Below are 51973 nucleotides of genomic sequence, written 5' to 3'. Positions count from 1 at the left end.
GCAAAGCACGTAGTGTTCATGGATTTCTAGGAGGGATTTACGCGTCCTTGTGTGCATATCAACTGATCCATAAAAATAAGCCAACAATTCAAATTATGAAGTCATCGGCTTAAGCAGGATTCGGGTTATTGATAGAAAGAATTAAACAAGATATACATCTATAATCTAATATGAATAGCCAATAATTATAATTTTTACATATATTTAAACTTTATTTAGCAGATATCACTCTTTATCTTATTTAATGGGTTTAAGTACCTATATAGATCTAGTTTTTTCTCAATTTTCCTCGCTAAGAAACCCAAGAATAGAACGGCAATGACCATCAAGTTTTAGTATATAAAATGAGCAAAAGACCAAATATTTTTTTATTACGCAATTCGAATTGGTAAATTTTTGTACAAAAGAACTGATTTAGAAAAAATATTTATAGGTAGTATTATTTTTATTAATATTATATTTATTTTCTCTTAAATTATTGAATTTAAAATTTAAAATTTTCTTAAATTAAAATTAACAAAAGAATTAGATTAGCTAAACTTAATAACATTATTAATACTTTTCCTTCATTATTTGAAACTAAAAAATTAAATGAGTGTACTATATTTAGTAAAAACGTGATTAAGGTGAAGCATTTAATGTCTATTTCTCCCTTATCTAAGGCTGTCTATACATCCTTAGTTGGATTGCTATTGGCAAATACAACTACTCAGGCCGCTGATGCATTTAGTGCAGAAAGTCCGTGGATGTTGGGTGACTGGAATGGTCAACGTATCCAGCTTCAAGAGCAGGGCTATGATTTTAGCTTTGGATATACAGGTGAAATGGCGACTTTACTTGACGCGAAACGCTCAAATAGCCATGGCACAGAATATACAGGTCAGTTAAACCTGGGTGCTCATCTGGATCTGGAAAAAATTGCTGGCTGGCAAGACACTGAAGCACAAATTACAGTAACTCATCGTGATGGTCGCAACCTTTCGAATACTTCTGATGCATTAAATGGTCAGTCACTTGATCAAGCAAATGGTCATTTAAGTTCAGTACAGGAAGTATGGGGCCGTGGTCAAACTTGGCGTCTAACAGATTTCTGGATCAAGAAAAAATTCCTGGATCAAAAACTCGATGTGAAAGTCGGTCGTTTTGGTGAAGGTGAAGACTTTAACAGTTTCGATTGTGATTTTCAGAATCTGGCATTGTGCGGTTCACAAGTGGGTAACTGGGTAGGGGATCAATGGTATAACTGGCCAGTTTCTCAATGGGCTACGCGGGTTAAATATAGCCTTACCCCGGAAGTTTATACTCAGGTAGGGGTTTATGAATACAATCCTGAAAATGCTGAGAATCGTGGCAAAGGCTTTAACCTGAGCACAGACGGATCTAAAGGCGCGATCATTCCTGCAGAAGTGGTGTGGACACCGAAACTGGGTGAGCAAAAACTGCCAGGTGAATATCGTGCCGGGTATTACTACAGTACCGCTGATGCCAGAATATTTGATGGCGTGACTCCACAAGATGAACAAATCCAAACTGGTCATCATCACGGGGGGTGGATTGTAGCTAAGCAACAGCTGACTTCACATCAAGGGGATACATCACGAGGTTTAAGCGGTTTCGTGAACGTCACTGTTCATGACTCTAAAACCAACCAAGTTAGTGATATGCAAAATGTCGGTCTTGTCTACAAAGGTGCGATGAATGCCCGCCCACAGGATGAAATCGCTTTGGGTGTTGCCCGTATCAATATGAACAATGATGTATTGGGTAACCGTAGTGAAGAAGTCGATGCGGAAATCTATTACGGCATTCATGCAACTAACTGGCTAACCATCCGTCCAAACCTGCAATATGTCCATCATGTCGGCGCATATAAAGACGGTGAAAATGTCTGGGTAGGCGGAATCAAGTTTAATACGTCGTTCTAATCGGAGTTTTTAGTTGCAAATACACAATTGATTCTTCCATTACTTTGGGGCATTGATGAACTGATACTCCAAGTATTCATGTATTTATAACTAAGAACTTAACAATATGGTGTCTATGCTGCTTAAGTGCTTAGACGTTCAAGAAATCAAAAAAAAGGTGTTCAATATGAATACTTCGTCTTCAGGTTCAGTACTGAAAACGATTCTGGCAGCTATTGCTGCCATTTTCGGTTTGGTTCTGCTATTTGGAGGAATATATCTGGCAACACTTGGTGGGTCTTGGTACTACATCATTGCCGGTCTGTTCTTCCTGGCGACAGCCGTGTTATTACAAAAACGTAAAAGCACAGCCCTTATTGTTTATGCAGTATTGGTCCTTGGTACAGTGGTATGGGGTCTTTGGGAAGTGGGTTCAGACTTCTTTGCACTGGCACCACGTCTGGATATTTTAGGCCTATTCGGTCTGGCCCTGCTGATTCCTGCAGTGACTCGTGGTTTTGGTGACAGCAAAGCTGCAAAAATGGCGCTGACTGGCTCGCTGGCAATTACGATTGCTGTCATGATTTATGCTGTATTTAATGATCCGCAAGAAATCCGTGGCGAATTAAAATCACAGCAACCTGCAGTTCATCAATCTATTCCAGGTATTGCCGATGAAGACTGGCCAGCTTATGGTCGTACTCAGTCAGGTTTACGTTATTCTCCATTAAAACAGATCAATTCTGAAAACGTAAAAGATCTTGAACTGGCTTGGGAATTCCGTACCGGCGATACTAAAACAGATAAAGACTCTGGTGAAACCACCAATCAGGTGACTCCAATTAAAGTGGGGAATAACCTGTTCATGTGTTCAACCCACCAGTATCTGATTGCACTTGATCCTGCGACTGGTAAGGAGAAATGGCGCTTCGATCCTAAACTGAAAGCGGACAATACCTTCCAGCATTTAACTTGTCGTGGCGTATCTTATTATGATGCGAACAATACTGCAGGTTTTGAAAGCAGTCTGGCTGCACGCTCAACAACTTCTGCTGAATGTCCTCAGAAAGTGATCTTACCAGTCAATGATGGACGTCTGGTCGCAGTGAATGCGACTACAGGTAAAGTATGTTCTGACTTTGGTAACAATGGTGAAGTTGATCTGCAAAAAGACATGCCATTCCCATATCCAGGCGGTTATAACCCGACTTCACCTCCTGTGGTGACAGGTACAACCATTATCATCGCCGGTTCAACCACAGATAACTATTCAACTGAAGAACCTTCAGGTGTCATTCGTGGTTATGATGTAAATACTGGTGAATTGCTCTGGGTATTTGATACGGGTGCGGAAGATCCAAACGCGATTCCAGCTCCTGGTCAAAAATTCGTAAATAACTCTCCAAACGCATGGGCGCCATTGGCTTATGATGCACAGCTGGATATCGTCTATGTACCAACAGGTGTAGGTACACCGGATATCTACGGTGGTCACCGTACTGAGCTAGACGAGCGTTATGCGAACTCTATGCTGGCGATTAATGCATCTACCGGTAAATTGATCTGGAACTTCCAGACTACTCACCACGACTTGTGGGATATGGATGTACCAGCACAGCCAACATTGACTGATATCAAAGATAAAAACGGTAATATGGTGCCAGCCATCTACGTGCTGACCAAAACCGGTAATGCCTTTGTATTAGACCGTCGTACAGGTGAAGCGATCGTTCCGATTACTGAAAAACCAGTACCTCAGTCAGTAAAACGTGGTCCGCAAACCAAAGGCGAATGGTATTCAAAAACTCAACCGTTCTCTGACTTCAACCTGGCTCCTCAAGATAAATTGACGGATAAGGACATGTGGGGTGCCACCATGTTTGATCAGTTAATGTGTCGTGTATCGTTCAAAAAACTGAACTATGACGGTATTTATACACCACCCTCTGAAAACGGGACGCTGGTCTTCCCGGGTAACTTGGGGGTATTCGAATGGGGCGGTATGTCTGTGAATCCAGACCGTCAAATTGCATTGACCAACCCAATTGGTTTGCCATTTGTATCTCGTCTGATTCCGCAAGATCCGAACCGTAAGCAGACTGCCAAAGGTGCAGGTACTGAAGCGGGGGTACAGCCAATGTATGGTGTGCCTTATGGTGTTGAAATCAGTGCCTTCCTCTCTCCATTCGGCTTACCATGTAAGCAACCTGCATGGGGTTATGTGGCTGGTGTTGATCTGACCAATCATGAAATCGCTTGGAAACGTCGTATCGGTACGATTCGTGACAGTATGCCGGGCATTCCATTGCCTCCATTTAAAATGGGTGTACCAATGTTAGGTGGTCCAATCTCGACTGCAGGTAATGTGATGTTTGTCGGTGCAACTCAAGACAATTACATCCGTGCGATCAACGTGACTAATGGTGATGAGCTGTGGAAAGGTCGTCTACCTGCAGGTGGTCAAGCGACGCCAATGACTTATGAAGCCAATGGTAAGCAGTATGTTGTGATTATGGCGGGTGGTCACGGTTCCTTCGGTACCAAAATGGGTGACTCTTTGGTTGCCTATGCACTACCTGACAATAAATAATGAAGTTTTATAGTTAAGTAAAAAAGCCTGATTCGTCAGGCTTTTTTATGCAAAATACAGGCTGTTATGACAATAAAGCTTGATTAGAAAATCATGAACCTTTAGCTCAGCTTTCCTGCAAGTATTCAGTTTGATCTTATGTAGATGCTGAGTCTTTAAAATTAATAAGACACTTTTAAAACGTTTGAACTCCCATGGCATGAGTGAATGCCAGATATCAGGAATATTAGCTATGCACCTTCATACCACGCGGTTGCCGATGAAATCGACTTTATCCTGTCTGATTGCTTGTATCAGTCAAGGAATTTATGCGGAAGAACCGGTTACAGAGGTACAGCGACTGGCTCCCATTGTGGTTGAAGCAACCCGTACAGATCGTGCCATTCTGGAAACACCGGCATCTACCTATTATCTGAATCAGGAACAACAGAATAGCCTGAATGTAAATCTGTCTGAAACCTTAAAAGGTGTACCAGGTTTACAGCTGAATAACCGCGAAAATTATGCTCAGGATTTACAGATATCAATGCGGGGCTTCGGTGCACGTTCGACTTTCGGTGTGCGAGGAGTACGTTTATATGTAGACGGTATTCCTGCGACTATGCCGGATGGGCAGGGGCAAACCTCGAATATTGACCTGAATAGTTTGGATCATATTGAAGTGCTGAGTGGGCCATTTTCTTCGCTATATGGTAATTCTTCTGGCGGAACCATCCTGACACAAAGCCGTGAAGGGCAGGGACCTGATTCAGTCACTTTGGGATATTCGGGTGGCAGTCAGAACAAAGGCCAAACGAACCTGGTGCTACAAGGTGGTTCAGAAAATGCTTCTGAACCAAGCTATATCATCAGTTCATCTTATTTTGATACGGATGGTTTCCGTGATCATAGTGGTGCACATAAAGTACTGAACAATGCCAAGCTGACTTGGGATCTGGACGATGGCTCTAAAATTAACTGGGTCAATAACTATGTCAAAATTACAGCAGATGATCCAGGTGGTTTAACACGTGAACACTGGCGAGCAAATCCTAAACAGGTGGCAGCAAATGTACTGCTATATAATGCACGTAAAGAAATTGAGCAATTTCAAACTGGATTAACCTGGAACAAGCCGATCAATGATCAGCATGAATTGTACGGTATGGCGTATTGGGGGCAGCGTGAAGTCACTCAATATCAATCTATTCCAAGTACAGCACAAAGTGGCCCAAATCATGCTGGTGGTGTCATTGATTTTGATCGTCAGTTTTATGGAGCAGATCTTCGCTGGACCGGAACAGATATTTTACAAAACACTAAATTGATTGCTGGTGTGGCTGTAGATGGTATGACCGAAGACCGCAAAGGCTATCAAAACTTTGTCGGCAATACTTTAGGCATTAAAGGTGAACTCCGTCGTAATGAAGATAATACGCTTTGGAATGCAGATCCTTATATTCAAGCATCTTATAACTTTGCGCCAGATTGGACTTTAGATGCTGGTTTGCGTTATAGCAATGTGCATTTTAAATCTGAAGACCGTTACCTAAGCAATGGCGATAATTCAGGTAAAACGACTTATGAAAAAGTACTGCCTTCAGTTGCATTAAGTTGGAAAATTCTTCCTGAATTAGTGACTTATACAAGCTTTGCACAAGGTTTTGAAACACCGACCTTTACCGAAATGGCTTATCCGGCTGATGGCAGCAATGATGTATTAAGCTTAAAAGCGGCTGAAAGTGAAACTTATGAACTGGGATTAAAATCTGCGAATCGCTTCGGTGATATGACCTTAGCAGCATTTCAGACTCAAACCAAAAATGACATTGTTTCTGCGGGAAGTGATGGCGGGCGCTCAACGTTTCGTAATGCAGATAAAACCTTAAGAAAAGGACTGGAACTATCCTGGAGTAAAGACCTGTGGCGTGATCTGGCAGCACAAGCCAGCTATAGCTATATTGATGCAACATTTGATGCCGATATTCCAGCAATTGGTACAGTAGCTGCAGTTTCGTCAGGTAACTATATTCCTGGAATTGCTAAGAATCAGGCATTCTTTAGTTTGGGATGGAAACCTGAAAATGGCTTACATGGTGGAATAGATGTACGTTACTCAGACCGAATTTATGTTAACGACATTAACTCACAATATGCACCAAGTTATACAGTGGCTGGGGCTAATGTAGGCTATAACTGGAATGTCAAAGATTTGTCTGTAAAAACGTTTGCACGCGTAGATAATCTGTTTGATAAGGATTATTCAGGCTCAGTCATTGTCAACGAAAGCAATGGTCGTTTCTATGAACCAGCAGAAGATCGTAACTGGAGTGCTGGGTTAAGCGTGACAAAAGAGTTTTAATTTAAATCTGACTTAAGCTTTCTTAATTTATTCAAGATTCATGTTCACATGTGAATGTCCGCCAAGATCAGCAATAAGTGCGAATCTAAGGCGGACATTTTTACTTTGGAGAAACCGGACATTTCTATTTTGGATTTACATGATTCATTTCGTATAATGTATATTATGTTAAATAAGATATTATGCATATAGCCTATTCCTGTATGTAGCACTCACTAATTAGTTAATATGTCTTTTTCATCCTCGTCGTGTTAAAACGTAGTTATTAAGATTAGTTTGAAAGTTTTCTTTATATAAATCACTTAAATATTTACCTCATAACCTAGATGAAGCTCATCCGCAATTTTCCCTCGAACACCCCAATTTTCTTTTAGGAGTTTCAAATATAGTTATTTGAATATCATTAGATTTAATTTCACATAAATGACTTATATTTTTAAATAAAGCCAAAACAAATGCTTTCTTGGTCTCTTTTGTTCTTCCTTCAAATATTGAAATCTCGATAATGATATAAAATCTAGATCGATTCTTTAGGTAAATAAAATTTTCAGACTCTAAAGGTATAAATCGTTGAAAAATCTTTTGTCGGGACAACTTAGCTTTTTGATTAAAGCTTGATGGATAGCTTGAATCAGTTCTATTCTATGTACTTCGATTGTTTCATGTAAAGCATAAATTTTTATTTGAGACATTGTTTTCTACGCGCTTATAGTTAAAGTTTTAATTATAGTTAGCACTTTAATCTGGCCGACGTTGTAGTACAGCATCATTCATAAAAAGTTCAATTATTTATACAAAACAACTAAATGCTGCCCTGTCTAAATTGATAAAATTCTGGTCCTCTATAAAAAACTTGAAGATCGATAAGGACTAAAGTGAACAGACAACATGATTTACCTGAACTAAGTAAATATAGTGAGCTAAGTAGCGATGAACAAGTAGCTATTCATCAAATGCTTATCTCTTACGTACGCTCAGATCACTTTTATAATATTATCTTGACTCACAATGTTGAACCCTATGACTTGGTTAAGCTTGTAAGTATTAGTTTTGAGAATAGAGATGCAGCTATCTGGGTTCATTTCGAAACAATAACGGCTGAAAGACTAACTATGCCTCTCGATTTTATTTCAAGAATAGAAATATGTAATCAGGAAATATTTTAAATACTGAGACTTGAAGTGTTGAAATTTATTTAAGTTGCCTCGGAATTTTAAATCTATTAAAAAATAGAGACGGTTAACCCTCTCTATTTTTTAAAACTAAAAATTTAATTATTTTATAAATTTCAATAACTTAAAATTATAAATATAGCATGTAATATATCAATTTCTTTAAATTAACATATCACATGTTACATCTTAATTTGATTAGGCCATCACCTGGGCTTTGTATAAATCATCTTCGTGCTGTCTGAGTAATTCTATAAAAGCAGGAATAGTATCTGGATCCAGGAGATAAGGATTAAATCCATCATGATGATTCTTGATAAAGAACTCAATGAGATCATTATGGACATTGGCATACTTCATGTGCCAACTAGAGAAAAGATATGAGTCAATTAGTTCATAAGAAAGAATTTCACAGTTCTTATGGCGTGGATCTTTAACTATTCGATTATAGAAAAGGTCTTTTACACTTTCTTCAGTGCCTTCCAAACACTGGACAAAATAATTATTTCCGAAATAGAGTGCACCAAAGATTTTGTGTAACTCATTAAATTCTAAGGCTTCTGTTAAAATATTATAAAGTTCAGAAGTAGAGTATCTCTCATCTTTGAACTTACTTACATATAAAAGCCTTACGTCATTCATAATAAAAAATTCCTCCTGTTTAAAAAAAGTTCATACGAAAATATAAAAATTTGAACGAATGGTCAATAAAAATGTAATGACAAGGTAATTTATTGATTGAATTATATACTTCTTATTATTGGGGTTTTCATATAGCTGTTTGATCTTTTAAATCAGGATTCATGACAAGGTTCTCTTTTCTTCAAGAACCTTGTGTTATTGAATTACAGGTCAGTTTATTTTTCTTGCTTTTCTATATGCACTGTTGCTGTTCGCCCTGCAACGAAGGCAAGTTCATTCTTTGGTAATTCATCCAGAATAATCTTAACAGGGACACGTTGGGCTAAACGTACCCAGCTAAAGGTTGGATTCACATTCGCTAAAAGACCTGAACCAGCAGTACGTTCGCGATCTTCAATCCCCGAGGCAATACCTTGCACATGGCCCTTAAGTTTTTGCGAATCACCCATCAGCTGAATTATAGCTGGTGCCCCTACGTAAATTTTATCCAGTTTTGTTTCTTCAAAATAACCCACTACATAGAGTTGTTTGCGATCTAGTAATGCTGCAACCGCTTGGCCAACTTTGACATAGTTCCCTTCTTTTAATTCAAAATTTGATAATGTCCCATTTGCTGGAGCAACAACTTCTGAACGATGTAAATTAAGTTGCGCGAGATTGAGGTTATTCTCGGCGACTTGTATTAGTGCTTTTTGCTGTTCGATATTCGCTTTTGCCTGTTCGATTGCAGCTAAGGACTGCTCATGCTCGGCATGTGATTCATCTCGTGCAGCAAAAATCTGATCCTGTTCCTGTTTTGAAATAGCACCATCCATTAAACTTGAATAACGGCTCGCATTCTTGTCTGCCAGATGAATACTTGCTTGGGATTTCACGACATTGGCTTTAGCATTCGCCAGTTCAGCCTCAGCTTGCGCTAAACCTGCTTTTGCTTTCGCAAGATCCGCACGAGCTTCTTCAACATCTAGTTCTTGACGTTCAACATCAATTTTAAATAATGGTTGCCCTTTCTTGATGGTCTGGTTATCTTGCACCAGTACTTCTGTGACCAGGCCTGAAATATCTGATGACACCTGAATAACATCACCACGTACACGCCCGTCCCTCGTCCATGGCTCAGAATTATAATAATTCCAGATATGTCGAATCACTAAAATGGCGAGAACAGCCACTACCGTCAAAAGTACAGGTCGCAAATATTTGCGTAAATTGACAGATGTCATATACGGTTTCCCTCAATCATTTTAATATCAGGCCTCATAGTAATAAGCCTGCCCAATGGACGGCGCCCAGCAAAAGTACGTAAATGCATAAGTAGAAAATATTCGGCATGATGATCCAGTCATTTGCGACTAGTTTATCTAGCCACTTCATCAAGATTCTGAGCAGTACATAGGCAATCACAGCTTGAATCAATAAAATCGGCACATACACACCATAGATATTCAGCTCTCCCATGTATTAATCTCCTGCGCCTGCATATCTTGGCGGTGTCTTGATATGACATAAGCTGCTACGAATATTGTTGAGTGAAATATGCAGCCGTTCTACAACATCTGTATGTTCCTGCATGATGAGATCTGCTTCTAGAGCCTGTATGTTGTTAATTAACTGTGTGAAGGCAGCATCATAATTTTGTCCAATTTCTTTGGCACGAAAATATTCATCCAGCTGTATTTGAAGATCTTCGAGTTGCTGGGTCAAAGGCTGCTGTTCAGGTAACTTGAGTATGAGTTCCTGTAACCGTGCCAGATCCACGACGGCGCTGGATTCAATGAGTGCCTGATTGATTTTATTTTTCAGATCTTCAGATTCTACTGCTTTAGTATTTAATACCCCGATGCGGTCAATCATCGTACGTAAATGAATACGGAACCGTACCCCATAAGGAATATACAGTGCCTGACGAATGGCTCGATTATGAATAGCCAAAATGCGCTGTACGGTTATATCTGGCGACATTGCACGGATCATATGGATAATAAATACAGCGATGATTGGCCCGATCACTGTACCAATTGCTGCATCGAAGAAAGAAATTTGATCCAGGGTATAACGGTTCTGAAAATTCAGCCCCATGATCGTCCCCATCAACAAAGGCAAACCAATTCCAACTAAGGGTGGATGCAAAAAAAGCATCAGGCAATATACGCAGAATGGTGCAAGTACAAGTGCTAACTGCCAAAATTCTATAATGTTTGGAAAAATTCCATAGGCATATATGAAGATCACGATCGAAGCATATAAGCTACTGCGAATAAACAGCTTCAATGCAGGCACCGGATTATCCAGCGCCGTTAAGATACATGCACTGATCGCAGCCATTTCAGCCAGCATAAATCCAGCTTTCCAGCCGCTTAAGATCCAAAAGGCAGTAGCAATAAAAACTGTGAGGCATGCAGAAACCCCGCCCCGCACTGCTACGCCATGATCACGATGTAAAGTTGGATAGTTTGTAGTAAGTGGAACAATCATTTCAGGCAGTGAAGTATCCCCCTGTTGGATTCGCTGCCAGATCAACTTAATTGCATGGATATTCTGAATAAAATGACGGATATCCATTTTCAAACTTTTCAATATTACAATTTGCTCATCTTTTGAATGTTCAAAAATTTTTAGGAAATCTGTTTCAAAATCAGTAGGAAGCTGATTCAATTCAGACTCTTTCAATAGATGTTCATCTGTTAGATATGTATTAATTTTGGAATGTAAATCTGCCAATGACTGGCGATATCCTGTATCAATGAAGTCTAACTGTTGCATGCGTTCAGACATCGCCACCAAATTACTCACCAGCATTGTGATCTGGTTCAGCATTTCCTGTAGTGGTTTGGTCATTCCCTGTAGAGCTGACTTTTCATAGCTTAAATGCACAGCCATGACATGAATATCTGCAATATCTGCAGCCAATTGGCTTAAAGCTTTTGTATAGTTCTGGTCTTGACGTGGTTCTAATAGAATTTTATTAAAAATCTGCTGAGTATCCGCTAAGGTTTTACTGACACGACTTTTCACTGCGGGGCCAATATGCATTGGAAATATGGTCGTCGTCACAATCGCGCTGCAAACGACGCCAATAGTAATTTCCAGAAAGCGTCCTACCGCCATATCAAATAATGAAGCAGTATCAATAAAGTAAATGATATTAAAGCAGACGATGACTGTCGTATATCCAGCCAGCATCAATATATAACTGCGCGGTGTACGATCAAGCAGAGAGAAATATAAGCAAAGACCAACCCAACAGGATAAAAACAGCGTAAACAACCACGGCGTATTGATTAGCCAAGGAGTAACTGCAACTGCCACAATTGCGCCTAATAAAGTACCTAGTACACGATAGATACTTTTTGAAGCGGTCATTCCCGTATAAGGATTGGCAATAACGAAAACTGTGCCAATAGCCCAAATCGGATAAGCAAGATCCAAACTCAACGCAACGTAGAGCGCCAAAATACCAGCCACAAACGTTTTAGTCGCAAAAATCCAGTCCATTTTATTTGGACGAAATGCGAGTAAAGATTTTATAAGCAGCATGGTTTCTCTCTAAGAGCTTATTTTATTTTCTAAAGCAAATAACCTGCCCACCAAGCCCAAAGAACTCAGTGACAAAATTTTTACTTGTTGAAAGTCTATAAAATTAGAATATTCAGCTGATTAAACTGAAACTGGTTGATGAAAATATAAAAAGCAAAAGATAATGCTTTGCTTAATTATTCATCATTGGATATTTGTGTAAGTAATTTTTTCAAATAAACGCTTTATTGTCAATAAAAATATCTCTATATGAGAATAAGTATGATTTTTTATCATTGCACAGGCAGTTAGGCTGAATATTTGTATCTTTTCTTCCTCTATCCTCATGATTCGAGAATTTAAGATAAATAGTTGCCTCTACTACCCTCTTTTAAGCTAAAGTGAGTCATCATCTTTTTCAATGGTCAGCACTTCAGGTTTTTTTATGGCGCAAGCAAGTTTTGGAAAAATTCTTACGGTTCTCGATCTATTTTCGTTATCACGTTCAGTGATTAATGTAGATATCATCAGTGAAGAATTAAACCTCTCCAAACCTACCAGTTATCGCTATTTAAAAGAATTGGTATCGGCTGAATTATTACAGCGAATCAGTGGCACATCCGGTGACTATACGCTGGGTTCGAAAATTGCTGTTCTGGATTATATTTCAAGAAAAACTGATCCTTTGGTTCAGATCAGCATTCCCTTTATGCAGGAAATCGTCGAACGGACTGAGTTCTCTTGTATATTGACTCATCTCAATTATGATTCTTGTATCGACTTACATGACGAAGTCTTTAAAAATGCACATCTGCTTTCATTCGGACGCGGTTGTCCACGTCCTGTCTATGTAGGTTCATCTTCAAAAGTCATCATGGCACATTTACCGAAACAAGTGTTGCTTGACTATTATCAACGTTATGCAGATGCATTTGCAGAAGTAGGATTTGTGCAGAATGAAACCGCTTTTCTGGAACAAATGAGAAAGATCAAAAAACAGGGATATTATTATTCTAGTGGTGAACTTGATCCTCAAGTTGCAGGTTTGTCTGTACCAGTTAAATTCTCTCTTAAAGAGCCACCTTTAGCGCTTACTTTATTAGCTTCAAAAAATAGATTTGATTTTGTAAATCTGGAAAAATTAGTACAAATTCTTCAGGAGAAAGCACAGATTATTGAAAAGAAGCTCCTGCACCATCCTGAAAGCACAAGTGACATTCGTAATAATTTAACCAAATAAAATTTAAATTATGTTTGAAAAACTATTTATATTCTCATAATATGATTATCAGTCTTTAAGCCATAGCATTCTTACTGAATTAAATGGCGAGAAGATTCCTCAGAGGTAAAAAAGCCTATTTCGAATGAGATAGGCTTTTTTATTTTAATTTTGGATTTATAGCAATAATGCAGATACATTTAAGGAAAGTTAAGAATTTTGCAATTGCAATGTGTAGATAAAATCTAAAATCAGAAATCTAAAAACGTATAAATTCATCCATTTTATGCTTTTCATCTTAGCTCTGCTTTAGAACCCTTCTTGATCGAAAAAAGATAACTAAGAAATCAATTAAGCTTTCTCTAATTAGATCATAAAAATTTTATAATTTAAGAATATTATCCCAGTAAGGCGGATCTCCAATTTCTTTTAAAATGAAATCAAGCACAGTTCTGACTTTTTGTGAACGAATTCTGTTTTCGGGAGAAACCAGATGAATCCCTATAGAATAAGGCTCTACTGTACTGATCCAGTCAGGAAGAAGTTGAACCAGTTTATGGGTTTTAAAATAGTCTTCCGTAAAAATCCAGGTTGGAAATAATACAATCCCCCGTCCTTCCAATGCCGCATCTACCAAGACTTCTGCATTATTACTTCTTAAAGGCCCTTGTGGCTCAATTAAAACCGGAGTGTCATGCTCTTGCTGACGGAAATACCAACGTTGGCTGCCTGAAACGCCCTTATACACCAAACATTGATGATTCTGAATCTCGTGTGGGGAATGTGGAGTTCCATATTTTTCAAGATATGCAGGACTCGCACACAGCACATATTGTTGATCACAGATCTTGCGTGCGATTAATGCTGAATCTTGTAATGAGCCAATCCGTATGGCAATGTCTACACCTTCTTGTACAGGGTCAATAAAAGTATCCGTCAAGATCAGCTCGACTGAAAGATCTGGAAAGCTATCATGCAATTTATTCACTATATGCGATATATGTAGCCTTCCCAGCGCAACCGCTGTATTGATACGAATTAACCCTCTGATCGCATTTTTACCAGAAATTTCTTCATTGGCCAGATCTAGCGTATCAAGCACTTCCTTAATTTGCACAAAGTACTTTTCTCCTATGTCAGTTAGCCGAACAGAGCGTGTATTACGATAAAAAAGTTGTTGCCCAATTTCCTGTTCAAGTTTGGAAATAAAACGAGATACTGAGGAAGATGAAACCTGAAAATGCTTTGCCGTAGCTGAAAAACTGCCTGTCGTTGCCACCATCACAAAATAGCGTAATGCATTGAGTTGCATACTTGATCTATCCCTGAATTTAATTCAATCATTTTATTATTGTCATAATAGCAATTATGTTTTGAAAAATTGCGGAATTGTAGCTTTTAAATAAGAGAATATAATTCGTTGCTTTCTTCCTTTGGAAAGCATATATGAAACAGTTGTGGATTTTCCCATTAGTCGTTCTTGCAGGTATGAGGTTATCTGTTGAAGCGGGTTTACTGGGTCCACTCGGGGAAGAAATTGGGCATTTCTGGGCGACCTTGGGAATTTTCGCGATCGGATCACTGCTCTTAACCTTGGGGTTGATCTTCAACCGTCCAAAGCTTTCTCTTATGTTCAAGCAGCCACGGTGGCAACTGACTGGCGGTATATTAGGCCCTATATATGTAGTGGCTTTAACTGTAGCGACACCTCATATTGGCGTTGGCCTGACCATGGTGGGCATCCTGTTTGGCCAGGTTGCAACCAGTCTTATTATTGATCACTGGGGTTTGTTAGGTAGCCATAAACGGGCTGTAGACAAATATCGTATTGGCGCGCTGGTAGCTATTTTAGCTGCATTATGGCTTATTCAATAAGGAAGCTTCTCCATGATTTATATAATGTTATTAGTCGTTATTTTTGGCGGAGCAGTTTTATGTGCTCAATCTTCAATTAATGGTCGTTTGGGTGCTAAAGTAGGTGTATTAGAAAGTTCTTGGCTGACATTTGTCTTAGGTGCTCTAGTCAGTTTTCTAATCGCTTTCTTTCTTGAACCCAACCATGCATTGAATTTATTCACCGCACCAAGATGGCAATTAACAGGTGCATTTTTTGGCGTGGCCTATATGCTTACGATTGTATTTGCTATGCCTAGACTGGGCGCTGCTGCCACCACTGTCGCCGTCATTAGTGGCCAGTTATTAATGAGTCTGCTCATCGATCATTTTGGATGGTTGAATAATCCGGTGATTCATTTAGATGGATCCAGACTAGCAGCAATTGCCCTATTAGCTGTTGCACTATTTTTTATCTATAAAAGTAATATTGCAGCCAAAGCACAAGCTGAAAATTAAGATACTGTGAAAGGAAAGAGATTTTAGGTTTTAAAATCTCTTTTTTTATGAGCTCATAAAGTTATTTTGAGGAATCTAAGGGTAATATTAGGCATAGTTCATAAGTCATTTCACTTAAGCATGCATAATCAATTTTCAGGCAATAAACAAATTCGTGTAGTCTCAAACTTTTCAGAACTCGTTAATTCGGATTTTAAGGGTGCGATGAATGCGATTTGCTGGTCTAGAAATTTAGCGGGTGATTTTGCCGAGATCGTGAATAAGCTTCATTTACAGGAAAATATGACTGAAGTTTCAATTGATGATCTTATGAAACTCCAGCTGTCAGAAAGCGGTCATCTGGCAAGAAAGATTATCTTAGAAGATATACAGCTACTGACTGACTACGGCGCTTCCCCTTCACTCAATCTGCTCAAATGCTATGAACGGGATAATGAGCTCGATTTCATTACTACAGATGTCTATTCATTCCATGTCGATCGCTCTCCGATTGAAACAGATACTTTCTTATGTACCTATCATGGAGCTGCAAGCGATATCTTGCCCAATGATCAGGTGGAACAAAAGATTCTGATTCCAGAAATCATGGCAAAGCTGAAAGAATTATATGATGGTCCAGAAGCCAGATTTGACGATTTTCTGGAAGAATATTTCTTTGATCTGCATTATCAACCTAAGCCTGATGCAAAGCCTGTAAATTTAGGTCAAGGCTATCTTTGGCGATTAGCCGTAGATCATCCAACCCAACAGGCTCTACCATGTGTACATCGGGCTCCGGTTGAAAATGAGGGTGAATATCGATTGCTTTTGATTTGTTAAATTCGATACAAATCTTAATAATGAGAAAATCCACATTATCTTATTGTCATTTTTCTCATTTTCATTCAAGCAAATTCTAACTGTCCAACCGAATGGTAAGTACGATTAAAATACACCAGGCTCTGATCCTGTTCGCTCCGCTGAATCGCAACCACTCGACACATAAAGATACTATGTGTCCCTACTTGCTGGATATTCTCGATTTCACAGTCAAAACTCACTAATGCATCGCCTAGTACAGGTGAGCCTGTTTTTAGTATTGTCCAAGAACCTAATTGAAATCTTCGTTCAGAACTGAATTTGCTGGATGCGAATGCATTAGAAATCTGTTCGTGCTGTGGACCTAAGACGTTCACTGACAAAATTTTGTTCTCAATAAAATGCACATGTGAACGAGATGACTGATTCATACAGACCAGCAATGTCGGTGGTGTATCAGTCACGCTGCATACTGCAGATGCCGTAAAACCATGCATTCCTGTCTCACCCGAGGTTGTAATGACATTCACTGCTGTGGTGAGTAAGGACATGGCATTTCTAAAGTCAGTCGCTTCAATCATCTCTTAAATCCCTAATTGACTATCGCTTTGATGAAGAGCGGTAAAAGTACATGTATTCCTTATACAGCTCTTAAGACAAATGAATACTCAGGCTGTCAGTTCTTGACGAACAATAGCTGCGCCAGCACTTAAAGCATTCAGTTTGCCTTGTGCGACTTGACGCGATAAAGGTGCCATACCACAGTTGGTTGAAGGATACAGCTTGTCAGCATCCACGAACTGAAGCGCCTTTCGTAAAGTATCTGCAACCTGTTCTGGTGTTTCAATTTGATTGGTTGCGACATCTATGGCGCCGACCATGACTTTTTTGCCACGAATCAGTTCAATCAGATCCATTGGTACATGAGAGTTTTGGCATTCAAGTGAAACAATGTCAATCTTGGACTTTTGCAGTTTCGGAAAAACTGCTTCGTATTGGCGCCATTCTGAACCTAGGGTCTTTTTCCAGTCCGTATTGGCTTTGATACCGTAACCATAGCAGATGTGTACTGCTGTTTCACATTTCAGACCTTCAAGCGCTCGTTCTAATGTGGCAATGCCCCAGTCATTTACTTCATCAAAAAATACATTAAATGCAGGCTCATCAAACTGGATGATATCTACACCTGCTGCTTCGAGTTCAAGTGCTTCCTGATTCAGGATTTTTGCAAATTCCCAAGCCAGTTTTTCACGGCTCTTATAATGAGCATCATAAAGCGTATCGATCATGGTCATTGGACCCGGCAACGCCCATTTGATTGGCTGCTTAGTTTGACTACGCAAGAACTTGGCATCATCTACAAATACAGGTTTCTTGCGAGCGACAGCACCCACGACGGATGGCACACTCGCATCATAGCGATTTCGAATACGCACCGTCTCACGCTTTTCGAAATCCACACCTTCCAGATGTTCAATAAAGGTGGTCACGAAGTGCTGACGGGTTTGTTCGCCATCACTGACGATATCAATGCCTGCCTGTAGTTGCTCATGTAGGGACAAGCTCAAAGCATCTCGCTTGGCTTCAAGGAGCTGCTCGCCTTCCAGTTTCCAGGGTGACCAAAGTTGCTCAGGTTCGGCAAGCCAAGACGGTTTCGGCAAGCTGCCAGCTGTAGATGTTGGGAGTAAAATGCTCATGTCTAATCTTCTATCTCTATATTCGTTAATTTATTTCTTCATTCAGGCAGTATGCTCTTGATGAGCATTATCTACAGTAAAATTTGCGGCCCACTTTTCAAGAATGTCTTTATACGGCTTAATAAAATTTTCTTCTGTCCATTTGCCCTGCTTAACTGCTAATTGACTACGCTCCACACGGTCGTAAACGATTTGTGTCAACGAATAATCCTGATAATTCAGGCTTGGTTGATAGATCAAACCTGCAGGCGAATTGGTGTTGTAAATTTCAGGACGATAAATCTTCTGGAAACTTTCCATGGTACTGATCGCACTGATAAGTTCGAAGTCCGTGTAATCACGCAATAAGTCACCGGCAAAATAGAATGCCAACGGTGCATTACCATGTTCAGGTTTGAAATAGCGAACGCTTAAGCCCATCTTTCTGAAGTATGCATCTGTACGTGAATAATCATCATTTTTATATTCCACACCGAGTACAGGATGCACATGTGCAGTACGGTAATAGGTTTTCGTGGTAGATACACTCAGGCAAATCACCGGCTGTTTCTTAAACTCGGCTTTAAACACATCTGAATGAATTAAATGCTGATAAAGTTTGCCGTGCAAATCACCAAAGTCGTCAAGCTTTGCATCAGCTTTATCACTGAAAGTTGGCAATACAACGCTAAAGTCATAATCACGTACATAAGATGAAAAGCTGTTGCCAGTCATGCCTTCAATGCGTTCATTGGTTTGATGATCAATGACGGTACTTTTCAGCATCTCGATAAAAGGGAAAGTTTGACCATGGCCTTCAACATCAAGTTCCGCAGAGATAATGTCAATTTCAAGGGAATAACGGTCGCCTTTAGGATTATCACTTGTCGCTAATGAATTAAAACGATGATTTATCATGGCTAGAGTTCTGCGCAGATTTTCCTGTCGACTTTCACCACGTGCCAGATTGGCAAAGTTGGTTGTTAAACGTGTGTTGTCTGCGGGTTGATAATTTTCATCGAAACGGATGCGCTTGATTGAGCATGTAAATTGATTATCCATGGAGATTCACTATCCTAAATTTTTAAATAAAGCCAAATTTCTGTATAACTTCATTTAAACGTGAATCTAGAGATGAGTAAAACGATATAAATTCAGTAAAACATGAGAGAAATTCACTATAGCTGAATTAATTGTATGAATACTTACTCAAAATTAAATAGAACGAAATACAGTTTCTCATTCAAAAATAAATATAGATCGCCTTTTATAAAAATGAGCTATCAATTTAATTTTAAAGGTAAAAATTATTGATGTGTCTTTCAATTGGCTCTTGCTGTAGCACCTAGTTTGCATCATTTATTTTAACAACACACAACTTCTGCGTATAAGCAGAACCGACATCGATATAGTGGCAATTATCAATTTGAGTATGGTTTTTTACAATCGTATGACCCAGATAGATCTCATCGATATTTTTAACGGTTCCATAGCGATAAGAATGATTGCGAATTCTCCCTCTACCCCAAAGAGCATTGGTATATGCTGAAGTTAAGCCTGGAATTCTATTTTCACCTTTTGCAATTTTCTTTTTAAATACATTCCAGTCATTAAGCGCAATATCTGCGTGTAAAATGCCAATCTTTTTATGTTTTAGGTTTAGTTCAATGGCCAAAGGAAGTGCAGAAAAAATTTCACTGAGTTCATCCTGTTTTTCGGTAGATAAAAGATAGAACCACTCACCGCCATTCTGGGCATGCATATCCTGAATCCATGCATCGTCACGGCCCTTAATACACATTTCCTCATGATTACCGCGAACGCAATAAAACCAGGGTTGACTAACCAATGAAACACATTCCAGGTTTTCATTACCTCGATCGACCAGATCTCCGGTACAAATCAGTAGATCTTTCTCAAAATTAAAATGAACTTTCTCTAATTCTTGCATGAGCAAGCTATAACAACCATGCAGATCCCCAACCACATATATGGCAGAGAAATCAGATCCATAAATTACCTTAGTTAAAGTGTTCATAAGTATCTTCTATAACATGAAACCCTGTCTGCCAAACCTGAAGCAAAAGATGATTCTTAAATCATATCTTTTAATTTTAATGCTGTTTAAAACCTTAAAGATGATTTTTTAACATTATTTATCTACTACAATTAAATTATTTTAGTCATAAAGCCCTTTGTAAAATATAGGAAAGTTCACATAATGTTAACTTTTGTATAAATATATTATTTTTTTGTAAGTTTAAGCTTACATCGATTGGAGCAAATACTCTATATCCTGTTTCCTCAATTTTTGACATTATGTTTCACATAAAGAGTCAGCAAGGAAAGCTGATAATAATCGCATTACAATGATAATAAAGTCGAAAGACAGCGAACTTACTGGGATGGTAAGTGATAAAAGTAGAGACTACAGCCGCTAAGCCTTATAGTTTTGGGAGAGACTATAAGGCTTTTATTTTATTAGCATCTACTTATTTATTGATTCGGTGATACTCGCCAAATCACGTTCCCTACATCATCAGCAACTAATATTGCGCCTTGAGCATCTGTAGCTACACCCACAGGCCGACCAAATGCATCTCCATTTTTGCTTAAAAATCCGGTCAGAACCTCTTGAGGCTGACCAGAAGGCTGACCATTTTGAAATGGCACAAAAATAACTTTATAACCACTATGAGGTTTCCTATTCCAGGAACCATGCTGGCCAATGAGTGCACCATCACGATATTGGGATATTAAATTAGCCTTATAAAATGTCAGACTCAGTGATGCAGTATGATTCCCCAATGCATAATCTGGCTTAATTGCTTTCGCGACCAGTTCAGGCTTTTGCGGTTTTACCCGGGTATCCACATGCTGGCCATAATAACTATAAGGCCAGCCATAAAAAGCGCCATCTTTTACTGAGGTCATATAATCAGGAACCAGATCATTGCCCAGTTCATCGCGCTCATTCACTACAGTCCATAATGCTTCACTCTGAGGCTGCCAGTCCATGCCATTGGGATTACGCAAGCCTGTAGCAAACGGCCGGGTTTTACCTGTAGAAAGATCCAATTCCATGATCAGGGCGCGTCCTTCTTCCTGAGCTATGCCATTTTCAGCCACATTACTATTGGAGCCTACCGTAATGTAGAGCTTTGTCCCTGCAGGATTGGCAATAACATTTTTTGTCCAGTGATGATTTAAGAGGCCAGCGGGTAAGTCCAATACTTTAGTGCCTTTTTCTTTGATCTGGGTCATACCTGGCTGATAAGAGAATCGCACTAAAGCATCTGTATTTGCGACATAAAGCATATTACCCACTAAGGTCATTCCAAACGGCGAGTTTAAATTTTGCAGAAATACTGTTTTCTGATCAGCAATGCCGTCTTGATCGCTGTCACGCAACAGGCTAATACGGTTGGCGCTCGGATAGGATGATCCTGCTCTTCTCATCACCATTTTCATGATTTTGCCTTTAATGCCTTTACTATCTTCGGGCTTAGGCGGAGCATCGGTTTCAGCCACCAGTACATCTCCATTCGGCAATACATATAACCAGCGCGGGTGTTGAAGGCCTTGTGCAAATGCTTGCACTTTTAAACCCGATGCCGGCGTCGGCATGACGCCTTCAGGCCAACCTTTTGCAGGGGCAATGTTGACGACCGGAAACGGTCTTGATTTTGGTTCAGGTAAAGACGGCTGAGCGCCATAACTATCTGTTACGGGTGTTTTGGATGAAACTGTACAGCCGGTAAATGCCAATATGATTACGGTACTTAAGGCTGATAGGAGAAATTGAGCCGCCATGGTATTTCCTTGCTTTTTGTTTTTATCTCTCCCATTTTAAAAGGTGGTTGAAATCGTAATGATATAGTTCTTGTAGTTTCTGGTTGTGGATTGATTGCCGTAAATATACTAGTGACGCAAGCTGCCCAAAGCATAGAACACGGTCTAATTTTTTACTTATATTCACTCCAATCTTCTTAAATAAATGGCCATGCAATACTTAATAAAAGTAAAAGTCCTAATACAGCACAACTGATTTGCCAGAAACGTAAAGGATCACGTTCAATCATGGTAGGAGCTTTGGATTTTAATAATTCCTTGGATGGGTGTTCCAGATCATGGATCAATTCAGTCAATGCCTCATAACGATGCATCGGCTCGATATTCAGTGCCTTTTTTAGAATCTGGTCTAACCAGAGTGGTAAATCCGGCCGATATTTTTGAATGGAATGATATTGAACTTTTTTCATCTGTTTCAATGACTTACATCGAGCTAAATCTGTACCATAAGGAAGATGTTTAGTCAGTAAATAATAAGCCATGGCTGCCAAAGAAAATTGATCGGACTGAATCGATGGTGAATGTTCAATGAAATATTCAGGCGCCATAAATGCCAAGGTACCAAGTGGCCGATTCACATGTTTAGGATTAATTTCGACTAAACCTCGTACAGCAGTTGAACCATAATCAATCAGTTTGACTTTAAGTGTATTATCAACGTTTAAGACCATAATATTTTCAGGACGTACATCTTGATGCAACATTTCCAGTCGGTGCATTGCATTTAAGGCCAATGCTGTTTGCTGCAAAATAGGGAGAATATCTTCCATCTGCAAAGGCTTGTTCTGTTGATGCAGCCAGCGATCTAAGGTTTCTCCCTGCAAATATTCATAACTCTGGAATAAATATTTTTTCTCTGATTGATGCGGATAACATTGCAGCAGATTTTCGTGCTTAAGACGCTTTGACACCCAGTCCTCAAGTTGAAACTGTTCAACAGCCTGTTCATCTTGTTGTAAATCTACTGCCAGAGTTTTAATCACTAGCGGTTGCCGATCATGATCGTGTGCCAAATACAGGCAACTGCGGTGATTTTGGTGCAGGATTTTGTCAATGGCATAGCCTTCAAATGCTTCACCTTTGCTGAGCTGGGGTGGAAAGACATAATCCTGGTGCATATAAAACTGATCTGGTTCAGGCAACTGCTCAATACGGAGCACTTGAAGACTTAAATTATCATCACTGCCCTGTTTTAAAGCCTGTTCAACCAGGAATTTGGCAAGCTGATTTAAGTGATCTGCTGCTAAGGTGAAATCTAATAATTGTTGGTCTGTAACAAATTCATAAACCCCATCGGTCATAAGTAAAAAGACATCTTTTTCTTTTAGTTCAAGGCTTTGATAATCAATTTCAATACGATAATCCACCCCTAAGGCACGACTGAGATAATGTTCTGTCGAAGACAGACAGACGCGATGATCATGGGTTAATAATTCAATTTCACCATCTCGGATTCGATAAATACGACTATCACCGACGTGAAAAATATGCGCCTGATGCTGCTTTAAAATCAGTGCAGATAAGGTACAGACATAGCCCCGGTCTTTATCGAAACGTCCCTGACTTTGTTGAGTTTGTGCATATAACCATGAATTTGTGGCGCGAATCACCCGTGCTGCTGAAGTCTGGGTGCTCCAGGCATCCGAAGTCGAATAATAATCTGAGAGAAAACTGCTGACGGCTGTTTCTGCGGCAATGTGACTGACATTGCTACTGCCGATCCCGTCGGCAATCGCACAAGCTATACCTTTTTGCTTCAGTACATGACCTTCTGGTAAAAAGATGCCATAAAAATCCTGATTCTGATCTTTAATACCAGCCGTAGAATACTGTCCAATAGCGACTTTTAATGTTTTTTTCATATTGAAAACTCAAAAAGGGATCATATTGATCCCTTTAAAAATGATTCATTATTAGAATTCTTTTTTCGCGCCAGTACGTACATGTGTGGTGTAAAGTGCCAGACCTGTTAAGGCTAAACCCCCTACCAGATTACCTAAAGCAACCGGTAATTCATTCCACAGGAAATAATCTGCAATCGAGAAGTCACCACCCATCATCATGGCAAATGGGAACAGGAACATGTTTACCACTGAATGTTCAAAGCCCATGGCAAAGAACAGCATCACTGGCATCCACATTGCGATGAACTTGCCACTCACTGTAGTTGACATCATCGCACCAATCACCCCTAAAGACACCATCCAGTTACACAGCATGCCGCGAATAAAAATAGTTATCCAACCTGAGAAACCATAAGCCGCATAACCTAAGGTACGGTCTTCACCAATATGAGAAATCTTTTCACCGACTGGATTCGGATCAGTCGCAAAGCCCATGGTATAAACAGCAGCCATCAGTACTGCAACGACTAAACACCCAGTAAAGTTACCTAAAAATACCAGTCCCCAGTTTTTTAAAATGCGTGCCCAGGTTACGCCAGGACGTTTATCCAGCCATGCCAGCGGTGTTAATACAAATACCCCGGTTAGCAAGTCATAGCCCAATAAATACAACATGCAGAAGCCGACAGGAAACAGTAATGCGCCAATCAGTGGCACACCAGTTTGCACTGCAATCGTAATTGCAAATACGGCTGCCAAGGCCAAAATCGCACCTGCCATAAAGGCACGAATCAAAACATCACGGGTTGCCATATGAAGCTTGGATTCACCCGCATCTACTACTTTTTTTGCAAACTCCGCAGGAGCAAGATATGCCATGTTGTCGTCCTCTTTTTCAATATACGGACCTGTTTTTCGAAAAAAAGACGCCTAAGATCATTGAAGACCTTAGGCGCCGTTGCCTTGAATATTAGAACAGGTAATGGTAAATGGCGTCGTTGCCATGTATATCGAAATAGAAGCAAAAGCTATGCCACAAATAATTAACAATCGCTTAAATATTCATTTTCTATTTAGCATGAACTCTAGAATGCTGTTGGCATGATATCTGCATTATCCGTTCTGCATACATTCATTTGAGAATAATATGGAGAGGATTATGATTACCCATCGTCAACAAGTAACTGACATGATCATTTCAGCGAAAGTTTTAAAGTCAATTAAGTGGTCAAATGTTGCCAAAGAGATTGGTCTTTCTAAAGAATGGGTAACCGCTGCATGTTTAGGTCAGATGGCGTTTAATAAAGAGCAAGCAGAAAAGATTGGTCAGATTTTTGGCTTAAGTGATGAAGCCGTTGCATGGCTACAGATCGTGCCATATAAAGGTTCCCTGCCAACCAGCGTACCGACCGATCCTTTAATTTATCGTTGGTATGAAGTGGTGAATGTATATGGTTCTACCATTAAAGAACTGATTCATGAAGAATTTGGTGACGGTATTATGAGCGCGATTGATTTTAGTATGGATATTCAACGCGAAGAAAATCCGAATGGCGACCGCGTCAATGTCGTATTGTCTGGCAAGTTCTTGCCTTATAAAAATTATTGATCAATATCATTTATAAAAAGCCATCAATGTGATGGCTTTTTTTTATTTCATTTTTCTTTTTATATTTGAGCATTAATCTCATTCTCTACATGAAAAAAATTTAGCGAATATACTTTATAAATTTAAAAAATTAATATGAAGTCAATAATTTACATATTATTTTACTAAAATAAATCGTTTTTATTTTAAGCAAAATCTTAACCCCTTCTTCTTTTAATCTGCTTTAACTGCAAAGTATTCCTCTATCAATGAGTAATTTTTAATTTAAATTTCCTATTGTATTTAGATTGATTTAAAAATATCTAATCAATAACATTAGCAATAATTATTATCATTTACATTCATTAAAATGTTTTATACCAATCATCCAACTTTCAAGCTATCTTTGCTCAGTTTTGCCATATTGATGACACAGCAAAGTTTTGCAGAAAATAGTCAGCAACTTCCTACCATCACGATAGTCACTGATGCAGCACAAACAACAGAAAGCTCTGAACAGACTAAAAGCTATATTATTCAAAATTCTGCAACAGCTTCTAAACTAAATATTCCTCTTAAGGAAACGCCACAAACAGTGAATGTAGTGACGCGTCAACAATTAGATGACTTTGCACTGGATAATACCCGTGATGTACTCCGCAACTCACCGGGGATCACTGTAAGTAACCAGGAGACCGAACGAACTTCTTATCTATCACGTGGTTTTGAAATCTCAAACGTATTGGTAGACGGCGTTGGGATTCCGCTTGAAGGCTATAACTACAATAATGACAATCCAGACAGCTTTTTATTTGACCGTATAGAGATCGTTAAAGGTGCAAATGCCTTAAATAATGGTATTGGCGATCCGGGCGCTACCATTAATATGATTAGAAAACGCCCTACTCAGGAACTTCAGGCCGCGTTTAATACCAGTTATGGTTCATGGAATACCCAACGTTATGAAGCAGATGTTTCCTCTCCCCTGACACAGGATGGAAAAATCAGAGGCCGAGTATTTGGCTATCAGCAGACAGGTGATAGTTATCTGGATCACTATGAACTCGAAAAAAATGGCATTGGTGCAGTGGTTGAGGCTGACCTGACTGATTCGACCTTAATAACTGCTGGTTATACCGAAACGAATCATAATCCCAATGGTGTCAATTGGGGTTCCAATCCTTTAATCAATACTGAAGGTGAACAGTTAAGCTATTCAAGAAATTATAATTACAGTCCGGACTGGGCCTACTGGGACAGTAATATTAAAAACTATTTTGCCGAGATCGAACAACAACTTGGTGCTGATTGGAAAGCTAAACTGAGTTATGAGGAAAAACGGACTGACCGGGATTCAAAACTTTTATTCCTGTCCGGTAAACCTGGTGCTGACGGTACTTCAGGTATTTTCTTATATCCAGGTATGTATATTGATGACAACAAGGAACAGCAGGCCAGTCTGAGTTTTAGTGGCACCTATCCACTTTGGGGACAACAACATGAGGCATCTTTTGGCTATATCTGGGCTGAAAACAATCTGAATGAGTTAGGTTATGCAGGCAGCTTTACCAACCCACTTACCACAGATTTATCCAGTTTTACGCCGCCCGAACCAGTTTGGGATATGTCAAAAACCAGTGGTGAAATGCACATCCGGCAAAAAAACCAAAGCCTATATGCCGCCACCCGTTTACATATGACTGACGATCTGAAACTGCTTTTAGGTGCCAACTATGTTCAGGCTGAAAGTACAGGCAGCAGTTATGGAACAGACACGATTTATGATGAGAATAAGCTATTACCTTATGCAGGCCTGACTTATGAATTTAGTGCTGAATATACAGGTTATCTAAGCTATACCTCAATTTTCCGTCCACAAACAACTAAAGCGCTGGATGGCAGTATTAATAAACCGGTTGAAGGTGAAAGTTATGAAGCCGGGATTAAAAGTTCCTGGCTAGATGATAAGCTCACCGCCAACATGGCCGTATTCAGAACAGAACAAAGCAATTATCCGTTGCGAGATTCTGACGGTATCCCGACTTTACGTAAAACCCAGGTGAGTGATCTACGTTCACAAGGTTATGAATTCGGTTTGGCTGGTCAGTTAACGGATCATTTAAATCTAAGCTTTGGCTACACTCAGTTTAGTCTTAAAGATCTGATCAACGGTGGTGATGCCCGTACTTTTAATCCTAATCAGTCTTTCAATCTTCTGACCACCTATCAGGTGCCACAGATTCCAAAACTGAAATTGGGCCTTGGTGTGCAATGGCAGGATAAAACTTATCTAGAAGTTCCTGAAGCTGCTACAGAGGGTGTTGTTACCCAACAAGCAGGCATTATCAAACAGGATGCATATGCGCTTGTGAATCTGATGGCCAGTTATGAACTCAATGATCACATTACTTTGCAGGCCAACGGGAATAATCTGACCAATGAAAAATACTTATTTAATTTCCCGAATCAGCAAGGCTTCTATGGTGCACCGGCAAATTACAGTGTGGCCGTAAAATTCAAATATTAATTTTTCGCTTGAGCTTTGAAAGAATATTCGGAGCTCATTTTCTTATATGTAAACAATAATCAGGTAGAATTCATGAAAAAAATCATTACTTTGACAATTGGACTGTCACTGACCCTTTCTGCTCAGGCCCATATGCTTTGGCTAGAACGTGCTTCAGATGCAAAAACACATGCATTCTTTGGTGAATATAGTGAACAGCTCAAAGAGACTCAAGAAGGTGCCTTAAAGTCATTCAGCCAAGCAAAAGCGATTCAGACTAAAAAACAATTTAGTCCCCAACTACACCAGGATCATCTGGTCTACTCTACAAAAGATCAAGCAGATGTAGAGCTCTATCATGAACTGATCTATGGGGAATCCTTACTCAGCTATCACGCGAAATCCGGCAGACAAAACCTGAAAGCAGACTCAGAGCTGGATATCGTACCGGTTCAACCGAACAGTAATACTTTTACAGTCATGTATCAGGGTAAACCCGCTGCGGATGTCAAAGTGACTGTCTATTCCCCACAGCACTGGCTTAAAAACTATACGACCAACAAGCATGGCCAAATTAATATTGCTACGCCATGGAAGGGTCAATATGTACTAGAGGTGAGTCAAGAAGTAGACAAGACAGGAAAATTGAATCAGCAAGTGTATAAGAAACAGTACCTGGTCACGACCTTAAGCTTCGTGCATTAAGTTGCCTCAATATTTATTTATACAGATTCATATAAAGGCCTTTCCATGATTTCTACCCTTCAGCCACTTGCTATCCTGTATCGATTAGGCATGAGCTTTGGTATTGGTTATTTATGTAGTTATCTGATTGCTCTCGATCTGGCCTATTTTTTACAGGCGAGTTTACCCAAAGCTGAATCGGTTTATCTGGCTGCCTTTATTGCCCTCATTTTTTATGTCTGTTTTGTGATTGGAATCTTCTGTATCCAAAGTCTTAAAACACTTTCAGTCTATAGCCTGATTCCTCTCATTGTTTTATTTGTCATTTCCCGCTTCATAGGTTAAACCATGCATAAATCTGTCCGTCAATCTATGGCATGGCTACATTCATGGCTAGGTTTAAGTTTTGGCTGGCTCCTCTTCGCGATCTTTTTAACAGGTGCGGTTACCTATTATCGCCATGAAATTACAATGTGGATGCAGCCACAATTTGTCATGATGCAGGTGAACCAGGAAACAGCTTTAAAAACTGCTTATAGCTATTTACAGCAACATGCACCTGATGCACAGAACTGGTATATCGGGGTAGCAAATCATGATTTACCGGTTAATAAAATTTATTGGCAAACTGCAGAGGGTGCTTATCAACTTAAAACCTTGGATGCTATGACAGGTAAGGAATTAACGCTTTCGGCTACACAGGGCGGAGATTTTTTCTATAACTTTCATTTTCAGCTATATGGCGTACCTTATACCATTGGCCGTCTGATTGTCACCATTGCTGCATTCATCATGTTGATGACCCTGATTTCCGGAATCATTACCCATAAAAAAATTCTGACCGACTTCTTTACTCTGAGAGCTTTTAAAGGACAACGTTCCTATCTGGATTTTCATAATGTCAGTTCCGTCATTGCGCTACCGTTCTTTTTAACTATGACTTTTACTGGACTGGCTATTTTCTTTTATATTGTTTTGCCTTCTGGCATGAAGCAGCTATATCCAGAAAATCCATTTCAATATTTTGAAGAAATCCGAACCAAAAATGTGCTTGCTCCCTCTGCTGTGCCCATTAAAACGGAGATGTTACCGATTCAACATTTTATCACTACGGCGCAGCAGCACTGGGGAAAATCAGAATTTGACAATATTACCGTGAAGCAGCCGAATACCCAGCTGGCAAAGATTACCTTAACCGAATTGAAAGATCATTCTATTACCCGCAATCAGGCACAACTCGTATTCAATGCGACGACAGGCAAATTGCTTGAAAACACCCGTAATGACAGTGCAATTGCTACCCTGAATGCTGGAGTATATGGTTTGCATATGGCACGTTTTGCCGAACCTGTTTTACGTTTCGCCCTATTTTTCTCAGGCATATTAGGCTGTGCCATGATCGCTTCCGGATTATTGCTCTGGAGCCTGAAACGACAGATGCAGAAAAAATCGGATCGTTTTCACTTTGGATATTATCTGGTGAATCGTCTGAATATCACCATTATAATTGGTTTACCTATTGCCATGCTGGCTTATCTTTATGCAAACCGTTTGATTCACATTCCTGTGGGCACCACAAATTATGAAATCTATATCTTCTTTAGTATTTGGCTGAGTAGTTTTATCTTGGCCTGTTTAACGCCACAACAGCATTTATGGAAAACGCAGCTTAAAATTCTCATCTGTGCCGCTTTTATGCTTCCACTCATCGACCTGTATTATTTGTGGTCCCAGCATTATCTGGATTCTTTTGCGAACTATTGGCTGTTTTTGCGTATCGATCTGATGCTCTGGATCTTGGCACTTCTCGCTTACTTCCTACATCAGAAAATTACACCTATCCAGCAAAAAGCTGTTCATAAAATTCAGGCCAAGCTTAAAACTGCACAGCAGGAGTCTTCTTCATGATATGGATGGCAATAGTAGGACTGATCTGGATGGCCTGTTTTGGTTTTTATGCAGTGAGTGAAAAACAGATTTTAAAAACCAGACAGTCTCGATATTCTTTTCTGGTGAGTTATCCGGTCATCGTTAAATTGATCTCAGGCAGTCTTTTACTATTGGTATTGTCCCTTTTACGAACTCAATTCAGTAGTAGTATTAGCTTTATGGCACTTTGGGTTGTTATAAGTCCAATCGTATTTATATTTATTCTGAAGATGAATAATTTAAAACAAAGAAAAATTTAAAAGTTTATAAAGGCCTTAAGAATAAAATATAGCTGAGTATATGAGGCGAGAAAATGATTTTCCCGCCTCATAAATATTAGCTTATATAGATATCTGTTTAGAACATCATTCTTAAACCGATTCCATAACGTCCGCCCTGTTCAGAATCAGATGCGTCCTGCCATGAGGTTTTCTCATTGCCCTTGGAATATTCATAAGCAATATCAAGGTAAGGCATGATCTTTTTATTGATCTCATAACGGGTTTCCAGACCGAATGCCGCATGACTTATTCCAGTCTTTTTGGCATTGGCTGCTTTATCCTTCAAAATGAGGTCAACTTCAACATAAGGCTGCAAAATCAGTTTTTGTGTGAGTAGCAGATCACGTTCTGTTTCTAGCTCAAGTCCGATAAAATCATCTTGACCAAGATACAGATGTGCATTGGTTTCAAAGAAATACGGCGCCAACCCATGGAATCCAAATATTGCATCTACATGTTCAATATTTTGCCCAGCATTAGGCTGACCCAAATTTTCCTGACGGTAGCGAAGACCCGCCTGAGCATCCCAGAAATCTGAAATATTCCGGCTATACAGAGCTTGGACTGCATATTCTGTTGCTCTGGATTCCTGCTTGTCAGCTTTGAGTTTAATGAACAGTTTATTTTCATCCGTGCCAATCCGAAGCTCATTCTCAGACTGTAAGCCTCCCTCACCTTCTGAGTTTTTGATCCATTTATTGTCCAGTTTGACCCGCGTATAAATTTGCCCTCCATGTTCCTTGCGATGATCATGTTCGCTGGAATAGGTTGAAGCTGAATCTGGAATTAAATTTTCAGTAATTTCCGGTGCTACTGAAGTTAAATGATGCTCTGACGATTGAAGTGATTGTTGATGATGCATCGAATGATCAGCATGCTGTTGAGATATATCTTCGGCAAAAACAGTCATATTTCCCAACGCCAATACACTAGCCAAAACAGGCTTCAGACAAAGATTAATGGTGTGCATGAGCATCTCCTTGTTTTTCTACTGGTTTTGTCATGTGATGATGGGAATGCTCTTCCCGCACAGTATTCTGAGTCGAAACGCCATTTTCCTGAACATTTGCTACAATCAGTTTATTCATCATGCCGGCAGTCATGTGATACAACAGATGACAATGAATCGCCCATTCACCTAGTTCATCTGCAGTCAGCAAAGTCGTAACGGTTTTTCCAGGTGGGACAATCACTGTATGTTTATTCGGCATATCTATTGCAGACTGGCCATTTTCGAGCTGCATGAACATGCCATGTAAATGCATCGGATGTGCCATCATACTGTCATTGATAAATTTCAGCCTGATCCGTTCCCCAAATTTCACTTTGAGCGGCTCTGCTTCATTAAATTTCTTGCCGTTCATGGTCCAGATATACCGTTCCATGGTGCCGCCTAAACGAATCACCAATTCGCTTTCTGCGTCGCGAATATCTTTTTGCGGAGTTAAAGATTTGAGGTCGCTATATTGCAAAGCTTTATGCCCTACCGGTGTAGAGGCATTGGCCCAGCCGTAAACTGGTTGCTGCGTAAAAGTTTTGGCATCTTTTTCATGTTGCATATCCCCGGTCATATTTGAGTGATTCACATGATCTATAGCGGATGAAGTATCTGAATGCTCGGTATGATTGTCCTCTCCTTGTTCGATAATTTTGGCTGATGCATGCTGCTTATGTCCCATCATCGAATGTTCAGTATCTTTTTTAACATTTATGTCATGGCTAGCATGATTCTGATGATTCATCTGCTCGTGTGCTTCACCCTGCATATTGCCATGTCCCATATCTTCCATGGTCAATAAGGCACGAGGACGGGATATAGGTTTGTGTATGGCATGATGAGCTGGCTTTAATTCATTCTGTAAGCTGCCAATCGCAAAACCGGAACGGTCAATCGATTCAGCTTCAATCTGATAATGTTCCGCAGTGGGCTCTACAATTACATCATAGGTTTCTGCGGCACCAATGCGGAATTCATCGACCGCTACAGGTTTGACAGGCTGCCCGTCTGCACTGACGACTGTCATTTTTAACTGTGGAATACGCACATCAAAAAATGACATGGCAGAGGCATTGATAAAACGCAGTCGCACTTTTTCATTCGGTTTAAACTGTCCTATCCAGTTCTGTTCAGGCGTTTTTCCATTCACCAAAAAGGTATAGCCGGTTACATCAGACAGATCGGTTTTCAGCATGCGCATCTGGTTCCACATTTTGCGATCATTCCAGGTGGCTTTAAGCCCTTCCCGTTTGATTTGCTGAAAAACATCGCTCAGAGTTTCACGCTGATTTTGATAATACTCGGCAGATTTTTTTAAATTATTCATGATCTGCTGGCCGGACTGCTCATGAAATTCTGAAAGCATGACCACATAATCACGCTCGGTCTGCTCATGTGCAGGAACTTCCGCCTGGTTTTTGGGATAGATTACAAAGGCGCCGTAAAGGCCGTCCTGTTCCTGCCCCTTGGAATGGGCATGATACCAGTAGGTTCCACTCTGACGAATTTTAAAGCGATAGACAAATTCCTGATTAGGTGCAATGCCCTGAAACCCGTTAAAACCGGGGACACCATCCATCAGGCCGGGTAGCAATAAACCATGCCAATGCAGAGAGCTTTCTTTATTCTTTAGCTTGTTTTTGACGCGAATAACAGCTTCATCACCTTCCTCAAACTCCAGTAAAGGTGCAGGAAATTTTCCATTCACTGTAATACGTTGTACGGTTTTACCGGTGATATTGACTGGACCTTCATCAATAACCAGCTGATATTCTTTTACAGCAGCCAATAATGAAGACGAGATCACTAAACTTAAGCCCAATAACAGGCTTTGACTAATTTTAATCGACATAACTTAATCCTTGATTTATTAAAATATAAATAACGAGGATTAAGTTTTAGGTGGGCGCAGAATTTCCTGCCAATACCCGGCAAGGTGCTTGGCTTGATAATTAGAGATAAAAGTGGTTTCTAAGGCATGAATCTCAGGAAGAGTTAACTTCGAGATTTCCACATCGATCCAGCTACTCAGGTTATGGCAAGAGCTATAAATACAATCCAGACAGTCATCTTTGTGTTCATTTAAATCGGAGTGGCAATCCATGTCCTGACTCATATCATGAGCAGAATCATGCATAGCTTGATGCTGGCGATGTAACTTCTCTATTTTTTCCATTTCCTTACAATGGGAACCCATCTGCTTGGTTGACGTTTCCAGATGCATCGTTTTTGCTGAAGCAATCGACATGCCGCTCCAGCTTACGGCGAATACCATAAGCATCACAAACCAGATCTGTTTAAAGAACTGTCTGAGCACGATGCACCCTGAAAATATAAAAATGAGTTAACCCAAATAGCATAGGGTGGAATATTAAAATTCGCAAACTTTATAAGCGCTTAATTTAAAGATTAATATTTTGTTCCTGATAAATTGATCACTTCTTAAAATAATTTAGCGGCAGCTTCACATAAGACACACCATTGGCTTCTGGCATTGGGAACTGTCCGCCATTCATATTAATCTGGATCGCAGCCAAAATCAGTTTAGGCATACTTAGACCTGCATCACGCTGCTGACGCATCTGTACAAATTCAGATTTGCTAATCCCTTCACGGATATGAACGTTTTGCTGTTTTTGCTGCTGAATCGTGGTTTCACATTGATATTCATGACGTGACTCTGGCAAATAGTCATGACACAAAAATACACGGGTGCTTTCCGGGAGCTGAAACAGCTTGTGAACAGAATCATATAAAACCGAGGCACTGCCATTTGGAAAATCACAACGAGCCGTGCCATAGTCCGGCATAAACAGTGTATCCCCTACAAAGACGGCGTTACCAATCACATAGCTTAAACAGGCAGGTGTATGTCCTGGCGTAGGAATATTATAAACTTCCAGCTTGCCAATCTTGAAATGCTCACCATCCTCAAACAGATAGTCAAAAGGCTGATGCGCATTGATCTGTTTCATGTCCAGATGATAAATCTCGGCAAACGTTTCCTGTACCAGCGCAATTTTTTTACTGATTGCAATCTTGCCGCCTAATTGCTGTTTCAGATATTGGGCAGCTGTCAGATGATCAGCATGTACATGAGTTTCCAGAATCCATTCCACCGTCAAACCTTGTGATTTCACATAGGCAATCATCTGATCGGCATGCTCGGTCGATGTGGTGGCAGACGCAGCATCGTAATCCAGCACGCTATCAATAATGGCACATTGGGCAGTTTGAGGATCGCTCACCACATAACTAAAAGTATTGGTATTTTTATCAAAAAACGCTTTGACGTTTGGCTGCTGTGTCATATTTATACTCCTGCCCATTTACGGTGAATCCAGATCCCAAGCAGCATAGCTGCAATAAAATACAAGGCTTGATAATGTCCCAAACCAATCAGGGTAAAACTGGGTGCCGGACAAATGCCTGCAATTCCCCAACCGATACCAAATAATAAACTACCCGACAGCAGTTTAGGATCAATCTTTTGATTCTTTGGTAAATCAATGGGTTCATTAAATAAAGTGGTCGGATGTGGATTATGTTTAGCTTTCTGGAAAGGAATAAAAGCCACCAGAATTGCCCCCATCATGACAAAGGCAAGACTGGCATCCCAATCCCCAAACAGATCCAGAAAATCCAGAACTTTTTCAGGATTAGACATACCTGAGAGCATTAAGCCGACTGAAAACAGGCCACCAAATAGAAAAGCGAATAGATTTTTCATTTAGATAGCTCCAACCAGATGACGAACAACATAAACCGTGATAAATCCCGCCAGCATAAAAGACCCGGTCGCAATAAAGGAGCGATTTGACAGACGGCTAATCCCACAGATGCCATGTCCACTGGTACAACCTGAACCTAAACGTGTACCAAAACCAACCAGCAAACCGGCAATGACCATCATCCATGGGCTGGCATTCAGCTCAATTTCTGGCTGAAACAATACGCCGTAGATAAATGGAACTATAAATAGTCCTGCTAAAAACCAGACCGCAGGAGTTTTGAAAATTGTCTTTCGATTAAGTACCTGCCCAACCAACCCACTCACGCCCGCAATACGGCCATTCACATACAGATAGCCGACCACTGAAAGACCAAGCAGTAATCCACCGAGAAACGCTGCCAAAAAGTCATGCATGAGCATATTCCACTTAAAATATATAATTTTATATTATATAATTATAAATATTAATCAAGACGGTTTTTAAATATTGTGTGACTAATACAGGTTTTTTATATGACAGCAGATGAAACTCAGACACGTATTGATTTTTCTCAGGCTCATGTGGTAAGCGAACGCTTAAAAGTGTTGTCGAATTCTGACCGACTGAAAATTCTATGTGTACTGGTCGATAGTGAAATGAATGTGCAACAGATTGAGCTACAAACAGATATTCACCAACCCACTCTCTCACAACAACTTACGGTGCTCCGAAAAGCCGAAATGGTCAGCACGCGTCGTGAAGGAAAGCAGATTTTCTATCAGCTTTCCGACCCCAAAGTACTTACCCTGATGCAAACCTTGTATCAGCTTTATTGCAAGGCTTAAGTGATAAGAAAAATCTTTATTTATCCATAATTGGAGAATACAAATTCTTAAAATATTTAAAAATTAAGTATTTTCAGGAATATCTGCTGGAGCTGTTCTGGTATCACTTTGAATCAGGCCGTCAACTAACTTGATGGTGCGATCACAACTAACAGACAAGCGCGGATCATGAGTCACCAGCAAAATGGCACAGCCCTGTTCCTTATTTACTTTACGAAACAGTTCAAAAACTTCAGACGCGGTCTGGGTATCCAGGTTCCCGGTCGGTTCATCGGCCAGTAACAAGGCGGGTTCTGTAATCAGTGCCCGAGCAATTGCAACACGCTGTTGTTGCCCGCCGGAAAGCTCATTCGGTTTTCGATGTGCATACTTTTCCAGCCCGACTGCAGCCAGAAGTTCATGAGCGCGGTCTAGAGCTTTTTGATCCGGTTTACCATGTGCCATCATTAACGGCATTAGGACATTGTCTAATGCATTAAAAGCTTGAATCAGATGATGAAACTGAAATACAAATCCAATACTGCTGCCGCGTAATACGGTACGTGCAGCGTCATCCATACGGCTGGTGGGTTGACCAAGCAGATATAGTTCACCGCTAGTTGGCTGGTCCAATAGACCCAGAATATTCAATAAAGTACTTTTCCCCGAGCCTGAAGGACCAATTAGTGCTGCAAAGTCATTACGTTCAATACACAAATCAATGCCATGCAGAACTTCGACTTCATTAGGCTGACCAATATTATAAGATTTACGTAGTGCTTCCAGCCGCAAGACTTCATTCGATGAATCAGACATGACGAATTGCCTCCACAGGATCAAGTGCCGCAGCACGACGGGATGGTATAGCCGCTGCCACTACACCAGTCAATGTGGCCAGCAATAAAGCCAGCAATAGCAGATTGATTGAAATTGGAATATAGAACAGGCCTGGGCCAAATTCATTAAAGATCCAGACCAGTAAATAACTGACTGCACTGCCGATAATAGACCCCAACAAGCCAAAAATTGCGCCCTGAAACAGGAAAACGCGCAGGATTTGTCTTTGTGTGGCCCCTGTTGCCCTTAAGATGCCAATTTCACGAGTCCGTTGTACGACACTGACTGACAAGACGCTGGCAATACCAAAAGCGACGGAGATGGCCACAAAAATAATAATCATATTGGTTGAAAGGCTCTGCGCTGAGATGGCATTCATTAACTGACCATTGGTTTTAATCCAGCTTTCTGCCTGTAAGGAAGTCAAACGCCCGACCTGCGTTGCAATATTTTCTGCTTCAAAAATATTTTCTACCGTCAGGTCGATTACAGTGATCCCGCCTGGCAGGCTGAGTAAAGACTGTGCCTGTTTTAAATCCATATAGACATAGCGCGAATCCAGCTCACGTACTCCAAGTTCAAAAATTCCGGAAATATTTACGACAGTACTGTTGTCCTGACCGGTGTCTAATCGTAATTTGCTACCCACCTGTACACCCAGATCTTTAGCCAGCTGACTGCCAATCATTACATCATCTGCACCGACACGTAACTGCCCACTGATCATATATTCTTTAAGTGGAATTATTTTCTGATAACGTTCTGGATCCATGCCCACCAGCGCAACCGATTCCTGAGCTTCACCACGCTGTGCGAATGCAGGTCCAGAAACTACTGGAGAAACAGCTGTCAATAAAGGCACCTGATCCAAGGTCGTCACGACCTCTTGCCAATTATTGATAGAGCGTAGTCTTTGGGCCCGTTTATCTTCTAGAACCAGCTGCACAGTGCCTGCGGGTGCGGGTATAACTTGGTTCACTTCATCGGGGGACAGTAAACGGATATGCGCCTGTGTCCCTAAAGTCCTTTCGATGATATTAGACTGCAAGCCCTGTATCAGTGCCGAGATAAAAACAATCACAGACACCCCTACAGCAACACCCACTGTAATCATCAGAGACTGCATTCGGCCTTCTCGCAAAAAACTGATTGCGATCTTCCATTCAATCCAGAGACGCCCTAGTAATTTTTTCACTCGAATTTCACCGGTAATTCATTTTTATTGCTGGCATCATTATTCTGGTCGGCATAGTTGATTTCTTCGGGCTTAAATCGAACTCGTGTGCCATCTTTTAAAGTTGAAGTTGCATCTGACAGTACCTGGTCACCCACTTTTAAACCGGAAATCACTTCAGACATGGCAAGTCCGCGCAGACCCAGTTTCACTTTTTGTCGCTGGATTTTGCTATCACGTACCAGTAATACGGTGGCCTGATCGCCCTGTACTTTCCCTAGCGCATCATTCGGAATCGCTAAGGTACGATCACGGCGACCTGTCTCGACATTAACCGATACCGTCATATCCTGACGCAGGAAATCAGGTACCGGATCAACCGATAGACGCACTTCTACCGTGCCGCGTTGAGGATCGATACTCGGTGCAATAAAATTAATCCGGGCTGGGAAAGGTTTATCCGGGTAAGCATCGGCAATTGCAGTCGCTTTCTGGGACAACGCCAGTCGTGACAGATTACGTTCATCCAGTGGTACACGGATTTCGGTATTACCATCCATTGCAATGGTAAATAAGGTACGTCCTGGCTGAACCAGATCGCCAGGCTCAACATCACGGGTCAGCACCGTTCCAGCAACAGTTGCCCGGATTTTAGTTTTAGCCAGTTGAGCCTGTGCTACCGAAAGCTGCTCACGCAATGAAGCCTCCTCTACCTGACCAGGTGCCAGTGCAGCTGCTTTTAAACGCACAGTTTCATAATTATTGCGTGCTACCCTTTCTGCCTCTACAGCCTGTTCAATTTCTTCTGCCGAAAGGATGCCTGCTTCGGCATTGCGACGACGCGTCGCTTCACGGCTGGCCTGTTCCAGCTGAGCTTTTGCTGAAGCCAATTCTGCTGAGGCTTGTGGACGGCGATTGGTTGCCAGTTCATTCAATGCGACTTCTGCCTGACGAACTTGGGCTGCCAGTTCATCCGATTTAAGTACAACTAGCAAATCGCCCGGTTTGACCCGATCGCCTTCCTTGACCCGACGTTCTAGTACCACGCCGGTTACTTCACTACCGACTTGAGCACGTGAAACGGTGATGACCTGCCCGGTGGCAACCACTGATTGCACCAGCGGCATCGGCTCTAAGGTATAACCTGTGACTTGTGGCCCTTGCCACCAGCGAAATACGCCAAATGCAACGAGCAAAAGTAAAAGGATCAGGACAATATATTTATAGCGGATAGCGCGCAATGTGCTTCTCCATTCTGGTTAAAAGCGCAGTTGTAAAGAAATACTTGTAGCTTATCTAGCTGTATATTTTAGATTTATTTGGTTGTAAATAAGTTATTGGTTTTATTTTGCAGATTGGTTCCTAAATCGACTTAACTCTTCTGTAATCCACTGAAGGTATATTCCTGCTTATCGCTCTTTTCCTTAAAAAGAAACCCGATATTTCATTCTAGAAGTGAAATTTGAATAACCAAAACAGGCAGTTCTAAAGTGTCAATTTAAGCTAAATGTATAAATGCTAAATCTTGCACAGGTTCTGTTATGAAATGTTGAGTCTAATTCAATCCCAACTAAAAGCTCCTAATATATTTTTTCATCAAGAGCAATCATGGAAAAAATATGAATAACTATCCTGAAACTCCAGCTTCAACTGAAACCCAAGCCCATCAACCGGGTGACCAGACTAAAATGGATCCTAATCCGGAAGTCATTAAAGAAAATTATAAAGGTAGCGATAAATTAAAAGGCAAAGTAGCACTCATTACAGGTGGTGACAGCGGGATTGGTCGCTCTGTATCAGTATTATTTGCCCGCGAAGGCGCCGATATTGCCATTTGCTATCTGGATGAAGATCAGGATGCGCTTGATACCAAAAAAATGGTTGAAGCAGAAGGACGCCGTTGTCTGCTGATTCAATGCGATTTACAGCATCCTGATGAAATCAAGAAAATGGTTGAGCAGACCCTTCAGGAATTTAAAACCATAGGACTTACGCACTATTATTTATAGATTCTCTGTGGTAGCAGATGATTTTTATCGAGAATAAAGTCATCAATGAAGTTTTTGATAACTGGTCTAAATAATTTCTTCTGCCAACGATATACATTTTCAAAGATCCGCTCAAACTGGTTCTTTTGTATCTCAACGTAGGCCATCAAGGCTGAAAAAATATGATTCAAAATCAGTTTAGATCGTCTTACTTGAAACTTTTCAATATGACAAACCTGTTTAACCACCCGGTGATATTGCTCTATTTTCCAATGACTTGAATGTAATTCATGAAAACCCTCAAAGGACAATAAATCATCTTCATCTTGATGCACAATATAAAACCTCTGCTGTTCTTTTAACTGAGTCTTAAATAATTGTACAAAGCCAAAATCTTTGAGCCAGACCACTTGACCCTGATGGAAATCTGGCAATAAACGCAGTTGAAACCATTGTCCTTTTTCTGGGGAAACCTTACGGTTACAGTCGATACCAAACATAAATCGAATACCATGTTTTCTTATGGTTTTTAGATTTCCAGTCGATGAATACCAACTATCACCTGTAATAAATTGAATCTTTGCACCCCAACTGAGTACTTCACTTAACATATCCATAAAGTAATCATTCTTGGTTTTACTTTCAGATTTGTCATAAATTCGGAAATTAATTGGAATATTTTGACCATTTTGATCTATCGCATACAAGGTAATGAGATTAATACCCTTGACGGATCGGTGGTGTTTGCCTGACCAAAAATAGCTAACCAAGTCCATATGTTGACTATATGGTTTATCTAAAACAGTATCATCAATGCTGACTATAAGTTTATTATTATCAATATGTTGAATTGATTCTTGATATAGGTCGTGAGGTGTGTAGTCTTCACGCTCTAGAAAGCGATTTACACTATCATGCGAGATATTATAAGTCTCGGCAAGTTGTGTGCAGCTAATAGAGTTCGGTTCTGTCATGAGAAAGCCCATATAAATGGGTAATGTACAAGTTGCTGTAGAAGCATGTTTAATTCGTCTGATCACAGATACTTTATAAAGTATTTTAATACTTTTTTGAATCCGTCAATGCGTAAGTCCTAAACCATTAATATTCTGGTAAATAATGCAGGTGTGCAGTATCCGCAGGACAGTATTACCGATATTTCTCCAGACCAGTTATTCAAGACCTTCAATGTCAATATCCTGTCCATGTTCCATCTGACTCAGGCGGTACTTCCACATATGCAGGCAGGTGACAGTATTATCAATACCACCAGTATCACCAGCTATCATGGACATGACACACTGATAGACTATTCAAGCACCAAAGGTGCGATTACTTCTTTTACCCGCAGCTTATCTACCAATCTGGCGAAAAATAAAACCGGAATTCGTGTGAATGGTGTTGCACCAGGCCCAATCTGGACACCACTCATTCCAAGCAGCTTTGATGAAGAACAACTGGAAGATTTTGGTAAACAGACACCAATGGGACGTATGGGACAACCGAGTGAAGTCGCTCCTGCCTATTTATTTCTGGCCAGTGAAGAAGCTAGCTATATTTCAGGTCAGGTCATTCATGTAAATGGCGGCAGTATTATTAACGGCTAATCAAAGTTTGAAAGTAGATAACAGCCTTTCTAGCTGTTATCTACTTTTTTCTAAAATATTTAATACGTTTTAGTTTTAGAATCTTTGAAAAACAGAATTTGATGGATATCTATAAAATTCATCTTAAAGCTATAAAACAATTCAAACAAATCCTGACAGATGATTACCCGCGCCAAAATAATCCCTTGTTATAGTGATTTCAGCCCCTACCTGATGAGGATAGTAAAATGTCTAGAGGTGATAAATCAGCTTATACCGAAAAGCAAAAACGACAGGCTAAGCATATTGAAGACAGTGAAAAAGATCGTGGTCGTCCTGAAGACGAAGCAGAGCGTATTGCCTGGTCGACTGTGAATAAGCAGGACGGCGGTGGCAAGAAAAAGAAAAACTGAGCTATCCAAAGTTCAAGGAAAGTGATGCTATTGATTTAGCATCAGTTCAACTATCTAGATTTTATTCCTTTTATTTTTTAAGCAATCGAAAAAGTCTGATGGCCTTAGGTATTCAGATTCTTTCCTTTGTTTCGTTATTTCATCAAGTCATTCAAGATAATTTTAAGGAAAAATATGAAAATTCTGATTGTATTAACCTCCCATGATCAACTTGGCGAAACGGGTAAAAAAACCGGATTCTGGCTCGAAGAACTGGCTGCTCCTTATTACACTTTTATTGATGCAGGCGCAGACGTAACGTTGGCCTCTCCAGCCGGTGGCCAGCCACCACTTGATCCAAAAAGCAATGAACCTGATGCGCAAACCGAAACGACCAAACGTTTTGAAGCAGATGAAGTGGCCATGCAGGCTCTTGCCAATACGCATAAATTAAGTGATGTGCTGAATCAGGATTTTGATGCGATCTTTTATCCGGGCGGCCATGGACCGTTATGGGATCTGGCAAATGACCAGAATTCTATTTCCTTAATTGAACAGACTCTACAGGCCAATAAACCTGTGGCACTCGTCTGTCATGCACCGGGTGTGCTTCGCGATGTTAAAAATGCAGAAGGCCGACCTATCGTCGAAGGTAAATCAGTGACTGGCTTTAGTAACACTGAAGAAGATGGTGTTGGCCTGACTGATATCGTGCCATTTTTAGTTGAAGATACGCTGAAAGAAAAAGGCGGACAGTATTCCAAGGCTGAGGACTGGCAGGTACATGTACAGCAAGATGGCCTGTTAATTACCGGACAGAATCCGGCATCTTCTGCTGCAACGGCTGAGGCGCTGTTAAAGTTATTAAAATAATTTCATCCAGATATAAGTCATTGGAGACCAGTTACTTATTTGCTGGTAAAAAACCCTGATGTGATGTCACATCAGGGTTTATTCGTTTTATGTTGAGATTCTAATTCGCTACTGCCACAGTTGATGCAATATGCTGGGCCAGTAATTCTCTGAGTTTAAATTTCTGGATTTTCCCCGATGGCGTCATCGGAATCTCGTCCCAAATCTCCAAACGTTCTGGAATATATTGCATTGCCAGATTATGGGTTTTCAGAAAATCCACCAGCTCATTAAAACTTAAAGACTGTGCCGGATCTTTCAACTTGATAATCGCACAGGCACGCTCACCTAGCCGTTCATCTGCATAAGCCACTAAAGCGACCACCGCCACATTGGGATGTTTATATAAAAGTGATTCAATTTCTGCGACCGGAATATTTTCACCGCCACGAATGATTACATCCTTTTTACGGCCACAAATCCGGATATAACCTTTTTCATCCTGATAGGCGATATCGCCCGTATCAAACCAGCCATCTGCATCGGTATCATTTAAATGAGCACGTTTGAGGTAGCCACCGAATCCAGAACAAGCGCGAATCATCAAGCGACCAGACTCATTCACCGGCTTGGCCTTCCCTGTTTTATCGACAATTTTGACGTCTACACCCGGCAAGGCGATGCCATCAGTATTAAAAGAACGTTCATCGTCATCTTCTGGACAGGTAGTAGTGACCGCGCCACATTCAGTCATTCCCCAGGCTGAAATCACTTTTACGCCTAAAATCTCCCGGGCTTTTTGCACTAATGGTCCCGGAATTGGCGCACCAGCACAAAGGAAAATTTTCAGTGAATCGACTTTGTCATGCTGTTCAGCCACAGTATTGGACAGGTCGTTCAAAAATGGCGTTGAAGCCATGGTGAAATTCACCTGATGCTGATGAATCAAGTCTACTGCTTTGGAGACATCCCAGACATCCTGTAATACCACTTTGGTATTGAGCTGAATCGGCATCATCAGGCCATACATAAATCCGGTCTGATGCGCCATCGGTGACGCCATCAATACCACATCATTTTCAGTTAAATGCAAACGCTCTGCATAAGGCACAATATTGGAAAATAAGGTATTGGCCGTATGCATCACGCCTTTCGGTTCACCTGTAGTGCCCGAGGTAAAGATTAGTTGGGTAATATCATCTGGGCCAGATTCAAGCCCATCTAGCTCAGCAATGGCTGCAGCATTCTGTTCCAGACTATGATTAAGCAACAGGCGATCAAAATTATTCTCGCCATCCCCATTCACTACAACTACGTGTTTTAGGGTGTCCAGCTTGTTGTGTAGCTGATTGGCCAACTGTTCATGGCCAAAATTACGAAAGATTTTAGGCACAACAAATACTTTAGATTCACCATGTTTAAGCATGAATTCCAATTCACGTTCACGGAATATCGGCATGAGTGGATTCAATACGGCGCCAATACGGCTACAAGCCAGATACAGCAAGGTAAATTCCCACCAGTTCGGCAACTGGCAAGACACCACATCATTTTTCTCAATACCCAACTGTTTCAAGCCCAGCGCAATTTTGTTGGTCATGTCCCAAATCTGCTGGTAGCTGAAAGTCTGTTCAGTTTGATTCTCGACCTTAAAACTCACTAAAGCTGTTTTGTCCGGATTTTTTTCTACCGCACTGCGTAAAAAATCGAGAATTGTTTGATTGAGCCAGTGTCCTTGTTTGAGCATGGCCTCTTTTCTTGTCGGGATCAGAACCGCATCGAAATCCATTCGCTTACTCCTTATTTTTTATAATAGTCTTATTCAGGCTGGGGCGTATTTTCCTTAAGCTGGTACAGCCTTACGTCCTGCCTTATGCCGAGCGATAATTGTTTTCATGATCTGTGCTGTGCCATCGCCAATCTGGAATCCTAGTACATCACGCATGCGTTGTTCCATCACACCACGGTCATAACCGGCATGACCATAAGTCAACAGGCATTGATGAATCACATCATAAGCCAGCTTTGGTCCCCACCATTTACACATGCCTGCTTCAGAGGTATGTGGTAGATGGTTATCTTTGAGCCATAAAGTTTGCAGGCAAAGTAAGCGTGCAGCTTCAACCTGAGTTTCGTATTCAGCGAGTGGATGCGAAACTCCCTGAAAAGCAGTCAATGGCTGACCAAAAGCTTCGCGTTGCGTGGCATATTCCCAAGCTTCATCCAGACTCACCCGGGCAACGGCCAAAACCTGTAAACCGATCAGAGCACGAGAAAAATCAAAGCCCTGCATCACCTGCACAAAACCTTTGTTTTCATCCCCTAGACGGTGATTGACTGGCACACGAACATTGTCAAAGAAGATTGAACCGCGACCAATGGCGCGCTGACCATGACAGTCAAATCGTGTGGTACAGATGCCCGGTAAATTCATCGGAACCAAGAGCGCTGTCACGCCATGTGCACCATCTTCATTGGCGCCAGTGCGACCGAAAACCACCGAAGCATCTGCCTGATCGGCCGCAGAAATTGAAGTTTTTTCGCCATTAATGACATATTCGTCGCCATCACGTTCAATCTTTAAACGTAAATTTGCTGCATCAGAACCGCCTCGCGGCTCGGTCAAGGCAATTGAGAAGATAGCCTCGCCTGCAGTGAGTTTTTTCAGCCAGGGCTCAACCACTTCAGACTGCCCATGTTCGGCCAGAATTTGGCCATTTAGGGAAGCAAGCAGGTTGATATAGGAGAAACTTAAATCCGCTTTGGCAATGGCTTCATGGATAATCCCTGCTGCCAGTCGGCCCATACCCTGACCACCGTATTGTTCAGGGAGTTCGGGGGCTATAAAGCCCATTTCCCCCATTTTTTTCACCAGATCACGATCAAAGACTCGGCTTTGGTCGCGCTCCAGAAATCCCGGAGCCACATATTTCTGGGCAAATTTTTCTGCCGTTTCAGCTAAAAGTTCTAGATCTTCGGTGATATAAGGATTCTTTTTCATTGATCAGTCTCCTTATTTGGCATATTTACGGAATTCAGGCTGACGTTTTTCTTTCAGTGCATTGACGCCTTCACGAGACTCTTCAGTATCGTAATAAAGTTTTAGCGCATACATGCCCATGCCAGCGATCCCTGCCTGATGTGCGGTATCCATATTGAAACTGCGTTTGGCAATCGCGATTGCGGTCGGACTACGCTGACAGATTTCTTCGCCCCATGCCTGAACTTCTGCATCGAGTTGATCTGCTGGTACACATTTATTGGCCAATCCAATTTCAACCGCTTCCTGACCAGAATAACGGCGGCACATGTACCAGATTTCACGGGCTTTCTTCTCACCCACGACGCGTGCTAAAAATGCTGTGCCATAACCTGGATCGACTGAACCCATTTTTGGTCCGACCTGACCAAAGATTGCTTTATCTGAACAGATCGTCAGATCACAAATCGTGGCCAGTACATTACCTCCCCCAATCGCATAACCTTGTACGCGCGCAATTACCGGTTTGGGGACATCACGAATGGCGGTATGCAATTCTTCCATCGGTAAACCAATGGTACCGCGACCGTCATAATTACCATCATGCGCAGACTGATCACCACCAGTACAAAACGCTTTTTCACCCGCGCCGGCCAATACAATCGCCCCAACGTTACGGTCATAGCCTGCCTTATTTAAAGCCTTGATCAGTTCATCACAGGTCGTACCACGAAAGGCATTCATTTTTTCTGGACGGTTAATCGTGATCCAGGCTACACCGTTTTTTACTTCATATAAGATATCTTCAAAATTCATGTTCATTACGTCCTGTACTGTTTTATCTGTCTAATTTAGTGTTAATTAATTTGATGCTTTAACCATTCATGGTCAAACCGCCAGAGACACTAAGGACCTGTCCGGTAATAAAGCTGGCATCTTCACTTAAGAAAAAAGCAATCGCAGAAGCTAAATCATCCGGCTGACCCAAACGGCCCAGTGGAATAGCACGAACAAAGGCTTCACGTAATTTTTCTGGATTTGAAGCACCTTCAGTCACGCCTGCAAGTAAAGCGGTATCGGTTGGTCCTGGGCAAATCACATTAATTTTGATGTTATGGCGTGAATGTTCGCGTGCCAGAGTTTTGGAGAAAGATAGCAATCCTCCCTTACAGGCAGCATAGACTGCTTCGCCCGAAGAACCGACACGGGCTGCATCTGAGGCAATATTAACGATGCTGCCGGAATTACGTTCGACCATGCCTTTCAGCACAGCAAAGTGCATATTCAGCATACCGACCAGATTGATCTGGATCAGTTTCTGCCATTCGTCTGGGGTGCTTTTAATGAAGGGTTTAAAAATGTCCCAACCAGCATTATTCACTAGTCCATCGATCGGGCCTAATTCAGTTTCCGTTTTTTGAACCGCCTGTTCAACGACGTCACTTTGGGTAATATCACATTGAATCGCCAGCGCCCGACCGTATTGATTAATTTCATTTGCCAACTTCTCGGCAGCTTCCAGATTCATATCAAAAATAGCAACTTTAGCGCCTTCTTCTGCCAAACGTCGGCAGGTTGCGGAACCTATTCCGCCTGCACCGCCTGTCACAATCACGACCTTATCTTTTAATCCTTTCATTGTTTTATCCCTACGCTATTTGTTGTCGAATTTAATCGGCTATTGTTCTAATTCGGTGTGTTTTATCTAAAATAGAAAGAGATTGAATTTATGTCAACATATTTACATAAAATAATATTTATATTTTTATAAATGTATAAATAACAATTATTTAATAATTTTATTTATTCAATGTATTGACCTATATTGACATTTATCTTTAGAGTAACCTATATCTAGCCCCAGTTTATTACTAAGCTGTTTCTGTTTCATGAAGGATGTTTTATTTCTTTAGTTTGCTAGATGACTGCCTTGATATTCAGCTAGAGAACAAACTGAAACTGTGAATATCAAGAAAGATATTTTTAAATGATTTAATCGCTTAGTACAGGATTTAAAGATGCAGATTTCTACTAAAAAACTATGATTTTTAAAACAAATTATAAAAGAAACTGATTTATGCGAAAAAGCGATAGGTTATACTTTGCACCGTTTGGCTATTTCAGTATTGAGGATGTTGCATATAGTGAGTGATACTTTGTCAAAAAAATATGATCAATCCTTATATTCCGCTCATAACCGGCTGTTTTTCCGGCTGTTTCAGGTGGGAAACAGTCTGGATCGAAAATGCTTAAATGAGCTAAAAATATCTCCCGTGCATTGGGCCGTGCTGGGTGCCCTGTCTCGTCCTAAAGTTAAATCTGGTATGTCTTTTTCAGATCTGACCGAATATCTGGGTGTAAGCCGACAAAATCTGGATGCTGTCTTAAAACGACTGGAACGTGATGGACTGGTAGAGCGTGTTATCAATGAGCAGGATCGACGTGCCAAAATTGTTGCGCTTACCACGGAAGGTTTTCAGACCTGGGATAGCCTGCAGGATGATTTTTTTGAGTTTTATGGACAAGCCTTAAATAAACTGGCTTTTGATGATGTGATTACCCTGATTCATTTACTCAATAAAGTAAATGATGGTCTGAAAAGTATTCATCTGCAAAAAGAGTCGGACCAATAAAAAATAGAAATCTTATTTTTAAATTAAACAGATAAAAAAATGAGCCCTTATGAGGCTCATTTTTAACATCATTGTTTAAAATGATCATTATGCTTTTTGTGGGTCATATTGACGATCTTTGATAAAGATCCCAGACACTGCACCACACAAGAAATAGGCACCGCCCATAATCAGGAAGCCCAAGCCAATTGAACCACCGCTAGCTGCCGCGCCAATAATTGCAGGGGCAAACATGGCCCCAATACGCCCTGCATTATAGGCACCACCGACTGCTGTACCGCGGATTGACGTCGCAAAGCTTTCAGTCATATATGTGGCATTAATCGCATACGGAATACCATAGAGAAAGCCGAAGAAAATCAGCAGATAGGCAATATTATCCGGGGTGTTGAACAGCACAATGACCGGTAAGAAAATCGCCGTACCGATCGCGCCAAAAGAGAAAACGGCGCGTCGACCTAATCGGTCTGCAGCAAAACCGGCCAGAACTTTACCAAAAATCATGGCGATATAGGTTCCGATCATATAACCCGCCATTGATTTAAAGTTCATGTGTAATTCAGATTCTAGATAAGCAGGCATCCAGTTATTTACACCGTAATAGCCAAACTGCAGAAACCCAGCCGTGAAAATCCATAAAATAAACATCTTGCGATTCGCAGGATCCGCAAAGATTTCTTTGACAGTACTTTTCTTAACAGGCTGTTTGGTGGTTTCTTCAGCGGGTGCATATAAACGCAGTAATCTTGCACGCTGCCACGATTCTGGTTCAGGAACCAGTTTCTGGATAAAAATCGCCATAACGGATGGGATAATCGCGACAAAAAACAGTGTACGCCAGCCATATTCAGGAATAATCCAACCTGCCAATACAGTAGCTACGATATAGCCAACCGTCCAACCTGCCTGTAAGGTACCTAAAATTGTAGTCCGGTATTTGGTTGGTACATATTCAGCCATCAGTGTACTGGCTGCAATATATAAAGATCCGATCCCAAACGCAGACAGGAAACGTAGTACGGCGAACTGTTCATAGTTTTGGGTAAAGCCCAAGGCTGCAGTTAATACTGAAAAGATCAGAATTGAAATCACGACTGTACGTACCCGGCCTAAACGGTCACAAGCCCAGCCACCAATAAAACCACCAATCGCCATACCCGCCAGTGTAAAACTACCCAAGGTACCGGCTTGTAAATTACTTAAACCAAATTCTGCTTTCAGGCTGTTTAAGCTGAAAGACAGCAGTAGCATGTCCGCGCCATCGACCAAGTGCCAAAAAGGCAAAGACAAAGGCGATCTGCTGGGTTCGTTTGGTAGTGGGTTTTATCTTTGCGAGTTCTCTTTCTAAAACTTGTTCTCTTACTAATTCCGTCATATTTAAATCTCTATTCCTATCCTTAGGTTTTTTCATTCTGATCTTGTGTATGCACACTTCTGTATGCATGCGCTTTAAGCGAGATCCGTTTTCAAAGCACAGTACTTACTCCTGTTCTTATAATCTCATTCCCGAGACTTTTCCCTCTCCTGTTATTTTTGAATCGTATTTATTCTCGTCATCAGGCTAAAGAAGTTAGGATGATTTTTCAATCATTTTAGATGTTTTATTTTGTTAGACGAAATTAAGTATCGTAAAGTTGATTGTTTTTCCATTTTCATATAGCTTTAAAGCGATTATTAAAATGACATGTAATCTAAATAACATCGAACAAGGAGCGTAACGATGGGTGCTTTAACGGGCTTTCGTGTACTGGATTTAAGCCGGATTTTGGCTGGTCCTTGGTGTAGCCAGATTCTGGCGGACTTAGGTGCGGAAGTGATTAAAATTGAAAAGCCTGATCATGGAGATGACACACGCATCTGGGGACCACCTTGGCTTAAAAATAATCAGCAGGAAGATACCCATGAATCGGCTTACTATCTTTCAGCCAATCGCGGTAAACATTCAGTTGCCGTAGATTTATCTACTCCGGAAGGTCAACGCATTATCAAGAAACTCGCAGAACAGAGTGATGTAGTGATTGAGAACTATAAAGCGGGTTCGTTGAAAAGATATGGTCTGGATTATGAAAGTCTGAGCCAGATAAATCCGCGTCTGGTGTACTGTTCAATTACCGGCTTTGGCCAGAATGGCCCGCGTGCGCAAGAACCAGGCTATGACTTCATTGTTCAGGGTATGGGCGGTATGATGAGTGTTACGGGTGAACGTGATGACCTTCCAGGGGGTGGTCCGCAAAAAGCAGGTCTAGCCTTTGCTGATCTGACCACTGGCTTATATGCTGCAATTGCGATTCAAGCTGCTTTATTGTCCCGTGAAAAAACTGGTGAAGGTCAGCATATTGATATGGCACTGCTGGATACCCAGGTCGCTTCCCTCTCTGTTCTAGCCATGAATTATCTGACCTCAGGTAAAGTCCCTGGCCGCTTCGGAAATGCCCATGCCAATATTGTGCCTTATCAGGTGTTTAAAGCACAGGAAGGTGAATTCATTATTGCTTGTGGGAATGACCTGCAATTTCAAGCGCTGTGTCAGGCCGTGGGTTTGACCAAAGTGGCAGAAGATCCGCGTTTCTTGAAAAATTCAGGCCGGGTTACACATCGTGAAGAACTCACCACTCTCTTACAGGCTCATTTCTACTCTCAACCGGCAAAACACTGGGTAGATCTGATTCATGCAGTCAAAGTCCCAGTGGGCATGATCAATAACCTGAAACAGGCTTTGGAAGAAGAACAGGTTCTGGCGCGTGAAATGGTCATTCATATGCCGCATACTCTACGTGACGATTACACCTCGATTGGTTCGCCGATTAAACTTTCCAAGACCCCGGTAGAATATAAAAAAGCACCACCGTGTCTGGGTGAAGATACCGACGCCATCTTGAGCCAGTATTTAAGCCCTGCTGAAATGGAAGAGCTGAAAAGTAAAAAAGTCATCCAGCAGCGCTAAACTGCTCAGCAATAAAAAAAGGAATCGAAAGATCACTGCTGTCCCATAGTTTGCTTTAAATAAAAAAACCTGAGTCCTAACAGTTAAAATATGAGTGCAAACAAACACTTTAACGACCAGGATTCAGGTTTTGTCACATCAGAATACCGTATTTCATGA

General features: G+C 40.8%; 44 protein-coding genes and 5 pseudogenes. 21 read left to right on the top strand and 28 right to left on the bottom strand.

The features are described from left to right. The 4 genes and pseudogenes from FTU03_RS11520 to FTU03_RS11505 all read left to right on the top strand — a co-directional run. Window positions 1-113: pseudogene (locus tag FTU03_RS11520) on the top strand (IS982 family transposase); the annotation flags it as partial. 525 nt (window positions 114-638) lie between these two features. Then, window positions 639-1925 (top strand): carbohydrate porin, encoded by a 1287-nt coding sequence (locus tag FTU03_RS11515; RefSeq protein ID WP_179993014.1) that lies wholly within the window; start codon window positions 639-641, stop codon window positions 1923-1925. 166 nt (window positions 1926-2091) lie between these two features. After that, complete coding sequence (locus tag FTU03_RS11510) at window positions 2092-4494, top strand: glucose/quinate/shikimate family membrane-bound PQQ-dependent dehydrogenase (RefSeq protein WP_179993015.1); 2403 nt, start codon at window positions 2092-2094, stop codon at window positions 4492-4494. Between the two features lie 232 nt (window positions 4495-4726). Continuing rightward, complete coding sequence (locus tag FTU03_RS11505; RefSeq protein ID WP_179993016.1) at window positions 4727-6835, top strand: TonB-dependent receptor; 2109 nt, start codon at window positions 4727-4729, stop codon at window positions 6833-6835. A gap of 302 nt (window positions 6836-7137) precedes the next feature. Here the strand turns inward: FTU03_RS11505 and FTU03_RS11500 are convergent. Beyond that, window positions 7138-7527: pseudogene (locus FTU03_RS11500) on the bottom strand (tautomerase family protein). A 183-nt stretch (window positions 7528-7710) separates the two neighbouring features. Here FTU03_RS11500 and FTU03_RS11495 point away from each other — a divergent pair. Beyond that, a complete protein-coding gene (locus tag FTU03_RS11495; RefSeq protein WP_004785797.1) occupies window positions 7711-8001 on the top strand; it encodes a hypothetical protein in 291 nt (96 codons plus the stop codon). A gap of 204 nt (window positions 8002-8205) precedes the next feature. Here FTU03_RS11495 and FTU03_RS11490 read toward each other — a convergent pair whose 3' ends face one another. From FTU03_RS11490 to FTU03_RS11475, 4 genes are all read right to left on the bottom strand, one after another. Continuing rightward, complete coding sequence (locus tag FTU03_RS11490; RefSeq protein WP_179993017.1) at window positions 8206-8649, bottom strand: BLUF domain-containing protein; 444 nt, start codon at window positions 8647-8649, stop codon at window positions 8206-8208. A 215-nt stretch (window positions 8650-8864) separates the two neighbouring features. Next, on the bottom strand, window positions 8865-9872 hold the full coding sequence (locus FTU03_RS11485) for an HlyD family secretion protein (RefSeq protein ID WP_179993018.1): 1008 nt from the start codon (window positions 9870-9872) through the stop codon (window positions 8865-8867). Window positions 9873-9906: 34 nt separating this feature from the next. After that, complete coding sequence (locus FTU03_RS11480) at window positions 9907-10107, bottom strand: DUF1656 domain-containing protein (protein ID WP_179993019.1); 201 nt, start codon at window positions 10105-10107, stop codon at window positions 9907-9909. A gap of 3 nt (window positions 10108-10110) precedes the next feature. Continuing rightward, window positions 10111-12186 carry an FUSC family protein gene (locus FTU03_RS11475; protein ID WP_179993020.1) on the bottom strand — a complete coding sequence of 692 codons (2076 nt, stop codon included), beginning with the start codon at window positions 12184-12186 and terminating at the stop codon, window positions 10111-10113. A gap of 424 nt (window positions 12187-12610) precedes the next feature. Between FTU03_RS11475 and FTU03_RS11470 the strand changes: the two genes are divergently transcribed. Next, on the top strand, window positions 12611-13405 hold the full coding sequence (locus tag FTU03_RS11470; RefSeq protein ID WP_179993021.1) for an IclR family transcriptional regulator: 795 nt from the start codon (window positions 12611-12613) through the stop codon (window positions 13403-13405). Window positions 13406-13766: 361 nt separating this feature from the next. Here FTU03_RS11470 and FTU03_RS11465 read toward each other — a convergent pair whose 3' ends face one another. Beyond that, window positions 13767-14696: a LysR family transcriptional regulator gene (locus FTU03_RS11465; protein WP_179993022.1), complete on the bottom strand. Its 930-nt coding sequence runs from the start codon at window positions 14694-14696 to the stop codon at window positions 13767-13769. A gap of 134 nt (window positions 14697-14830) precedes the next feature. Here FTU03_RS11465 and FTU03_RS11460 point away from each other — a divergent pair, with 134 nt between their 5' ends. The 3 genes from FTU03_RS11460 to FTU03_RS11450 all read left to right on the top strand — a co-directional run bounded on the left by FTU03_RS11460 (window position 14831) and on the right by FTU03_RS11450 (window position 16555). Continuing rightward, window positions 14831-15259 carry a DMT family transporter gene (locus tag FTU03_RS11460; protein WP_179993023.1) on the top strand — a complete coding sequence of 143 codons (429 nt, stop codon included), beginning with the start codon at window positions 14831-14833 and terminating at the stop codon, window positions 15257-15259. 12 nt (window positions 15260-15271) lie between these two features. Continuing rightward, window positions 15272-15736, top strand: coding sequence for a DMT family transporter (locus FTU03_RS11455; protein WP_034170895.1), 465 nt, complete (start codon window positions 15272-15274; stop codon window positions 15734-15736). Between the two features lie 120 nt (window positions 15737-15856). Further along, window positions 15857-16555, top strand: a complete 699-nt coding sequence (locus FTU03_RS11450; protein WP_179993024.1) for a DUF1826 domain-containing protein — start codon at window positions 15857-15859, stop codon at window positions 16553-16555. A gap of 65 nt (window positions 16556-16620) precedes the next feature. Here FTU03_RS11450 and FTU03_RS11445 read toward each other — a convergent pair whose 3' ends face one another. The 7 genes from FTU03_RS11445 to FTU03_RS11415 form a co-directional block, all read right to left on the bottom strand. After that, the gene (locus FTU03_RS11445) at window positions 16621-17115 is read right to left on the bottom strand and encodes a flavin reductase (RefSeq protein ID WP_159123555.1); all 495 of its coding nucleotides are present in this window, start codon (window positions 17113-17115) and stop codon (window positions 16621-16623) included. 87 nt (window positions 17116-17202) lie between these two features. Next, window positions 17203-18231, bottom strand: a complete 1029-nt coding sequence (locus tag FTU03_RS11440; protein ID WP_179993025.1) for a methionine synthase — start codon at window positions 18229-18231, stop codon at window positions 17203-17205. Window positions 18232-18273: 42 nt separating this feature from the next. After that, entirely contained in the window at window positions 18274-19272 is a 999-nt protein-coding gene (locus FTU03_RS11435) for a putative oxygenase MesX (RefSeq protein ID WP_179993026.1), read from the bottom strand. Window positions 19273-19555: 283 nt separating this feature from the next. Continuing rightward, the gene (locus FTU03_RS11430; RefSeq protein ID WP_159123558.1) at window positions 19556-20248 is read right to left on the bottom strand and encodes a metallophosphoesterase; all 693 of its coding nucleotides are present in this window, start codon (window positions 20246-20248) and stop codon (window positions 19556-19558) included. A 458-nt stretch (window positions 20249-20706) separates the two neighbouring features. Then, window positions 20707-22023, bottom strand: a complete 1317-nt coding sequence (locus FTU03_RS11425; RefSeq protein WP_179993027.1) for a sorbosone dehydrogenase family protein — start codon at window positions 22021-22023, stop codon at window positions 20707-20709. 176 nt (window positions 22024-22199) lie between these two features. Then, window positions 22200-23924, bottom strand: a complete 1725-nt coding sequence (locus FTU03_RS11420) for a bifunctional protein-serine/threonine kinase/phosphatase (RefSeq protein WP_179993028.1) — start codon at window positions 23922-23924, stop codon at window positions 22200-22202. 51 nt (window positions 23925-23975) lie between these two features. After that, window positions 23976-24785: a formate/nitrite transporter family protein gene (locus tag FTU03_RS11415; RefSeq protein WP_125278664.1), complete on the bottom strand. Its 810-nt coding sequence runs from the start codon at window positions 24783-24785 to the stop codon at window positions 23976-23978. A gap of 280 nt (window positions 24786-25065) precedes the next feature. On the opposite strand from FTU03_RS11415, the gene cynS reads away from it, so the two are divergent. From cynS to FTU03_RS11390, 5 genes are all read left to right on the top strand, one after another. Next, window positions 25066-25515, top strand: a complete 450-nt coding sequence (gene cynS, locus FTU03_RS11410) for a cyanase (protein ID WP_159123561.1) — start codon at window positions 25066-25068, stop codon at window positions 25513-25515. A gap of 349 nt (window positions 25516-25864) precedes the next feature. Next, entirely contained in the window at window positions 25865-28021 is a 2157-nt protein-coding gene (locus tag FTU03_RS11405) for a TonB-dependent siderophore receptor (protein WP_179993029.1), read from the top strand. Between the two features lie 72 nt (window positions 28022-28093). Further along, window positions 28094-28705: a DUF4198 domain-containing protein gene (locus tag FTU03_RS11400; protein WP_159123563.1), complete on the top strand. Its 612-nt coding sequence runs from the start codon at window positions 28094-28096 to the stop codon at window positions 28703-28705. Between the two features lie 45 nt (window positions 28706-28750). After that, on the top strand, window positions 28751-29029 hold the full coding sequence (locus tag FTU03_RS11395) for a hypothetical protein (protein WP_166138842.1): 279 nt from the start codon (window positions 28751-28753) through the stop codon (window positions 29027-29029). Between the two features lie 3 nt (window positions 29030-29032). Further along, complete coding sequence (locus tag FTU03_RS11390) at window positions 29033-30592, top strand: PepSY domain-containing protein (RefSeq protein WP_179993030.1); 1560 nt, start codon at window positions 29033-29035, stop codon at window positions 30590-30592. Between the two features lie 378 nt (window positions 30593-30970). Here the strand turns inward: FTU03_RS11390 and FTU03_RS11385 are convergent, their stop codons facing one another. The 6 genes from FTU03_RS11385 to FTU03_RS11360 form a co-directional block, all read right to left on the bottom strand. After that, a complete protein-coding gene (locus FTU03_RS11385) occupies window positions 30971-31864 on the bottom strand; it encodes a copper resistance protein B (protein WP_179993031.1) in 894 nt (297 codons plus the stop codon). Then, window positions 31851-33743 carry a copper resistance system multicopper oxidase gene (locus FTU03_RS11380; RefSeq protein ID WP_179993032.1) on the bottom strand — a complete coding sequence of 631 codons (1893 nt, stop codon included), beginning with the start codon at window positions 33741-33743 and terminating at the stop codon, window positions 31851-31853. Before FTU03_RS11380 ends, FTU03_RS11385 begins: the two co-directional genes overlap by 14 nt. A gap of 39 nt (window positions 33744-33782) precedes the next feature. Next, window positions 33783-34208 carry a hypothetical protein gene (locus FTU03_RS11375; protein WP_179993033.1) on the bottom strand — a complete coding sequence of 142 codons (426 nt, stop codon included), beginning with the start codon at window positions 34206-34208 and terminating at the stop codon, window positions 33783-33785. Window positions 34209-34326: 118 nt separating this feature from the next. Next, window positions 34327-35202: an MBL fold metallo-hydrolase gene (locus tag FTU03_RS11370; protein ID WP_179993034.1), complete on the bottom strand. Its 876-nt coding sequence runs from the start codon at window positions 35200-35202 to the stop codon at window positions 34327-34329. Between the two features lie 2 nt (window positions 35203-35204). Next, window positions 35205-35621, bottom strand: coding sequence for a DUF6691 family protein (locus tag FTU03_RS11365; protein WP_179993035.1), 417 nt, complete (start codon window positions 35619-35621; stop codon window positions 35205-35207). After that, complete coding sequence (locus FTU03_RS11360; protein WP_179993036.1) at window positions 35622-36038, bottom strand: YeeE/YedE family protein; 417 nt, start codon at window positions 36036-36038, stop codon at window positions 35622-35624. A 99-nt stretch (window positions 36039-36137) separates the two neighbouring features. Between FTU03_RS11360 and FTU03_RS11355 the strand changes: the two genes are divergently transcribed. Beyond that, window positions 36138-36449, top strand: a complete 312-nt coding sequence (locus tag FTU03_RS11355) for a metalloregulator ArsR/SmtB family transcription factor (RefSeq protein ID WP_125278654.1) — start codon at window positions 36138-36140, stop codon at window positions 36447-36449. Between the two features lie 63 nt (window positions 36450-36512). Here the strand turns inward: FTU03_RS11355 and FTU03_RS11350 are convergent, their stop codons facing one another. From FTU03_RS11350 to FTU03_RS11340, 3 genes are read right to left on the bottom strand one after another with little or no spacing between them, the layout of a single operon-like run. Continuing rightward, window positions 36513-37244 (bottom strand): ABC transporter ATP-binding protein, encoded by a 732-nt coding sequence (locus FTU03_RS11350; RefSeq protein ID WP_179993037.1) that lies wholly within the window; start codon window positions 37242-37244, stop codon window positions 36513-36515. Then, window positions 37237-38460 (bottom strand): ABC transporter permease, encoded by a 1224-nt coding sequence (locus FTU03_RS11345; protein WP_179993038.1) that lies wholly within the window; start codon window positions 38458-38460, stop codon window positions 37237-37239. Before FTU03_RS11345 ends, FTU03_RS11350 begins: the two co-directional genes overlap by 8 nt. Beyond that, window positions 38457-39680: an efflux RND transporter periplasmic adaptor subunit gene (locus FTU03_RS11340; RefSeq protein WP_179993039.1), complete on the bottom strand. Its 1224-nt coding sequence runs from the start codon at window positions 39678-39680 to the stop codon at window positions 38457-38459. Before FTU03_RS11340 ends, FTU03_RS11345 begins: the two co-directional genes overlap by 4 nt. Before the next feature lie 378 nt (window positions 39681-40058). Here FTU03_RS11340 and FTU03_RS11335 point away from each other — a divergent pair. Next, window positions 40059-40430, top strand: a pseudogene (locus FTU03_RS11335) (SDR family NAD(P)-dependent oxidoreductase); the annotation flags it as partial. 8 nt (window positions 40431-40438) lie between these two features. Here the strand turns inward: FTU03_RS11335 and FTU03_RS11330 are convergent. Beyond that, window positions 40439-41467 carry a transposase gene (locus tag FTU03_RS11330; RefSeq protein ID WP_166139641.1) on the bottom strand — a complete coding sequence of 343 codons (1029 nt, stop codon included), beginning with the start codon at window positions 41465-41467 and terminating at the stop codon, window positions 40439-40441. 60 nt (window positions 41468-41527) lie between these two features. Between FTU03_RS11330 and FTU03_RS11325 the strand changes: the two are divergent. The 3 genes and pseudogenes from FTU03_RS11325 to FTU03_RS11315 form a co-directional block, all read left to right on the top strand. Beyond that, window positions 41528-42034, top strand: a pseudogene (locus FTU03_RS11325) (SDR family oxidoreductase); the annotation flags it as partial. Between the two features lie 227 nt (window positions 42035-42261). Further along, on the top strand, window positions 42262-42426 hold the full coding sequence (locus FTU03_RS11320; RefSeq protein WP_166138732.1) for a hypothetical protein: 165 nt from the start codon (window positions 42262-42264) through the stop codon (window positions 42424-42426). A gap of 174 nt (window positions 42427-42600) precedes the next feature. Further along, window positions 42601-43278 (top strand): type 1 glutamine amidotransferase domain-containing protein, encoded by a 678-nt coding sequence (locus FTU03_RS11315; protein ID WP_179993040.1) that lies wholly within the window; start codon window positions 42601-42603, stop codon window positions 43276-43278. Window positions 43279-43378: 100 nt separating this feature from the next. On the opposite strand, the gene aliA is transcribed toward FTU03_RS11315, so the two are convergent. Genes aliA through FTU03_RS11295 form a run of 4 tightly spaced genes read right to left on the bottom strand, consistent with a single transcriptional unit; the run spans window position 43379 to window position 47876 of the window. After that, complete coding sequence (gene aliA / locus FTU03_RS11310; protein WP_179993041.1) at window positions 43379-45046, bottom strand: cyclohexanecarboxylate-CoA ligase; 1668 nt, start codon at window positions 45044-45046, stop codon at window positions 43379-43381. Between the two features lie 54 nt (window positions 45047-45100). Further along, window positions 45101-46258: a cyclohexanecarboxyl-CoA dehydrogenase gene (aliB, locus tag FTU03_RS11305; RefSeq protein ID WP_179993042.1), complete on the bottom strand. Its 1158-nt coding sequence runs from the start codon at window positions 46256-46258 to the stop codon at window positions 45101-45103. Between the two features lie 12 nt (window positions 46259-46270). Continuing rightward, window positions 46271-47053, bottom strand: coding sequence for a 2-ketocyclohexanecarboxyl-CoA hydrolase (gene badI, locus FTU03_RS11300; RefSeq protein ID WP_179993043.1), 783 nt, complete (start codon window positions 47051-47053; stop codon window positions 46271-46273). Window positions 47054-47111: 58 nt separating this feature from the next. Next, a complete protein-coding gene (locus tag FTU03_RS11295) occupies window positions 47112-47876 on the bottom strand; it encodes a glucose 1-dehydrogenase (protein WP_166138714.1) in 765 nt (254 codons plus the stop codon). A gap of 505 nt (window positions 47877-48381) precedes the next feature. On the opposite strand from FTU03_RS11295, the gene FTU03_RS11290 reads away from it, so the two are divergent. After that, entirely contained in the window at window positions 48382-48870 is a 489-nt protein-coding gene (locus FTU03_RS11290; protein WP_034706362.1) for a MarR family winged helix-turn-helix transcriptional regulator, read from the top strand. 87 nt (window positions 48871-48957) lie between these two features. Here the strand turns inward: FTU03_RS11290 and FTU03_RS11285 are convergent. After that, window positions 48958-50245: pseudogene (locus FTU03_RS11285) on the bottom strand (MFS transporter). Window positions 50246-50590: 345 nt separating this feature from the next. Between FTU03_RS11285 and FTU03_RS11280 the strand changes: the two are divergent. After that, window positions 50591-51814, top strand: a complete 1224-nt coding sequence (locus tag FTU03_RS11280) for a CaiB/BaiF CoA-transferase family protein (protein ID WP_159123583.1) — start codon at window positions 50591-50593, stop codon at window positions 51812-51814. Window positions 51815-51973: the final 159 nt, after the last annotated feature.

The sequence above is a fragment of the Acinetobacter sp. YH12046 genome (assembly GCF_013419905.1).
Lineage (GTDB): Bacteria > Pseudomonadota > Gammaproteobacteria > Pseudomonadales > Moraxellaceae > Acinetobacter.
The sequence above is the reverse complement of the archived record's forward strand: the minus strand, read 5'-3'. Positions and strand labels throughout refer to the sequence as shown.

Excerpts from the sequence above, each read along its gene's own strand:
- FTU03_RS11295 (WP_166138714.1), bottom strand. The coding sequence starts at position 47,876 with ATGAAAGGATTAAAAGATAAGGTCGTGATTGTGACAGGCGGTGCAGGC.
- FTU03_RS11420 (WP_179993028.1), bottom strand. The coding sequence starts at position 23,924 with ATGAAAAAAACATTAAAAGTCGCTATTGGACAGTATTCTACGGCTGGT.
- FTU03_RS11515 (WP_179993014.1), top strand. The coding sequence starts at position 639 with ATGTCTATTTCTCCCTTATCTAAGGCTGTCTATACATCCTTAGTTGGA.
- FTU03_RS11465 (WP_179993022.1), bottom strand. The coding sequence starts at position 14,696 with ATGCAACTCAATGCATTACGCTATTTTGTGATGGTGGCAACGACAGGC.
- FTU03_RS11350 (WP_179993037.1), bottom strand. The coding sequence starts at position 37,244 with ATGTCTGATTCATCGAATGAAGTCTTGCGGCTGGAAGCACTACGTAAA.
- FTU03_RS11460 (WP_179993023.1), top strand. The coding sequence starts at position 14,831 with ATGAAACAGTTGTGGATTTTCCCATTAGTCGTTCTTGCAGGTATGAGG.
- FTU03_RS11360 (WP_179993036.1), bottom strand. The coding sequence starts at position 36,038 with ATGCATGACTTTTTGGCAGCGTTTCTCGGTGGATTACTGCTTGGTCTT.
- FTU03_RS11390 (WP_179993030.1), top strand. The coding sequence starts at position 29,033 with ATGCATAAATCTGTCCGTCAATCTATGGCATGGCTACATTCATGGCTA.
- FTU03_RS11485 (WP_179993018.1), bottom strand. The coding sequence starts at position 9,872 with ATGACATCTGTCAATTTACGCAAATATTTGCGACCTGTACTTTTGACG.
- FTU03_RS11425 (WP_179993027.1), bottom strand. The coding sequence starts at position 22,023 with ATGGCGGCTCAATTTCTCCTATCAGCCTTAAGTACCGTAATCATATTG.
- FTU03_RS11415 (WP_125278664.1), bottom strand. The coding sequence starts at position 24,785 with ATGGCATATCTTGCTCCTGCGGAGTTTGCAAAAAAAGTAGTAGATGCG.
- aliB (WP_179993042.1), bottom strand. The coding sequence starts at position 46,258 with ATGAAAAAGAATCCTTATATCACCGAAGATCTAGAACTTTTAGCTGAA.
- FTU03_RS11470 (WP_179993021.1), top strand. The coding sequence starts at position 12,611 with ATGGCGCAAGCAAGTTTTGGAAAAATTCTTACGGTTCTCGATCTATTT.
- FTU03_RS11435 (WP_179993026.1), bottom strand. The coding sequence starts at position 19,272 with ATGGATAATCAATTTACATGCTCAATCAAGCGCATCCGTTTCGATGAA.
- cynS (WP_159123561.1), top strand. The coding sequence starts at position 25,066 with ATGATTACCCATCGTCAACAAGTAACTGACATGATCATTTCAGCGAAA.
- FTU03_RS11440 (WP_179993025.1), bottom strand. The coding sequence starts at position 18,231 with ATGAGCATTTTACTCCCAACATCTACAGCTGGCAGCTTGCCGAAACCG.
- FTU03_RS11365 (WP_179993035.1), bottom strand. The coding sequence starts at position 35,621 with ATGAAAAATCTATTCGCTTTTCTATTTGGTGGCCTGTTTTCAGTCGGC.
- FTU03_RS11430 (WP_159123558.1), bottom strand. The coding sequence starts at position 20,248 with ATGAACACTTTAACTAAGGTAATTTATGGATCTGATTTCTCTGCCATA.
- FTU03_RS11445 (WP_159123555.1), bottom strand. The coding sequence starts at position 17,115 with ATGATTGAAGCGACTGACTTTAGAAATGCCATGTCCTTACTCACCACA.
- FTU03_RS11380 (WP_179993032.1), bottom strand. The coding sequence starts at position 33,743 with ATGTCGATTAAAATTAGTCAAAGCCTGTTATTGGGCTTAAGTTTAGTG.
- FTU03_RS11355 (WP_125278654.1), top strand. The coding sequence starts at position 36,138 with ATGACAGCAGATGAAACTCAGACACGTATTGATTTTTCTCAGGCTCAT.
- FTU03_RS11450 (WP_179993024.1), top strand. The coding sequence starts at position 15,857 with ATGCATAATCAATTTTCAGGCAATAAACAAATTCGTGTAGTCTCAAAC.
- FTU03_RS11280 (WP_159123583.1), top strand. The coding sequence starts at position 50,591 with ATGGGTGCTTTAACGGGCTTTCGTGTACTGGATTTAAGCCGGATTTTG.
- FTU03_RS11510 (WP_179993015.1), top strand. The coding sequence starts at position 2,092 with ATGAATACTTCGTCTTCAGGTTCAGTACTGAAAACGATTCTGGCAGCT.
- badI (WP_179993043.1), bottom strand. The coding sequence starts at position 47,053 with ATGAATTTTGAAGATATCTTATATGAAGTAAAAAACGGTGTAGCCTGG.
- FTU03_RS11315 (WP_179993040.1), top strand. The coding sequence starts at position 42,601 with ATGAAAATTCTGATTGTATTAACCTCCCATGATCAACTTGGCGAAACG.
- FTU03_RS11320 (WP_166138732.1), top strand. The coding sequence starts at position 42,262 with ATGTCTAGAGGTGATAAATCAGCTTATACCGAAAAGCAAAAACGACAG.
- FTU03_RS11480 (WP_179993019.1), bottom strand. The coding sequence starts at position 10,107 with ATGGGAGAGCTGAATATCTATGGTGTGTATGTGCCGATTTTATTGATT.
- FTU03_RS11490 (WP_179993017.1), bottom strand. The coding sequence starts at position 8,649 with ATGAATGACGTAAGGCTTTTATATGTAAGTAAGTTCAAAGATGAGAGA.
- FTU03_RS11370 (WP_179993034.1), bottom strand. The coding sequence starts at position 35,202 with ATGACACAGCAGCCAAACGTCAAAGCGTTTTTTGATAAAAATACCAAT.
- aliA (WP_179993041.1), bottom strand. The coding sequence starts at position 45,046 with ATGGATTTCGATGCGGTTCTGATCCCGACAAGAAAAGAGGCCATGCTC.
- FTU03_RS11395 (WP_166138842.1), top strand. The coding sequence starts at position 28,751 with ATGATTTCTACCCTTCAGCCACTTGCTATCCTGTATCGATTAGGCATG.
- FTU03_RS11405 (WP_179993029.1), top strand. The coding sequence starts at position 25,865 with ATGTTTTATACCAATCATCCAACTTTCAAGCTATCTTTGCTCAGTTTT.
- FTU03_RS11385 (WP_179993031.1), bottom strand. The coding sequence starts at position 31,864 with ATGCACACCATTAATCTTTGTCTGAAGCCTGTTTTGGCTAGTGTATTG.
- FTU03_RS11455 (WP_034170895.1), top strand. The coding sequence starts at position 15,272 with ATGATTTATATAATGTTATTAGTCGTTATTTTTGGCGGAGCAGTTTTA.
- FTU03_RS11400 (WP_159123563.1), top strand. The coding sequence starts at position 28,094 with ATGAAAAAAATCATTACTTTGACAATTGGACTGTCACTGACCCTTTCT.
- FTU03_RS11475 (WP_179993020.1), bottom strand. The coding sequence starts at position 12,186 with ATGCTGCTTATAAAATCTTTACTCGCATTTCGTCCAAATAAAATGGAC.
- FTU03_RS11505 (WP_179993016.1), top strand. The coding sequence starts at position 4,727 with ATGCACCTTCATACCACGCGGTTGCCGATGAAATCGACTTTATCCTGT.